The sequence below is a fragment of the Oscillospiraceae bacterium genome (assembly GCA_015067255.1).
GTDB lineage: Bacteria > Bacillota > Clostridia > Oscillospirales > SIG519 > SIG519.
Map to the genome: position 1 here is coordinate 1 of SVMS01000003.1, position 57,671 is coordinate 57,671.

General features: G+C 38.5%; 68 protein-coding genes and 1 rRNA gene. 6 read left to right on the forward strand and 63 right to left on the reverse strand.

Annotation, left to right across the window (positions count from 1 at the left end):
* From E7480_01340 to E7480_01525, 38 genes are all read right to left on the reverse strand, one after another.
* Positions 1 to 376, reverse strand: a 16S ribosomal RNA gene (locus tag E7480_01340); the annotation flags it as partial.
* A 393-nt stretch (positions 377 to 769) separates the two neighbouring features.
* Positions 770 to 1,111 (reverse strand): 50S ribosomal protein L17, encoded by a 342-nt coding sequence (locus E7480_01345; protein ID MBE6903234.1) that lies wholly within the window; start codon positions 1,109 to 1,111, stop codon positions 770 to 772.
* Positions 1,112 to 1,133: 22 nt separating this feature from the next.
* Positions 1,134 to 2,084, reverse strand: a complete 951-nt coding sequence (locus E7480_01350) for a DNA-directed RNA polymerase subunit alpha (protein ID MBE6903235.1) — start codon at positions 2,082 to 2,084, stop codon at positions 1,134 to 1,136.
* An 89-nt stretch (positions 2,085 to 2,173) separates the two neighbouring features.
* Positions 2,174 to 2,800: a 30S ribosomal protein S4 gene (gene rpsD, locus E7480_01355; protein ID MBE6903236.1), complete on the reverse strand. Its 627-nt coding sequence runs from the start codon at positions 2,798 to 2,800 to the stop codon at positions 2,174 to 2,176.
* A gap of 114 nt (positions 2,801 to 2,914) precedes the next feature.
* Entirely contained in the window at positions 2,915 to 3,316 is a 402-nt protein-coding gene (rpsK, locus tag E7480_01360; GenBank protein ID MBE6903237.1) for a 30S ribosomal protein S11, read from the reverse strand.
* Between the two features lie 18 nt (positions 3,317 to 3,334).
* The gene (gene rpsM / locus E7480_01365; protein ID MBE6903238.1) at positions 3,335 to 3,703 is read right to left on the reverse strand and encodes a 30S ribosomal protein S13; all 369 of its coding nucleotides are present in this window, start codon (positions 3,701 to 3,703) and stop codon (positions 3,335 to 3,337) included.
* A 34-nt stretch (positions 3,704 to 3,737) separates the two neighbouring features.
* On the reverse strand, positions 3,738 to 3,851 hold the full coding sequence (gene rpmJ, locus E7480_01370; protein MBE6903239.1) for a 50S ribosomal protein L36: 114 nt from the start codon (positions 3,849 to 3,851) through the stop codon (positions 3,738 to 3,740).
* Between the two features lie 90 nt (positions 3,852 to 3,941).
* Complete coding sequence (gene infA, locus E7480_01375; protein MBE6903240.1) at positions 3,942 to 4,160, reverse strand: translation initiation factor IF-1; 219 nt, start codon at positions 4,158 to 4,160, stop codon at positions 3,942 to 3,944.
* 1 nt (position 4,161) lies between these two features.
* Entirely contained in the window at positions 4,162 to 4,446 is a 285-nt protein-coding gene (locus E7480_01380; protein MBE6903241.1) for an RNA-binding protein, read from the reverse strand.
* A gap of 77 nt (positions 4,447 to 4,523) precedes the next feature.
* Positions 4,524 to 5,273: a type I methionyl aminopeptidase gene (gene map, locus E7480_01385; GenBank protein MBE6903242.1), complete on the reverse strand. Its 750-nt coding sequence runs from the start codon at positions 5,271 to 5,273 to the stop codon at positions 4,524 to 4,526.
* 5 nt (positions 5,274 to 5,278) lie between these two features.
* On the reverse strand, positions 5,279 to 5,908 hold the full coding sequence (locus tag E7480_01390) for an adenylate kinase (protein MBE6903243.1): 630 nt from the start codon (positions 5,906 to 5,908) through the stop codon (positions 5,279 to 5,281).
* A gap of 109 nt (positions 5,909 to 6,017) precedes the next feature.
* On the reverse strand, positions 6,018 to 7,319 hold the full coding sequence (gene secY, locus E7480_01395) for a preprotein translocase subunit SecY (protein MBE6903244.1): 1,302 nt from the start codon (positions 7,317 to 7,319) through the stop codon (positions 6,018 to 6,020).
* Positions 7,320 to 7,760 carry a 50S ribosomal protein L15 gene (locus E7480_01400; GenBank protein ID MBE6903245.1) on the reverse strand — a complete coding sequence of 147 codons (441 nt, stop codon included), beginning with the start codon at positions 7,758 to 7,760 and terminating at the stop codon, positions 7,320 to 7,322.
* 11 nt (positions 7,761 to 7,771) lie between these two features.
* Positions 7,772 to 7,954, reverse strand: coding sequence for a 50S ribosomal protein L30 (gene rpmD, locus E7480_01405; GenBank protein MBE6903246.1), 183 nt, complete (start codon positions 7,952 to 7,954; stop codon positions 7,772 to 7,774).
* A 12-nt stretch (positions 7,955 to 7,966) separates the two neighbouring features.
* Positions 7,967 to 8,470 carry a 30S ribosomal protein S5 gene (locus E7480_01410; protein MBE6903247.1) on the reverse strand — a complete coding sequence of 168 codons (504 nt, stop codon included), beginning with the start codon at positions 8,468 to 8,470 and terminating at the stop codon, positions 7,967 to 7,969.
* A gap of 83 nt (positions 8,471 to 8,553) precedes the next feature.
* Positions 8,554 to 8,913 carry a 50S ribosomal protein L18 gene (locus tag E7480_01415; GenBank protein MBE6903248.1) on the reverse strand — a complete coding sequence of 120 codons (360 nt, stop codon included), beginning with the start codon at positions 8,911 to 8,913 and terminating at the stop codon, positions 8,554 to 8,556.
* Between the two features lie 42 nt (positions 8,914 to 8,955).
* Complete coding sequence (locus E7480_01420) at positions 8,956 to 9,504, reverse strand: 50S ribosomal protein L6 (protein MBE6903249.1); 549 nt, start codon at positions 9,502 to 9,504, stop codon at positions 8,956 to 8,958.
* Between the two features lie 15 nt (positions 9,505 to 9,519).
* On the reverse strand, positions 9,520 to 9,918 hold the full coding sequence (gene rpsH, locus E7480_01425; GenBank protein ID MBE6903250.1) for a 30S ribosomal protein S8: 399 nt from the start codon (positions 9,916 to 9,918) through the stop codon (positions 9,520 to 9,522).
* Positions 9,919 to 9,940: 22 nt separating this feature from the next.
* Positions 9,941 to 10,126 (reverse strand): type Z 30S ribosomal protein S14, encoded by a 186-nt coding sequence (locus E7480_01430; protein MBE6903251.1) that lies wholly within the window; start codon positions 10,124 to 10,126, stop codon positions 9,941 to 9,943.
* Between the two features lie 13 nt (positions 10,127 to 10,139).
* Positions 10,140 to 10,679, reverse strand: a complete 540-nt coding sequence (gene rplE, locus E7480_01435; GenBank protein ID MBE6903252.1) for a 50S ribosomal protein L5 — start codon at positions 10,677 to 10,679, stop codon at positions 10,140 to 10,142.
* Between the two features lie 18 nt (positions 10,680 to 10,697).
* Positions 10,698 to 11,021 (reverse strand): 50S ribosomal protein L24, encoded by a 324-nt coding sequence (locus tag E7480_01440; GenBank protein MBE6903253.1) that lies wholly within the window; start codon positions 11,019 to 11,021, stop codon positions 10,698 to 10,700.
* An 18-nt stretch (positions 11,022 to 11,039) separates the two neighbouring features.
* Positions 11,040 to 11,408, reverse strand: a complete 369-nt coding sequence (rplN, locus tag E7480_01445) for a 50S ribosomal protein L14 (protein MBE6903254.1) — start codon at positions 11,406 to 11,408, stop codon at positions 11,040 to 11,042.
* 43 nt (positions 11,409 to 11,451) lie between these two features.
* The gene (gene rpsQ, locus E7480_01450; GenBank protein MBE6903255.1) at positions 11,452 to 11,709 is read right to left on the reverse strand and encodes a 30S ribosomal protein S17; all 258 of its coding nucleotides are present in this window, start codon (positions 11,707 to 11,709) and stop codon (positions 11,452 to 11,454) included.
* A 32-nt stretch (positions 11,710 to 11,741) separates the two neighbouring features.
* Positions 11,742 to 11,942 carry a 50S ribosomal protein L29 gene (locus E7480_01455; GenBank protein MBE6903256.1) on the reverse strand — a complete coding sequence of 67 codons (201 nt, stop codon included), beginning with the start codon at positions 11,940 to 11,942 and terminating at the stop codon, positions 11,742 to 11,744.
* Positions 11,942 to 12,370, reverse strand: coding sequence for a 50S ribosomal protein L16 (rplP, locus tag E7480_01460; protein MBE6903257.1), 429 nt, complete (start codon positions 12,368 to 12,370; stop codon positions 11,942 to 11,944). The genes E7480_01455 and rplP overlap by 1 nt, the downstream gene beginning before the upstream one ends.
* The gene (gene rpsC / locus E7480_01465) at positions 12,348 to 13,040 is read right to left on the reverse strand and encodes a 30S ribosomal protein S3 (GenBank protein MBE6903258.1); all 693 of its coding nucleotides are present in this window, start codon (positions 13,038 to 13,040) and stop codon (positions 12,348 to 12,350) included. The genes rplP and rpsC overlap by 23 nt, the downstream gene beginning before the upstream one ends.
* An 18-nt stretch (positions 13,041 to 13,058) precedes the next feature.
* The gene (locus E7480_01470; protein ID MBE6903259.1) at positions 13,059 to 13,394 is read right to left on the reverse strand and encodes a 50S ribosomal protein L22; all 336 of its coding nucleotides are present in this window, start codon (positions 13,392 to 13,394) and stop codon (positions 13,059 to 13,061) included.
* A 12-nt stretch (positions 13,395 to 13,406) separates the two neighbouring features.
* A complete protein-coding gene (gene rpsS / locus E7480_01475; protein ID MBE6903260.1) occupies positions 13,407 to 13,685 on the reverse strand; it encodes a 30S ribosomal protein S19 in 279 nt (92 codons plus the stop codon).
* A gap of 29 nt (positions 13,686 to 13,714) precedes the next feature.
* Positions 13,715 to 14,551, reverse strand: coding sequence for a 50S ribosomal protein L2 (gene rplB, locus E7480_01480; protein ID MBE6903261.1), 837 nt, complete (start codon positions 14,549 to 14,551; stop codon positions 13,715 to 13,717).
* 13 nt (positions 14,552 to 14,564) lie between these two features.
* A complete protein-coding gene (locus tag E7480_01485; protein MBE6903262.1) occupies positions 14,565 to 14,861 on the reverse strand; it encodes a 50S ribosomal protein L23 in 297 nt (98 codons plus the stop codon).
* A complete protein-coding gene (gene rplD / locus E7480_01490) occupies positions 14,861 to 15,484 on the reverse strand; it encodes a 50S ribosomal protein L4 (protein MBE6903263.1) in 624 nt (207 codons plus the stop codon). Before rplD ends, E7480_01485 begins: the two co-directional genes overlap by 1 nt.
* 22 nt (positions 15,485 to 15,506) lie before the next feature.
* On the reverse strand, positions 15,507 to 16,139 hold the full coding sequence (locus E7480_01495) for a 50S ribosomal protein L3 (protein ID MBE6903264.1): 633 nt from the start codon (positions 16,137 to 16,139) through the stop codon (positions 15,507 to 15,509).
* Positions 16,140 to 16,207: 68 nt separating this feature from the next.
* On the reverse strand, positions 16,208 to 16,522 hold the full coding sequence (gene rpsJ, locus E7480_01500; protein ID MBE6903265.1) for a 30S ribosomal protein S10: 315 nt from the start codon (positions 16,520 to 16,522) through the stop codon (positions 16,208 to 16,210).
* Between the two features lie 870 nt (positions 16,523 to 17,392).
* Positions 17,393 to 18,556, reverse strand: coding sequence for a hypothetical protein (locus tag E7480_01505; protein ID MBE6903266.1), 1,164 nt, complete (start codon positions 18,554 to 18,556; stop codon positions 17,393 to 17,395).
* Positions 18,553 to 19,812, reverse strand: coding sequence for a hypothetical protein (locus tag E7480_01510; GenBank protein ID MBE6903267.1), 1,260 nt, complete (start codon positions 19,810 to 19,812; stop codon positions 18,553 to 18,555). The genes E7480_01505 and E7480_01510 overlap by 4 nt, the downstream gene beginning before the upstream one ends.
* Before the next feature lie 27 nt (positions 19,813 to 19,839).
* Complete coding sequence (locus tag E7480_01515) at positions 19,840 to 20,577, reverse strand: DUF2628 domain-containing protein (protein MBE6903268.1); 738 nt, start codon at positions 20,575 to 20,577, stop codon at positions 19,840 to 19,842.
* Between the two features lie 12 nt (positions 20,578 to 20,589).
* Entirely contained in the window at positions 20,590 to 21,513 is a 924-nt protein-coding gene (locus E7480_01520) for a helix-turn-helix transcriptional regulator (GenBank protein ID MBE6903269.1), read from the reverse strand.
* Positions 21,514 to 22,487: 974 nt separating this feature from the next.
* On the reverse strand, positions 22,488 to 25,178 hold the full coding sequence (locus E7480_01525; GenBank protein MBE6903270.1) for a hypothetical protein: 2,691 nt from the start codon (positions 25,176 to 25,178) through the stop codon (positions 22,488 to 22,490).
* A gap of 124 nt (positions 25,179 to 25,302) precedes the next feature.
* Between E7480_01525 and E7480_01530 the strand changes: the two genes are divergently transcribed.
* The 6 genes from E7480_01530 (at position 25,303) to E7480_01555 (ending at position 30,382) form a co-directional block, all read left to right on the forward strand.
* Positions 25,303 to 25,935, forward strand: coding sequence for a sugar transferase (locus E7480_01530; protein ID MBE6903271.1), 633 nt, complete (start codon positions 25,303 to 25,305; stop codon positions 25,933 to 25,935).
* Positions 25,932 to 26,894: an L-lactate dehydrogenase gene (locus tag E7480_01535; protein MBE6903272.1), complete on the forward strand. Its 963-nt coding sequence runs from the start codon at positions 25,932 to 25,934 to the stop codon at positions 26,892 to 26,894. The genes E7480_01530 and E7480_01535 overlap by 4 nt, the downstream gene beginning before the upstream one ends.
* A 2-nt stretch (positions 26,895 to 26,896) precedes the next feature.
* Positions 26,897 to 28,099 (forward strand): glycosyltransferase family 4 protein, encoded by a 1,203-nt coding sequence (locus tag E7480_01540; GenBank protein ID MBE6903273.1) that lies wholly within the window; start codon positions 26,897 to 26,899, stop codon positions 28,097 to 28,099.
* A 4-nt stretch (positions 28,100 to 28,103) separates the two neighbouring features.
* Positions 28,104 to 29,123, forward strand: coding sequence for a hypothetical protein (locus tag E7480_01545; protein MBE6903274.1), 1,020 nt, complete (start codon positions 28,104 to 28,106; stop codon positions 29,121 to 29,123).
* A 96-nt stretch (positions 29,124 to 29,219) separates the two neighbouring features.
* Entirely contained in the window at positions 29,220 to 29,810 is a 591-nt protein-coding gene (locus E7480_01550) for a chromate transporter (GenBank protein ID MBE6903275.1), read from the forward strand.
* Positions 29,807 to 30,382 (forward strand): chromate transporter, encoded by a 576-nt coding sequence (locus E7480_01555; GenBank protein ID MBE6903276.1) that lies wholly within the window; start codon positions 29,807 to 29,809, stop codon positions 30,380 to 30,382. Before E7480_01550 ends, E7480_01555 begins: the two co-directional genes overlap by 4 nt.
* Positions 30,383 to 30,553: 171 nt before the next feature.
* Here E7480_01555 and E7480_01560 read toward each other — a convergent pair whose 3' ends face one another.
* From E7480_01560 to E7480_01680, 25 genes are all read right to left on the reverse strand, one after another.
* Positions 30,554 to 31,363: a DUF975 family protein gene (locus E7480_01560; GenBank protein ID MBE6903277.1), complete on the reverse strand. Its 810-nt coding sequence runs from the start codon at positions 31,361 to 31,363 to the stop codon at positions 30,554 to 30,556.
* A gap of 7 nt (positions 31,364 to 31,370) precedes the next feature.
* Positions 31,371 to 32,300, reverse strand: a complete 930-nt coding sequence (locus E7480_01565) for a hypothetical protein (GenBank protein MBE6903278.1) — start codon at positions 32,298 to 32,300, stop codon at positions 31,371 to 31,373.
* A gap of 34 nt (positions 32,301 to 32,334) precedes the next feature.
* Entirely contained in the window at positions 32,335 to 33,378 is a 1,044-nt protein-coding gene (locus E7480_01570) for a hypothetical protein (GenBank protein ID MBE6903279.1), read from the reverse strand.
* A gap of 60 nt (positions 33,379 to 33,438) precedes the next feature.
* Positions 33,439 to 34,623, reverse strand: coding sequence for a UDP-N-acetylglucosamine 2-epimerase (non-hydrolyzing) (locus tag E7480_01575; GenBank protein ID MBE6903280.1), 1,185 nt, complete (start codon positions 34,621 to 34,623; stop codon positions 33,439 to 33,441).
* 14 nt (positions 34,624 to 34,637) lie between these two features.
* A complete protein-coding gene (locus E7480_01580) occupies positions 34,638 to 35,183 on the reverse strand; it encodes an acyltransferase (protein ID MBE6903281.1) in 546 nt (181 codons plus the stop codon).
* The gene (locus E7480_01585) at positions 35,180 to 36,379 is read right to left on the reverse strand and encodes a capsular polysaccharide biosynthesis protein CapF (GenBank protein ID MBE6903282.1); all 1,200 of its coding nucleotides are present in this window, start codon (positions 36,377 to 36,379) and stop codon (positions 35,180 to 35,182) included. The genes E7480_01580 and E7480_01585 overlap by 4 nt, the downstream gene beginning before the upstream one ends.
* Before the next feature lie 8 nt (positions 36,380 to 36,387).
* The gene (locus E7480_01590; GenBank protein MBE6903283.1) at positions 36,388 to 37,440 is read right to left on the reverse strand and encodes an NAD-dependent epimerase/dehydratase family protein; all 1,053 of its coding nucleotides are present in this window, start codon (positions 37,438 to 37,440) and stop codon (positions 36,388 to 36,390) included.
* 11 nt (positions 37,441 to 37,451) lie between these two features.
* A complete protein-coding gene (rfbB, locus tag E7480_01595; protein ID MBE6903284.1) occupies positions 37,452 to 38,474 on the reverse strand; it encodes a dTDP-glucose 4,6-dehydratase in 1,023 nt (340 codons plus the stop codon).
* On the reverse strand, positions 38,471 to 39,343 hold the full coding sequence (gene rfbA / locus E7480_01600; GenBank protein MBE6903285.1) for a glucose-1-phosphate thymidylyltransferase RfbA: 873 nt from the start codon (positions 39,341 to 39,343) through the stop codon (positions 38,471 to 38,473). Before rfbA ends, rfbB begins: the two co-directional genes overlap by 4 nt.
* Positions 39,344 to 39,355: 12 nt before the next feature.
* Complete coding sequence (locus E7480_01605; GenBank protein ID MBE6903286.1) at positions 39,356 to 40,444, reverse strand: DegT/DnrJ/EryC1/StrS family aminotransferase; 1,089 nt, start codon at positions 40,442 to 40,444, stop codon at positions 39,356 to 39,358.
* 12 nt (positions 40,445 to 40,456) lie between these two features.
* Positions 40,457 to 41,899, reverse strand: a complete 1,443-nt coding sequence (locus tag E7480_01610) for a lipopolysaccharide biosynthesis protein (protein ID MBE6903287.1) — start codon at positions 41,897 to 41,899, stop codon at positions 40,457 to 40,459.
* A gap of 29 nt (positions 41,900 to 41,928) precedes the next feature.
* The gene (locus tag E7480_01615; GenBank protein ID MBE6903288.1) at positions 41,929 to 42,876 is read right to left on the reverse strand and encodes a glycosyltransferase; all 948 of its coding nucleotides are present in this window, start codon (positions 42,874 to 42,876) and stop codon (positions 41,929 to 41,931) included.
* 16 nt (positions 42,877 to 42,892) lie between these two features.
* Positions 42,893 to 44,101 (reverse strand): nucleotide sugar dehydrogenase, encoded by a 1,209-nt coding sequence (locus E7480_01620; protein MBE6903289.1) that lies wholly within the window; start codon positions 44,099 to 44,101, stop codon positions 42,893 to 42,895.
* Positions 44,102 to 45,256, reverse strand: a complete 1,155-nt coding sequence (locus E7480_01625; GenBank protein ID MBE6903290.1) for a glycosyltransferase family 4 protein — start codon at positions 45,254 to 45,256, stop codon at positions 44,102 to 44,104.
* Between the two features lie 35 nt (positions 45,257 to 45,291).
* A complete protein-coding gene (locus E7480_01630) occupies positions 45,292 to 46,476 on the reverse strand; it encodes a hypothetical protein (protein MBE6903291.1) in 1,185 nt (394 codons plus the stop codon).
* Complete coding sequence (locus E7480_01635) at positions 46,469 to 47,134, reverse strand: CatB-related O-acetyltransferase (GenBank protein MBE6903292.1); 666 nt, start codon at positions 47,132 to 47,134, stop codon at positions 46,469 to 46,471. The genes E7480_01630 and E7480_01635 overlap by 8 nt, the downstream gene beginning before the upstream one ends.
* A 27-nt stretch (positions 47,135 to 47,161) precedes the next feature.
* Positions 47,162 to 48,334: a glycosyltransferase family 4 protein gene (locus tag E7480_01640; protein MBE6903293.1), complete on the reverse strand. Its 1,173-nt coding sequence runs from the start codon at positions 48,332 to 48,334 to the stop codon at positions 47,162 to 47,164.
* Positions 48,334 to 49,308: an SDR family oxidoreductase gene (locus E7480_01645; GenBank protein ID MBE6903294.1), complete on the reverse strand. Its 975-nt coding sequence runs from the start codon at positions 49,306 to 49,308 to the stop codon at positions 48,334 to 48,336. Before E7480_01645 ends, E7480_01640 begins: the two co-directional genes overlap by 1 nt.
* Before the next feature lie 2 nt (positions 49,309 to 49,310).
* Positions 49,311 to 50,624 carry a nucleotide sugar dehydrogenase gene (locus tag E7480_01650; protein MBE6903295.1) on the reverse strand — a complete coding sequence of 438 codons (1,314 nt, stop codon included), beginning with the start codon at positions 50,622 to 50,624 and terminating at the stop codon, positions 49,311 to 49,313.
* On the reverse strand, positions 50,611 to 51,168 hold the full coding sequence (locus E7480_01655; GenBank protein ID MBE6903296.1) for an acyltransferase: 558 nt from the start codon (positions 51,166 to 51,168) through the stop codon (positions 50,611 to 50,613). Before E7480_01655 ends, E7480_01650 begins: the two co-directional genes overlap by 14 nt.
* 19 nt (positions 51,169 to 51,187) lie before the next feature.
* A complete protein-coding gene (locus E7480_01660; protein ID MBE6903297.1) occupies positions 51,188 to 52,276 on the reverse strand; it encodes a glycosyltransferase family 4 protein in 1,089 nt (362 codons plus the stop codon).
* 6 nt (positions 52,277 to 52,282) lie between these two features.
* Positions 52,283 to 53,272, reverse strand: coding sequence for an acyltransferase (locus tag E7480_01665; protein ID MBE6903298.1), 990 nt, complete (start codon positions 53,270 to 53,272; stop codon positions 52,283 to 52,285).
* Between the two features lie 21 nt (positions 53,273 to 53,293).
* A complete protein-coding gene (locus E7480_01670) occupies positions 53,294 to 54,163 on the reverse strand; it encodes a DUF3473 domain-containing protein (GenBank protein MBE6903299.1) in 870 nt (289 codons plus the stop codon).
* Positions 54,164 to 54,320: 157 nt separating this feature from the next.
* A complete protein-coding gene (gene sfsA, locus E7480_01675) occupies positions 54,321 to 54,971 on the reverse strand; it encodes a DNA/RNA nuclease SfsA (protein ID MBE6903300.1) in 651 nt (216 codons plus the stop codon).
* Positions 54,972 to 55,029: 58 nt separating this feature from the next.
* Positions 55,030 to 57,330, reverse strand: a complete 2,301-nt coding sequence (locus E7480_01680; protein MBE6903301.1) for a helix-turn-helix domain-containing protein — start codon at positions 57,328 to 57,330, stop codon at positions 55,030 to 55,032.
* Positions 57,331 to 57,671: the final 341 nt, after the last annotated feature.

The following is a 57,671-nucleotide window of genomic DNA, read 5'->3' on the forward strand; positions in this document are numbered from 1 at the left end:
CACTGCTGCCTCCCGTAGGAGTCTGGGCCGTGTCTCAGTCCCAATGTGGCCGATCAACCTCTCAGTTCGGCTACTGATCGTCGACTTGGTGAGCCGTTACCTCACCAACTATCTAATCAGACGCGAGCCCATCTACAAGCGGATTGCTCCTTTGGTATATCTACGATGCCGTTAATATACTTTATGCGGTATTAGCGTTCGTTTCCAAACGTTATCCCCCTCTTGTAGGCAGGTTGCTCACGCGTTACTCACCCGTCCGCCACTAAGCTCGTCATCTTCCGGTCCGAAGACCTTCTGTTGAGTCGCTCCGTTCGACTTGCATGTGTTAGGCACGCCGCCAGCGTTCGTCCTGAGCCAGGATCAAACTCTCTAAAAATTATCTTTTTAGAGTCGTTCTCGTGACTCTTTAGTTACACTTTATTGTGCCAAATTTACTCGTTATTTGTTAATCCTTTCGAATTAACGGGTCCATTTTCATTGTTCAATTTTCAAGGTCCGACTTGCACCGTTTTTGCTCTCTTTTTTTGCCCTGCATTTTGCGGTGCTTATACATAATACCACTACGCAATCACTTTGTCAACACTTTTTTTTACTTTTTTTTAACTTTTTTGCTTTTTGTCAGTTTTGCTTCCTCATTTAAGCTTATTTTCCACTATTTTGGCTGTTTTGACATAGCTTTTTCTGACTTTTTCCAAAGTGTTTGCGAGCAGTTTCGACATAATAAAAGCCTCCCAAAAGACTGGGAGGCTTTTATGAAATCAATTAAAGCTTAGTTTAACTTGATTATAGCCATTTCAGCTGCATCACCACGGCGGGGACCTGTCTTAAGAATGGTTGTATAACCACCATTTTTATCCTCGTATTTAGGAGCGATTTCATCAAAGAGCTTTTTAACGATATCCTCCTTGGTGATATAAGCTAATGCCTGTCTTTTAGCATGAAGTGTATTTGTTTTTCCGAGAGTAATCATTTTCTCAGCAACACAGCGAACCTCTTTTGCACGAGGCAATGTTGTTTCGATTTGACCGTTCTCTAACAGGAAGGTTACCATTGCACGCAGCATTGCTTTTCTGCTGTCGGTTGTTCTTCCTAATTTTCTTGTGCCCGGCATAAAACTACCTCCTCTTCGTCTGTTATTCTTCCTCTTTAGATAATGTAAGTCCTAATGCCTCTAACTTTTGCATAACTTCCTCAAGGGATTTCTTTCCGAGGTTTCTGACCTTCATCATCTCTTCCTCGGTCTTTCCTGCAAGGTCTTCAACCGAGTTTATTCCTGCTCTCTTAAGACAATTGAAGGAACGAACTGAAAGCTCGAGCTCTTCTATTGTCATTTCAAGAAACTTTTCTTTTCCTTGCTCCTTAGGAGCTACCCAAACGCCACTTTCCTTTGCGTCGCCAGATAAATCAATGAACAAATTAAGATGCTCACTCATTATCTTTGCTGCATAGGAAACTGCTTCTTCAGCAGTTAAAGTACCGTCTGTCTGTACCTCAAGAGTCAGCTTGTCGTAATCTGTTACGTCGCCGACACGGGTATTTTCAACAACATAATTAACCTTAGTTACGGGTGTATAGATGGAGTCAATGGGAATAACGCTGATAATCTGATGAGTATTTGCCTTATTTCTCTCAGCAGAAACGTAGCCTCTGCCGTGATTGAGTGTTATTTCCATATAAAGCTTTGCATCTGCATTTAGTGTTGCAATATGCATATCTTTATTAATAATTTCAACGTCGGAATCAGCTTTGATATCTGCCGCTGTAATAACTCCTTCGCCTTCTGCATCAATGAAAACAATCTTAGGACCTTCACTGTGTAGCTTAGCAATAAGGCCTTTAATGTTTAAAACGATTTCGGGTACGTCTTCTTTAACACCTTTGATTGTTGTGAATTCGTGCTGAACTCCGTCAATCTTTATAGATGTTGCCGCAACGCCCGGCAGAGAGGACAAAAGTATTCTACGCAAAGAATTTCCAAGAGTTATACCGTAACCTCTTTCAAGAGGTTCAACGACAAACTTGCTATAACTTCCGCCATCTGATGACTCAGTAACCTTAATTTGAGGCTTCTCAATCTCTATCACTATATTACCCTCCTGTTATATTTTAACAGCTTTTGCTGTAAGCGAATATACTGTATTTTCGTAATAAATACGAAACAAAATACAATAAATTATTTAGAATAAAGCTCGACGATAAGATGCTCTTCGATAGGAAGATCGATATCTTCTCTTGAAGGAAGAACGATTACCGTACAGGTTTTTGTATCTTTGTCAACAGACATCCAACCGGGAACGGGTTTGGAGCCGTTTGCTTCGATAACTGCCTTAAACTTTTCGCTTTCTGCACTCTTAGATTTAAGAGCGATAACGTCGCCTGCTTTAAGCAGATATGAGGGAATATTTACGTTTTTACCGTTAACGGTAAAATGTCCGTGTGTTACAAATTGACGAGCCTCAGCTCTTGACATTGCAAAGCCTGCTCTATACACAACGTTGTCAAGTCTTGATTCAAGAATTCTGAGCAAGTTTTCACCTGCTTGACCCTGCTGCTTTGAAGCCATTTCAAAATAATGAGCAAACTGGGATTCAAGAATTCCGTAAAAACGTCTTGCCTTTTGCTTCTCACGAAGCTGTAAGCCGTACTCGGAAAGCTTCTTTCTGCCTTGAGCATGCTGTCCGGGAACGCCTCTTTCCTTACTAATTGCACACTTGCCGGAATAACATCTGTCACCCTTTAAAAAGAGTTTTGTGCCTTCACGTCTGCAAAGTCTGCATACTGAACCGGTATATCTTGCCATTTAGTATAGCACCTCCACTTAATTTCACCGGCGGAGCGCCGGCGACTATTCTTTCCGCCTTTTGCGGAGAGTCACCTAAGCTTTTCCTTTTATATGAAAAGCTGCTCTTTAAAATTAGACACGTCTTCTTTTAGGCGGTCTGCAACCGTTGTGAGGTATCGGAGTAACGTCTTTAATCATGCTGATTTCAAGACCTGTTGTCTGAAGAGCTCTGATAGCTGCTTCACGACCTGCTCCGGGTCCCTTTACGTATACTTCAACCGTTTTTAAGCCATGCTCCATAGCTGCTTTGGAAGCTGTTTCTGCTGCCATTTGAGCTGCGAAGGGAGTGGACTTACGAGAACCTCTGAAACCTAATCCGCCGGCAGATGCCCAGGATAATGCGTTTCCGTTCACATCGGTAATGGTGACAATAGTATTGTTAAAGGTCGACTGGATATGTGCAGCGCCTTTTTCAATGTTTTTCTTTTCACGACGTCTTCTTGTTGTAGTCTTTTTTGCTACTGCCTTAGCCATATTATTTCATCTCCCCGCTTATTTCTTCTTATTTGCAATCGTCTTCTTCGGTCCCTTACGAGTACGAGCATTTGTTTTGCTTCTTTGTCCTCTTACGGGAAGTCCTTTTCTGTGACGAATGCCTCTGTAACATCCGATTTCGATAAGACGCTTAATGTCTAATGCTCTGTCACGGCGGAGGTCACCCTCAACTATGAATGTCTTGTCGATATAGTCTCTGAGCTTAGAAACCTCATCTTCTGTAAGGTCTTTGCAGCGAGTATCAGGATTGATTCCGCATGCGCTCAGGGTTTGTTTTGCTCTTGTCGGTCCAATACCGTAAATGTAGGTAATTCCGACCTCTACCCTTTTATCGTTGGGTAAATCAACACCGGCTATTCTTGCCATTTTGTAAAAACACCTCCTGAATTAATCGTAAAAATTAACCTTGCTTTTGCTTATGCTTTGGGTTTTCGCAAATTACCATGACTTTGCCTTTTCTCTTGATAATTTTGCACTTTTCGCACATCGGTTTAACTGAAGGTCTTACTTTCATTTTTAGTCCTCCTTAAATTCGTGCCGTAAAGCACCTGTCTCCCGCTGTTTTGCGGAAGCTTTCTTTTTCTATGAGCTTTAAGCTCTTTTTTTATTTGCTTCTCCAGGTAATGCGTCCCCTTGTTAAATCGTAGGGAGACATTTCCACGGTTACCTTGTCACCGGGAAGAACCTTTATATAGTTCATCCTAAGCTTGCCCGATATATGAGCCAAAATTTTATGGCCGTTGGGAAGCTCAACCTGAAACATAGCATTCGGAAGTGCCTCTAAAACGACACCTTCAAATTCTATTACATCATCCTTTGACAAGTTATAAACCTCCTTCGCAAAGCGGATTTTCAAGCTGACGTATTGCTTTTCTCAGCTCGGCGTCCGTTACACTGTCGCCTTTTTTCAGCTTTTGAGCCACACGAATATCTGCGCTTGAAAAATGTGATATATGTTTTATTTTTTTACGTTTGGGATTACCTAATCTTCGGTAATCTCCATCCGCCAGCAATACATATCCGTCGTCCTGACAATCAAGAACAAAAAACAATCTTCCTTTATCACGTCCGGACAATGATTTAACAATGTCACCTTTAATGATATTCATAACAAGCAGCCGAGTGCTTAGCACTCTTACTCATGTCACCACCGTTTTTGTAATTTTATTCAGCCAAACTGAGTTGACTAAATTTTTGTCAGAATTTCCGGCTCGTTATCGGTTATAAGGATTGTGTTTTCATAATGAGCGGAATTTTTTCCGTCAGCTGTAACCACAGTCCATTTGTCAGATAAAATTTTAATTTCCTGGCTTCCGGCATTTATCATAGGTTCGACTGCTATAGTCATACCCTTTGTCAGCCTTACACCTCTTCCCTTGGAACCAAAATTAGGAACCTCGGGAGCTTCGTGCAAATCCTGACCTATGCCGTGTCCTACGAAACGTTTTACTGTACTGTAACCGAATTTTTTGACATAGCTGTCAATTGCATATCCTATGTCGCCTATGCGACAGCCTTGCCTTGCGTAATTTATTCCTTCAAAAAACGATTGCCTTGTGACCTCGACAAGCTTTCTGTTCTCATCAGACACATTTCCGGCAAAAAACGTATTTGCGCAATCACCGTGAACTCCATTTATATTAGCGCCTACGTCTATACTTACGATGTCCCCATCTTTTATTATTCTGCTTTTAGATGGTATTCCGTGTATAACCTCAGAATTGATGGAAATACAGGCACTTCCGGGATAACCGTCATATCCTAAGAAAGACGGCCTTGCACCTTTTGAAGTAATAAACTCACGGATTTTAGTGTCAAGCTCATAGGTTGAAATGCCAACGGTTACAAGCTCGCCCGCTAACGCAAGCGCTCCTGCTGCAATACTGCCCGCTTTACGCATAGCTTCAACCTGAGCTTTTGACTTGATAATTATCATTTTACTTACGCCTCTAATGCTTTCAGTACCTCAGCCGTTGTATCCTCTATCTTTATCTTACCGTAAGCAAGTCTCAGCTTTCCTGTTTTCTTATAGTAATCCTTAAGAGGTTCGGTCTGCTGATGATAGATTTCAAGACGGGACAATACTGTTTCGGGCTTATCATCCTCACGGACGTAAAGCGTTCCTCCGCAGCTGTCGCAAGTCTTATTATCTTTAGACGGCTTGTACTCTATATGGTAAGTAGCTCCACAGGAGCATACTCGCCTTCCTGACATTCTTTCAATTATTCTACTGTCCGGAACCTCTATAGAAACAACCTTGTCAATTTCCACGCCCATTTCATCAAGTGCAGCCGCCTGCGGTACGGTTCTTGGAAAACCGTCAAGAATAAAACCGTTTGCACAGTCACTTTGATTAAGACGCTCTTTTATAATTCCTATAACTACTTCATCGGGTACCAATCTGCCTTCGTCCATATAGGATTTAGCTTTGACACCCATTTCAGTAGCATCAGCAACTGCTTTTCTTATAATTGCGCCGGTAGAGATGGTAGGAATATTGAATTTCTCACACAGAATTTCTGCTTGAGTTCCTTTGCCTGCTCCCGGAGCTCCGAGTAAAATAATCTTCAAGAATATTCTCCTTTCAAAAACGGAAATTTTCTGTTTTCATGGAACGCCTTGTTACAGGCGTTCCAATAATTTCTATTTTAAACAGACACTAACCGTTTATCCATGTATATTATTCAAGAAATCCTTTGTAGTGACGCATAAGCATCTGGCTCTCAATTTGCTTGAGAGTTTCAAGAATAACACCGACAATAATAAGTATAGATGTACCGCCCAAAGCAATATTAACTTTAAGTCCCATACTGATAAGTATAGGAAGAATAGCAATAAAGCCAAGGAACAACGCACCTAACAAAGTTGTCTTTGAAAGTACCTTAGAAATAAAGTCAGATGTGGGCTTACCGGGTCTGATACCGGGAATAAAGCCGCCATTTTTCTTTACGTTGTTGGCAATTTCAATGGGGTTGTACTGAATAGTTACATAGAAATAATTGAAGAACAATATTAAAAGGAAATAAACTACTGCATAAGGCCAAGTAGTATATGAGAAGTACTTTGTCATAAAGTTAGCAAAGCCCGAATTGGGGAAGAACTGTGCTATCGTTGTAGGTAGCATACAGAATGAGCTTGCGAAAATTATGGGAAGTACACCTGTCATTGTTACCTTTATAGGTAAATGAGTGTTCTGTCCGCCGTACATTTTGCGGCCAACAACTCTTTTTGCGTACTGAATAGGAATACGTCTTTCCGCATCGTTCATAATTATTATGAATACGATAAGAGCAAGGAACACAACTAATACCAACGGGATAACCCAGTACTGACCGAGCTCTACGCCGTAGGAGTACATATACGCAATTACGCTGGGTCCTCTTGATACGATTGAGAAGAAAAGGATTATAGAGATACCGTTTCCGATACCGTTTTCATTAATTTTTTCGCCCAACCACATAACTATTGAAGAACCTGCGGTAAAGGTAAGAACAATGATAAGGGTTTTAAACCAGTGGGGATTTGCAATAACGGTTGTACCTAAATCTTTAGCACTGTGAAGAAGAACCGAATAGTAACCATAGCCCTCAATAAGAGCAAGAACTACAGTTGTATAACGGGTAATCTGTGCTAATTTCTTTCTTCCTTCTTCTCCCTCTTTCTGCATTCTTTCGAGTGCAGGAATGGCAACTGTCAACAGTTGGATTACGATTGATGCCGTAATATACGGAGAAATCGCTAAAGCAAAGATTGTTGCTTTTTCCAACGAACCGCCCGCCATAATGTTAAGGAAGCTGAACATACTGTTTCCGCTTCCGAGAGAGCCGGAATCTACAGCAAATATCAATTTCATTGCATCTGCTTCGATGAAAGGTACGGGAATTGCAGAACCTAATCTGTAAATAACGATAATTAAAAGGGTAAAAAGTATTTTCTTGCGCAAATCTGCTATTTTCCATGCATTAACTGCTGCTTGAAACACTTATAACACCTCAACCTTCCCGCCTGCTGCTTCAATCTTCTCCTTAGCGGAGTCAGAAATCTTAACAGCGTGAACGGTAAACTTTTTGGTAACTTCTCCTCTTCCCAAAACTTTAAGGCCATCAAATGCTTTGTTGATAATTCCAGCTTCTATAAGCTTCTCAACAGTAATGATAGAACCGCCTCTCATTTTGTTAAGGTCGGATACGTTAATTACAGCATAGGTCTTCTTGAAGTGATTATTAAATCCTCTTTTGGGCAAACGTCTTGCCAAAGGCATTTGTCCGCCTTCAAAGCCGGGTCTTACTCCGCCGCCTGAACGTGCTTTTTGACCCTTATGTCCTCTGCCGGCTGTTTTTCCGTTTCCGGTGCCTGCGCCTCTACCTTTTCTCTTTGCAACAGAGGTGGAGCCAGCAGCGGGTGATAATTCATTAAGCTTCATTGTGACACCTCCTATTTTACTTCTTCAACTGCGATAAGGTGTGAGATTTTTGTAATCTTGCCTTGAGTCTGAGCATTGTCAGGCTGAATTGTGAAATCTCTAATCTTTTTAAGACCTAAGGAAAGCGCAGTAGCAATCTGGTCGTCTTTTCTGCCTATAAGGCTTTTTGTTAAAGTAATCTTAACCTTTGCCATTGTCTGTCCTCCTTAACCTAAAATCTCGCTAACCGACTTACCGCGAATAGCAGCTACCTGCTTTGCGTCTCTAACGCTCTTCAAGCCGTTGATTGTCGCGTTAACAACATTTCTTGAATTTCTTGAATACAATGCCTTGGTTCTGATGTCTTTAATTCCTGCAAGCTCTACAACCGCACGAACAGCGCCGCCGGCGATAACTCCGGTACCGGGTGCTGCAGGCTTTAATACAACATGTGATGAACCGAATATTCCGATTGTTTCGTGAGGAATTGTTGTTCCTCTCATAGAAACCTTGATAAGATTTTTCTTAGCATCCTCGATACCCTTACGGATAGCATCCGGAACTTCAGAAGCCTTACCAAGTCCTACGCCGACTATACCGTTACCGTCGCCAACAACGATAAGCGCTGAAAACTTAAAGATACGTCCGCCCTTTACAGTCTTACTTACACGGTTGAGGGCTACGACTCTCTCTTTTAAATCCAATGTGCCGGCATCAATTATTGAAGCCATGGTTTTTCCTCCTTCATAGATACTAACCTGTATTTACAGGCTTGTATTAAAGTTAAATAGACCGACAAAAATCAAAGCCGGTATTAGAAATTGAGTCCGCCTTCACGAGCGCCCTCTGCAAGCTCTTTAACTCTGCCGTGATATACATAGCCGCCTCTGTCGAAAACAACATCTGTGATGCCCTTTTCTTTTGCTGCTGCTGCGATTGCCAAACCAACCTTTTTAGCAGCTTCGCCGTTGCCGCCGTATGCATTGAAATCTTTATCCTTAGAGGATGCTGCAGCCAATGTTACGCCTGCTACGTCGTCAATAATCTGAGCGTATATATTTTTCAAGGAACGGAATACACAAAGACGGGGACACTCAGCTGTTCCGGATATCTTTGCACGTACTCTCTTATGTCTTTTGAGTCTTGCTTTATTGGAATCCTGTCTGCTAACCAATACAATTCATTCCTTTCTGTTAAGCTTTATGCAACAAGGGTTTTATTTCTTAGCACCCTTACCTGCTTTACCCTCTTTACGTCTGATAGTTTCGGTTGTGTATTTGATACCCTTGCCCTTGTAAGGCTCAGGGGGTCTCTTTTCACGAACATTCGCTGCATACTGACCAACTATCTGCTTGTCGGGGCCTGATATAACTAACAGGTTGGGGTTAGGAACGTCAAGAGTAATACCGGGGATTTCGGAAATTACTACCTGATGTGAAAATCCTAAGTTCATTACAACATCCTTGCCCTGCTTCTGAATTCTGTAACCAACACCGTTTATTTCTAATGTTTTTGAATAGCCGTTCTTAACGCCTTCAATCATATTAGCAATAAGTGTACGAGTAAGACCATGTAAGCTTCTGTGCTCTTTGTTTTCAGTAGGTCTTTCAACTGTCAGTACATTATTCTCGAATTTAACGATCATATCAGGGTGGATATCTCTTTCCAATGTACCCTTTGCACCTTTTACGGTAATGTGAGAACCGTTTAAGGTCACTGTTACATCGGAAGGAACGTTTATGGGCATTCTACCTATACGTGACATTTAAACTTACCTCCATTACCAAACAAATGCGAGAACTTCGCCGCCAACGTTTTCTTTACGTGCAGCTCTGTCTGTCATTACGCCCTTAGAAGTTGAAACTATGGCAATACCAAGTCCCTTCATAACCTTAGGCATATCCTCGCAATTTGCGTATACTCTTAAGCCGGGTTTTGATATTCTCTTAAGTCCCTTAATAACCTTTTCCTTTTCAGGAGTGTACTTTAAGGTAACACGGATAATACCCTGCTTGCTATCGTCAATTATCTGATAGTTTTTAATATATCCCTCATTAACAAGAATTTCAGCGATTGCTTTTTTCATGTTTGATGCGGGAATGTCAACCGTTTCGTGCTTAGCTGAATTTGCATTTCTGATTCTTGTCAGCATATCAGCTATCGGATCGGTGATATACATAGCGCCATTCCTCCTTCAAATATTACCAACTGGCTTTTCTTACTCCCGGAATGTGTCCCTTATATGCTAACTCACGGAAACAAATACGGCAAATACCGTACTTTCTGAGGTAAGCATGGGGCCTTCCGCAGATTTTGCACCTGTTGTAAGCACGAGTAGAGAATTTCGGCTCTCTCTGCTGTTTTAAAATCATTGATTTTTTAGCCATCTTACTGCCTCCTTTACTTAGCGAACGGAGCGCCCAATAGCGTGAGCAGCTCTCTTGCCTCTTCATCGGTATTTGCTGTTGTTGCAAATACAATGTCCATACCACGGATTTTGTCAATCTTGTCGAACTCGATTTCCGGGAAGATAAGCTGTTCCTTAATTCCCATTGCATAATTTCCTCTGCCGTCGAAAGCGTCGGGCTTTATGCCACGGAAGTCACGTACACGGGGAAGAGCTACACTGAAGAGTCTGTCAACAAACTCATACATTTTGTCGCCTCTTAATGTAACCTTTGCACCAATGTTCATACCCTCACGAAGCTTAAAATTAGCAACAGATTTACGAGCCTTTGTGGGAACTGCCTTCTGACCGGTGATAATTCCCAAGTCGTTTATAATGCTGTCAATTGCTTTGGAGTTATCTTTAGCTTCTCCGCAGCCTACGTTTATAACGACCTTATCAAGCTTCGGAATCTGCATCGGGCTCTTATATGAAAACTTTTTCATAAGTGCGGGAGCAACTTCGTTTTTATAAAAATCTTTCAATCTTGCCAATGCAATCTGCCTCCTTTACTATATCGTCTCACGGCAGTCGGAGTTTTTGCAAACTCTTACCTTTGTGCCGTCGGACAGAATTGTACGGCCTACTCTTGTAGGTTTGCCGCACTTAGGGCAAACAAGCATAACCTTTGAAGCGTACAAGGGGCCCTCAGCCTTTAAGATACCGCCCGCTTCACCTTGACGGCGGGGCTTAACGTGCTTTGTAACCATATTGCAGCCTTCAACGATAACTTTGCCTTCCTTAGGGGATACTTCAAGAACTTTGCCCTTCTTGCCTTTGCTTTTTCCTGAAATAACTATAACAGTGTCGCCCTTTTTAACATGTAATTTCTTTATCATTTCGCAACACCTCCACTATAATACTTCGGGAGCAAGTGATAATATCTTGGTATATTCTTTATCACGAAGCTCTCTTGCTATCGGTCCAAAAATACGGGTTCCTTTAGGATTCTTATCATCTCTGATAATAACTGCCGCATTTTCATCAAAGCGGATATGAGAACCGTCGGGACGCTTAACACCTTTTACGGTACGTACTACGACTGCCTTAACCACTTCACCTTTTTTAACAACGCCGCCGGGAGTTGCTTTCTTAACGGAGGCGATAATAACATCTCCTATGCCTGCGAACTTCTTGCCGGAACCACCGAGAACTCTGATACACATTATCTCTTTTGCGCCGGTATTGTCCGCAACCTTAAGATATGATTGCTGTTGTACCACGGTAAATCCTCCTTTCCCTCTTTTGAGAGGGTTTTAAAATACATTATTTTGCTTTTTCTATAATTTCAACAAGACGCCAGTGCTTATCCTTGGAAATAGGACGTGTTTCCATAATACGAACCTTATCTCCTATTGAACACTCGTTATTCTCATCGTGCGCCTTTATTTTATCGGTTCTTTTCAAAACCTTCTTGTAAAGAGGATGTGTAACGTTGCCTTTTATGGTTACAACGATTGTCTTGTCCATTTTATTGGAGGTTACAACACCGATTCTTTCTTTTCTTAATGCTCTTTCACTCATCACAAACCATCCTTTCCATTAAAGCAGAACGCTTACGCATTCTCCTTTAACTCCTTTTCACGAAGAATTGTCTTGACTCTTGCAATATCCTTCTTAATAGCTGCAAGCTTCAAAGGATTGTCAAGCTGATTTGTAGCATGCTGAAATCTGAGGATAAAAAGGTTTTGTTTTAAGTCCTTAAGCTTATCGTTAAGCTCTGCAAGAGACATTTCTCTTAATTCGTTAGCCTTCATTAATCCTCACCTCCACATTTTTCCTCTTTTTTAACAAATTTACATTTAATAGGAAGCTTATGTGCTGCAAGACGCATTGCTTCACGTGCAACCTCTTCGCTTACGCCGGCGATTTCAAACATTACTCTGCCGGGCTTAACTACTGCTACCCAATATTCAGGTGAACCTTTACCTGAACCCATTCGAGTTTCAGCAGGCTTCTGAGTTACAGGCTTGTCAGGGAAAATCTTTATCCAAACCTGACCGCCTCTTTTGATATAACGGGTCATAGCAATACGGGCTGCTTCTATTTGATTGCTGGTAATCCAAGAGGACTCCAATGCCTGCAAACCGTACTCACCGTATGTTACGGTATTACCTCTGGTTGCAACGCCCTTCATTCTTCCACGCTGTACTCTTCTGTACTTAACTCTTTTTGGCATTAACATTGGGTTTTCCTCCTTCCTTTGCTACAGGAACCTTCTTAACATTGTTAAGAACTTCACCCTTGTATATCCAAACCTTAACACCGATTTTACCGTAGGTTGTATTTGCCTCTGCAAAACCGTAGTCAATGTCTGCTCTTAATGTCTGTAGGGGAATAGTTCCTTCATGATATTGCTCTGTTCTTGCGATTTCGGCACCGCCCAAACGTCCGCTTACGCTGACTTTGATACCCTTGGAACCGAATTTCATAGCTCTGCCGATTGACTGCTTCATAGCTCTTCTGAAAGAAACACGTCTTTCAAGCTGTTCTGCAATGTTCTCGGAAACAAGCTGTGCATTTGTATCAGCTGATTTTACCTCTGCAAAGTTGAGAAGTATTTTCTTGCCGATAAGAGCTTCAACCTGTCCTCTCAGCTTATCCTTTTCTGCACCGTTTCTTCCGATTGCCATACCTAAACGTGCAACGTGAACGGTTATACGGATTTTGGAGGAGGGTCTTTCAATTTCAATCTTGGAAACGCCTGCTTTGTACAGTGCTTTCTTTATGAAATCTCTGATTTTTTTATCTTCAACGATATAGTCTCCGAAGCAGTTGTCCTTAACGAACCAACGGGAGTCCCAATCCTTGATAACGCCGACTCTTAAGCCGTGCGGATTAACCTTCTGTCCCATAATGTTACCTCCTTTTCCTTAATCCTTCTCTTTAAGTACCATCGTAATATGTGATGTTCTCTTGAGAATTCTGAATGCTCTGCCCTGTGCTCTGGGCATAATCCTCTTCAATGTAGGACCGGGGCATACGAAACATTCAGCCACATATAATTTTGAGGTATCCATAGAGTGATTGTTTTCTGCATTTGCAATTGCTGATTTTAACAGCTTAACAAGATACTCGGAAGCAGCCTTCGGAGTATTCTTTAAAATTGCCATTGCTGTAACTGTATCCTTTCCTCTGATAAGGTCAAGAACTATACTTACCTTACGGGGAGAAATACGTACATAACGCAAATAAGCTTTTGCTTCCATTTTACTGCCTCCTTACTTTGTGTTTGTTGTTTTTGAGCCGGAGTGTCCCTTAAAAAGTCTTGTAGGTGCAAACTCGCCCAATTTATGACCAACCATATCCTCAGTAACATATACCGGAACATGTTTTCTGCCGTCATGAACTGCAAGTGTATGTCCCACAAAATCCGGGAAGATTGTTGAAGCTCTCGACCAGGTTTTGAGAACTCTTTTTTCACCGGCAGCGTTCATTTGCTGTATTCTAACCAAAAGCTTCGGGTCAACAAAAGGTCCCTTTTTAACGCTTCTGCCCATGTGTAATTCATCCTTTCTTTATGAGAATATTACTTGCCGTTTCTTCTCTTTACGATAAACTTGTCAGACTTGTTTTTCTTTGCTCTTGTCTTATATCCTAAAGCAGGCTTACCCCAAGGAGTAACAGGACCGCTACGTCCGATAGGAGATTTACCTTCACCACCACCGTGAGGGTGATCGCAGGGGTTCATAACTGAACCACGAACTGTAGGACGGATACCCATATGACGAGTTCTGCCCGCCTTACCGATGTTAACCTTTGACTGATCAAGATTTGAAACCTGACCAATGGTAGCTTTACAATTAAGTCTTATAAGTCTCATTTCGCCTGAGGGAAGTCTTACCATTGCATATCCGTTTTCTTTACCCATAAGCTGAGCGGAGTTACCGGCGGAACGTACAAGCTGTGCGCCCTTTCCGGGATAAAGCTCAATATTGTGGATAACAGTACCTTCGGGAATGTTTGATATAGGTAAGCAGTTTCCGGGCTTAATATCTGCATTCTCACTGCTTATAACAGTGTCGCCCTCTTTGAGTCCGTGAGGAGCTATGATGTAGCTCTTTGTGCCGTCCTCATAAACTATAAGTGCGATAAATGCTGTACGGTTAGGATCGTATTCAATAGATGCAACCGTTGCAGGCATATCAACTTTATTTCTCTTAAAGTCAATAATTCTGTATTTCTTTTTGTTTCCGCCGCCGTGATGACGAACGGTAATTCTTCCGTAGCTGTTTCTGCCGGATTTCTTTTTGAGCTTAGTCAGAAGGGATTTTTCGGGTGCCTTATTCTTGGTAAGCTCTTCAAAAGTAAGAGTTGTCTTTTGTCTTGTACCCGGCGTAACAGGGTTATAGGTTTTAATTCCCACTAAGTTTCACTCCTTACATCATACTGTCGAAGAATTCGATAGTCTTGGACTTTTCTTTCAATGTAACTATCGCTTTCTTCCATGAGCGTGTTCTTCCGGCATGTACGCCCATTCTCTTGTTCTTTCCTCTGACGTTGATTGTGTTTACTTTCTCAACCTCAACGGAGAAAAGCTCCTCAACAGCTTTTCTGATTTCAACCTTATTAGCTGTTTTAGCTACCTCAAAGGTGTATCTCTTGTTTGCAATACCGTCCATACTTTTTTCAGTAATGATAGGTCTGATAATAATATCCTGTGCAAAGCTGCTCATTATGCGTACACCTCCTCAATTTTTGCAACTGCGTCCTTAGAAATAACCAAGGTGTTGTACTTCAATAAATCATAGGTATTGATAGTATTAACAGCTGCTGTTTTAATTCCTTGAATGTTTGCCGCACTCTTAATAACATTTTTATCTGCCTCTGCGGTAACAATCATAGCCTTTCCGGAAACCTTAAGAGCAGAAAGCATATTAACAATGCTCTTTGTTTTGATAGCATCAAGAGAAATGCTGTCAACAACAATGATGCTCTCCTCGGCAACCTTGGAGGACAGAGCAGACTTAAGAGCCACTCTCTTTGTTTTCTTTGTAAGGGAATAGCTGTAATCTCTGGGCTTAGGACCAAGAGCAATACCGCCGTGTGTCCACTGGGGAGCACGTGTTGAACCCTGACGGGCTCTGCCTGTTCCCTTTTGTCTCCAGGGCTTAATACCGCCGCCGGAAACCTCTGATCTTGTCAGAGTTGACTGTGTACCCTGTCTCTGATTTGCAAGATAGTTTACAACAGCCATATGCATAACAGTTTTATTTATATTTGCGCCGAAAACGGAATCTGCAAGAGTAATCTCGCCGACCTCTTTACCGGCCATATCATAAACTTTTACGTTTGGCATAACATTTCCTCCTTTCGTAGCACTACTTACTCTTTACTGCGCTCTTTAAAAGTACAACCGAGCCCTTAGGACCGGGAATAGCACCCTTAACCGCAATAAGATTTTTTTCAGCATCAATTTTTACCACGGAAAGATTTTGAACAGTTATTCTTTCACTTCCCATGTGTCCCGGCATAACCTTACCCTTCATAACTCTTGAAGGTGTTGAGCAGGAACCCATTGAGCCCTGACCTCTGTGATATCCGGAACCGTGAGCCATAGGACCTCTGTGTGTGCCCCATCTTTTGATAGTGCCTGCGAAGCCTTTACCCTTTGATGTTCCTGTAACGTCAACCTTCTGGCCTTCTTCAAAGATGTCAATCTTGATGATGTCGCCGATGTTTACATCGTCACAGTTTTCTGTTCTGAATTCACGAAGATACTTTTTGTAAGCCACGGAAGCCTTGTCAAACTGGCCCTTCACAGGCTTAGCAATTCTTTTTTCTGTTGTGTCGGAGAAACCTATCTGAACAGCGCAGTAGCCGTCCTTCTCAAAGGTTTTCTTGGAAACAACGGGGCAAGGACCAGCCTCAATTACAGTAACGGGAACAAGGTCGCCGTTTTCGGTAAAGATCTGTGTCATGCCGATTTTTTTGCCGATAATTCCTTTTAGCATAATTTTTTTCCTCCTAATTGGTTATTGGTTGGGCTTTCCCCAACTTGACCAGCGGGCATCTACGAAGACTAATCTAATTTAACTTCGAATTCAACGCCTGCGGGAAGCTCAAGACTCATAAGAGCTTCTTTTGTTTTAGCCGACGGCTTGAAGATGTCAATTAAACGCTTGTGTGTTCTCATTTCGAACTGCTCTCTGCTGTCCTTATACTTATGAACTGCACGAAGAATAGTAACGATTTCCTTCTCTGTGGGTAGCGGAATGGGGCCGGATACCTTAGAGCCTGAACGCTTAGCTGTTTCTACAATCTTCTCTGCTGCGATATCAACAAGAGTATGGTCGTAGCCCTTAAGTCTGATTCTCATTTTTTCTTTTACTGCCATTTTGCTCGCCTCCTTAAAATTTTCTTTTGGTTTGGCGGCTAACAAATCCTAACACTCTTCCGTGTGTTTCACCCTCTCCCATTATAAAACCGGAAATTATACTCAATAATTTCATCCGGCTTATTCAGGTGAATACTTTTTCTTTGCGGGCATCCGCAAAGGGACATAAGAGCATTCGGTATTTGTCGCCCGGTTTAAAATCGGACATACTCAGCGGAAATTCCCTGCAACAAATGCAGCCACCTCCCGCTTCATCGCACAGTAGGCTCATCATACGCAAAAAAGCGCAGAATTCCCCTACTAAAAGTCTCGCTTGCTTATTCTATCATAAATAAAATCAAATTGCAAGCATTTTTTTCAAAAAAATAAAAAAATTTTTAATACCAAAAATTATTCTTTTTTCATCTCTTTAAAAGCCCTTATTTATATATTATATATAATAATGTAGCTTTTTCAATTTTTCTGCAATCCGATTTCAAACAAAACAAAAGCTCCCGATTTAAAATCGAGAGCTCTCAGACTGTTAAAAAAACAGGATTTTTCCGTTTCAGTTATTCGAAAAATGAGTACAAGCCGATTTTATTTGATTTTTATTCCCTTGCTTTTTAAAAACAAAATAAAATCCTCTTTGCTGCCTTTTGTAAAAGTATCTTTTCCGAAAATGTAAATCAAATTTGCTTTTGATTGAGATTTTCAAGTTATAAATGAAAATAGAGTTATCCCGAAATTACGAGATAACTCTATTTTCGATGATATAACAAAAATCATACCAAAGAAAATGTAGTTGAAAACTTTGTTTTTAAGCAGTAAAACCGCCGAAAGTATGACGACTATTCCTGCAGTAACTGTATCATTTAGTAAGAATTGCATTTATTTCAATTTAAATCTTAAAATTGATTCAAACCCTTCTGGTGTCACCTGTGATGAACAATAGACAAAAGTTGATTTATTATCTGAAGCCGTATATGTAACATCTTCAAGAGGACAAATCGTTGCTACTCTTTCATTTTTTAAATCATAAGCCAACAGGTTTTCAGTGTCTGAAAAAATTAACACATCACCAATCATTTCGCAAATAATACCGAATCTATTAATCTCATTATCGTTTTTACCTTCCCATTTAAGTAGGCATATCATATGGTCTGTATTATCTTCAAAATCATGCATTTTCAAACCGTTACCATCGCGCATCAAAAGTCTGCTACCAAAAAACTTTAGTTTCAGATAGTCGTTTTTATTCCACACGTCAAGATATATTTCGCTAACAAACTCGTTTGTATCAATAGTCCACACAAGGATTTGTGATGTTATGTAATCAAAACTCATAGAATAATTGTTCTTAATGTTTTTAGTATAAATACCACTATGCATCATTGTAGCCGAACCTATTGAATTTATAATTCCATCACTTTTTGAGTTAAAATGATAATGTGTAACTTTTAACTTTTCATTATAATCGTATGGCTGCCCAAATTCACTTGAGGGTCGTTCTCTTACCGTAATATAATCTCCTGCTTCTGTAAAATATGGTAAATTATCTTCATAAAGTTCAAATAATCTTTTTACGGATTTTTCTTTAGGATTATATGACATAATATTATATCCGTAACCGTCAGCTTCGTTAACTGCAAATATAAAACAACCGTCTTTCTCGAAAATAGGAGTTATTACATCCGCTTTGTAAATTTCAATAGGGCTATGTCCTGAAATGTTATAAAGCGTATCTCTTTCATCTTCCTGCACAACTGCAAAAAACTCACCGCCTGCAGTACCAACTCCGGTTGGCGTATAATGTTCACCCAAAATTTCTATTTCTTCAATATCGAAAATATCAGTTGTTTTACAGGTTTCTGCTGTAGATACCAAATCCACTGTTTTTGAGCAATTGAATCCCACAGCCATACTGCTTGAAAACTTTAACTCATAATTTTCGTTTTCGCTATTTTGATTATATTCTTTAACTACGGTTTCTTTACAACCACATAAGTTTATTACAATACATAGTATGATGGTTAGTGTTATGAATTTTTTCACGGAAAAATCACCCCAAACTCTTTATATCTAAATCTGTCTGTAGGACTAAAAGTAAAAGGATCTAATTCTTTAACGGTATTATATTTATTTAAACTTTGCGGTAAGTGTGACGTATCTCCGTTTACTGCTGCAACATGGTATTTTGCTTGCATATGTTTAAAATCCTCGGTTATGTATAAAAACGCCATTGCTTCGGGGATATATAATTTTGTTGATATTATCATCCCATCCTCTGAAACTGAAATCCCCTCTGGCATAAGGCTATCTTCATTCAAAAATTGACACAAAAATGGGAACATTATTATTTTGTCTGCCTGCTCAAAGTTGATAAAGCTTTTTTGACTGGCAAAAGTATACATATAATTATTGTACTCTGTTAAAAGGTTGCAGTCGGTCGGAAGAGATTTGCTTAATATTACATCCCTGTTTTGAATATTTGCAGACCTTCCCGGTTCAGTCAATTTTGCTAATTCAAATTTTTTGTTTCTGAAATTATCGATTAGCATATACACATATCCGTCATCACCATAAAGCTGTAATGTCGATGAATTATAATTATTTTCAAAATAAATTTCCTTGCCTATATTTGGTCTTCCCATAAGATGCATATTACATCCAACCGCATTGTAAACATCGTAAATTTTTTCTACCGATATCGCATTATTTACCAAACCCGGTTCTTCGATAAAATCAATATTAGGTCTTTGGTTTATTATAATATTGGTGGATGGAGTTGAGGAAGACGATGTAGAGGATACAGTTTCTTCATTCTCTTCTTTAATTTCAAAATCTTTAAGAATAATGTTTTTGGCTATTTCTTCAATAACCCATTTTTCCACGGATATATCAAAAAACATATCAATGACTACATCATTAACTTTATAGGTAATAATATTACCTCTGCCTTTATCGGTGGTTATAAAACAGTTTTCAGATATTTTCGTATATTTTGCATCATCTATAGGAACAATTTTTTCTTTAACAGAAAAAATATCGTCCTCACCCAAATAGTTTATATTTAATACTACATTTCCAATTTGTTGGCCTAATTCATCACGAAATTCTATTAGGTTACGCCCGTCCCAAATTTCTGTATAAACCCATGAATCAGGTATAGTAAAAACTATTGTTTTTTTTAAAAAATCATCATTTTTATATTCTATTTTTTTAAAATTATTATTTTGGCGACTACTGTCACATCCGCAAATACATATTAGTAGACCCAAAATCAAGAATATAGAAATTATTTTTTTCACTTAATCGCATCCTTTATCGCTATGATTTTATTGCAAAATTTTACTAACAACATATGTAATTAACGGACTTTCAATAATTTTACTTACAATCAAATATACTGCAACGCCTCCAGCTAATGACCAGCCAGATGTTCCACCACGGGTACGGTTGATATTATGCAGTACATGGCTTCTGTAAATGCAGTCGGCAAGCAAACCGAAAAGAGTGCTAAATACAATCGAGGCTATAATCACCCAAAATGTCATTTTGCCGATTATGGCATCAATTTTACGGTCGTATTTGGTTGCAGCGTTAAGCGCCTCGGTCATATCAACACTACCATCGGTAAATGCCATATTATAATCATTAGTATTGTTTAAATATTGTGCGTAAGGCGCAATAATTTTTTCAGCTTCAAGCATAGCGGGCTTTATTGCTGTAGCGGATATTGCTGTTACACCGATAGAGTATAGCATACTAATAATTAAAAATATAACAGCATATTTATACATTTTGCGGTAGAACATCCAATAAACGTTAAAAAACATTGCTGACCAATTCATATGAAAAAATATTTTTTTACCCTCGTTTTTAGCAAAAATATCAACATAGCGTGATGAATTTTTATCTATAAACAAATGCAAGTCAGATTTCTTTATGTCATAAAGTAATGCTTCTTGATGGGTGGGCTTGTAATCAAGCGGTGTGCTACAGGTGCGGCAGTATGTGTCACCGTTAATAACTGTTGCGCCGCAGTTTGGGCATTTGTTTTCAAAATATGACATACAAAATTCTCCTTATTTAATACTATCCTTTCGTTTCTGTACGGCATTTTTACGAAACTCGGCAGGGGTTGTACCTGTTATTTCCTTAAAAATTCGGTTGAAGTGTTGTACCGTTTTGAACCCAACCATATTTGAAATATCTTTGATAGGCACATCAGTAAAAGCAAGTTGCTTTTTTGCAATAGTAATTCGGTACTGCATTAAATATTTGATTGCCGTACAACCAAGCTCTTCTTTTATAAGCGCAGTAAGGGTAGTGTGGTTTATTCCGGCGTTTGCTGATATATCGGACAAGGTTATACTATTGGCGTAATGTCCCTCAATATAAAGCACTGCATCACGAAGTCTCGGATTTCTTATGATTGGTGTATTGTCTGACTTTTGGTGTGTCAGTCCATACCCGATAAGACCATACATACGCTCTAAAGCAATAATAATCTCCATAAAATAGGAACGGCCTCGGCAAGACCAATACCAATCTCGTTGTTGCTCTAATTCTTCCATCATATAATCGGCAGATTGTTCTATCTTTTCTACCTGTGTTTTTGCAATGGGTATAACATACGCTTTATCAATAAATGGCTTTAACATAAACATATCGTGGGTGGTGGCAATATCACCATAATTTTTAGAACGTAAAAGTTCAAAGGTCATATTGATATTCAAGAATTTAGGGTGGAAGTATACACAAGTGTAGTGTGCTTTTACCTTTGAAACAAGCACGGGATTTTCCGACTCGTCAAAGCACAAGAAAGACGGTGCGGTAGCGATAATTTTCTCCCCACCAACCATAAAATCCAATTTTCCTTTGGTAAGTATAATCAGTAAAAAACACTTATCCTTAATATTGATGTTGTCAAGTGAGCCGTCCCTTACACACTCAACAAAAGCAATTTTTTCCTCATTATACTTTCTGCCAACCGTAATATGTTCCATGTTTCCACCGCCTTAAACTACATTTATTATACCATAATGCATATATCATCTCAACAATAAAACTTTATCTGTTTTGTAATTTGTTTTATCTATAATTAAACTTAAACTCTACTCAACAACAAAAAACTGTCTGTACAAATTCTGTATAGACAGTTTTTTAAGCAAGTAATTTTTGTCCCTATTGTGCCTCAATCATACCATATCGACAGTGAGGACACAAGGAATTAGTAATATGCTTTGTATCCCTCGTCAACACAATTAAAATTACCGACGGTTGTCCGAAGCCTTATTGCTGCATAAAAACTGCCCAAGTTATCTTTATGACAACTTGGGCAAATTTTAAAGTTTTTTATTATATAACTACTTGAACTTAAAAACTTCCTTTATATATTTTTTATTTATATTAATGACTATGAAATAAAGCGATGCTTATTTTTATTTAAAATCAAATCAGAACATTGGAGGATACCCCTTATTGTTTAATTTTTTTGTTCTTCAGAAGCCGTATTTTCATTTTTTTAATACCGACCTCCCATTGATTTTCTATTAAATTGTATATCAACCGTTACCGGATTTAATTTGGTTTTCATAAACCTGAGTGCCTTACTATTTTTCAATAAAGTTAATTTTTATTTTTTAAAATACAAGAAACACTAAAACTTTTTATCCCTTAACGCCTGATTGCTGACCTTCCTCTATTTCCAAGGGAAACACGCCTTTCGATTTGTTTAAAAAATTCAAATTCGTTATCCAATGGAAACACACCTTTCTTAGCAACTTTCTTTTTGCTTTATTCTTTTGACTCCTCTTTGTGTCTATATAGTACCATACATTTTCAAAATTGTCAACAGTTTTTATGCAAATTTAATATATTTTATTCTTTGCACAAAAAACCAAGTGCAACCTTGTGCAAAAATTACAATCATTATATTAAAAAGTCCAAGTATAACATCAAAATTATACTTGGACTTTTTTTAGTTTTTCTTTAGCATTAACGATACTATTTTCTTGGCTCCGATATTCAAATGAATTTTATCAGTATTTTCGCAAAGCTTTTCAATAGGCTCGTTATTCAAATTACACAGATATATTTCGTCTGCTTTAAAGAACAGCTCTATATCGGTTTCTTTTTCAGCATCCTGCGCATTATACATTCTCAAAATGTACTCTGTATCTGATATACGGTCGAAATTCGACAAGCAAACGCCGCCGTTTTCTTTTACAAAGCTCATTTCAGCGGGCAATACGCCTTCGTGTAAAGACTGAGCTACCGCAATAGTATCAAGCTTGAAGCTGTCAGCTTCTATGCAAGCTTCGTTTAAGCTTCGTTTTTCAAAATCAAGACAGTATTCAAAGCTAAGCTCTGTCTGTGCCTTACCCAAATAACCATTTGCACCTGCAACCTCTTTTGTAAAGGACCTGAAAAGAGTCAATGCTACGGTGTGGGATTTGTCCTCGGTAACCTCTACCTCGTACAAGCCCTTTGAGTAAAGAGCTATGCTTCTGTTTTCGTCAAACAATAAGACTGCGCCATTGTTTGGATTTACAAAGGTTTCTGTTTCCTTTGCAGTTTCCCAGTTTTCTTTTTCAATATCCCACTGTGTCATATTAAATGCGGTTTTAGTATAGAAGGTTTTTGAATTTATATAGCTGGGGAAGCATATTCTCATTCTGTGATTTACAGCTTTGTTTTCAAGAGCTGTCTTTATTTTTATCTTTGATGAATTTTTAGAAAGTATAACCTGTGTATTTATTATTTGCTCAACCGTTTCACAGCTTCTTGCCTGATAATCTGTATGTACAGGTACATCCATAAAGTTCTTTATGTTGACAACACAAACAAGTCCGTTGTCCTCAACAAGACTAACCTGCGCTTTTGATGAATAAATCAGTTGGTTTTTATACGGCGCCATAAAGTTGTAGCCATCACCGTCATCGCCGCTGTCTTCAAAAATATGAAGATCTTCAAATACCTCTTTAGTATCATTCACAGTAACATTAAAGGTTCCGTTATCGTTAAATTTAACTGTTATTTTTCCCGTATCAAAGCACATATGTCCCGCTTTCATACTTCCGCCCTGTCTGTGCGGAGGGAAAAGCGCCTCATATGCATAGCTGTAATTCGGAGGCATTACTGTAAGTCTGTTGTCGTAAGATATTACGGTATATCCCATAGGAGAAAGAGAAAGGCGCATTGCAACTGTTATAATATTTTTAGGTTCAAAATCAATCAATGCATTATAGTTGTATATATGCTGATTTTCCACCTTACTGTCTAAAATACAGTAGGGAATTTCATTTCCCAGGCTGTCATAAAATACAAAGCTGCGCTGATTTGCCATAGGCATAGCTAAGTTTAAAATAACAACCTCATCTGTCTGCGCCTGTGCAAAATTAAATACAACAAAAGCTCCGTCTTTACCTTTCAAGCCATTTGTATTTACGTTGCAGGCAAACACACTTGTCATATTTTTATTTAAGGTTTTACAAATTGAAGCAGTCTGTCTGAAACGGCAAAGATTGTCAAGATGCACATTGGTTATGGAACAGCCGCAAATACTGTCGTGAGGATGATTTTTAAGCAAGTAAGTCCAAGCTTCCTCAATCAAAGCTTCACGGTTTTTAACCTCATTACTGTCTTTTTTGAAATCATAATCTTTTTTGCAAAGCTCAACAACACTGTTCAAGGGCTGTGTAACCCTTGTTATAAGCTGTTCGCAGTAATCGTTTTGTTGCTTGATTTGGATAATTGATGACAGCACGTTTTTCAAAAGCACACTGTTAAGACCTTTTGGCGCAATACTGTAAAGAGAGCCTTCTATTTTCTCAAGCTTTGCATCCTTGCTTTTGAAATCTTCAATGAAGCTGCTCATAGTGGAATGAACAAAATTACAATCCTGAGTATTTTCATTGAGAAGCTTTATTATTTCGGGTAAATCCTCGCAAGCGTCTATATGATCCACACCGTCTAACATCAAATAAACGTCATTAGTATTTGCTTTTTCGGAAAGCTCCACTAACTGTTTTACTCTCTGTACAAGCTCGTCCTTGTCCATAGCTCTCTTTTCAAAAGGCCATCTTGCAGCAAAATAGAAATTGGAATAGGAACGGTCCTCACATATTTTGAAAACGAGTATTTCCGAATTGTCGGCGCCCTTCCACGCAAACGCATCTTTTTCATAATCAGATATTCCTCTGAACAAAACAGCGTTGTCAATATCAAACCCTTTAAATAATTGAGGCATCTGATTATTAAATCCGAATATGTCAACAACATATCCGCATTTCATCGCCTTTGCTCCGATTTTCTCTGCTTGCTTAATACCTCTTTGCAGGTTTTTCACAAGGGACTCACCCGACACCAAAAAGGCGTCAGGCATAACATACCAGGGGCCTACGATTATTTTTCCCTGCTGTATAAGTCCGTACAGCTTTTCTCTGTTTTCAGGACGAATTGCCAAATAGTCGTCAAGAACTATTGTCTGTCCGTCAAAATGGAAATACAGATATTCGGGATTTTTTTCAAATACTTCGAGTAATCCGTCTACCATTCGTACAAGTCTTATCCTGTACTCCTGAAATTCTTCATACCATTCTCTGTCCCAATGGGTATGGGAAATTATGTGTAAATTTTTCATTTTAGACCTCCGCTGCTTCAATTTCATGTAATTACATTAATTATATCAACACATTAAAGCTCAGTCAACCTTTCTTTTCAAAGTTCCAAATCATTTGACAAAGATTTTCAATCGTGGTATCATTAAATATATTACATATTAGGAGATTCTTATGTATAAAAGATTTTTTAAAAGATTTTTAGATATTGTTATTTCCTTTTTCGGACTTATTATTCTTGCTTTTCCTATGCTTGTTATAGCTATCATTGTAAAGGCAGATTCAAAAGGCCCTGTTCTTTTTAAGCAAAAGAGAGTGGGAATACATAAAACATATTTTTCAATGCCTAAATTCAGAACTATGTATGTGGAAACTCCCGCAAATATGCCTACCCATATGCTTAATAATCCTGCCCAATGGATTACCCCTTCGGGCAAGTGGCTGAGAAAGCTGTCATTGGACGAGCTTCCTCAGATTTGGTGCATTTTTGTTGGAAAAATGTCGATAATCGGTCCTCGTCCTGCCCTTTGGAACCAAGAGGATTTAATTGCAGAGCGTGATAAATACGGTGCAAATGATATCAGACCGGGGCTGACAGGCTGGGCGCAGATAAACGGCCGTGATGAGCTTGAAATTGAATACAAAGCAAAGCTTGATGGCGAGTATGCCGAGAAAATCAGCTTTTTGTTTGACTGTAAGTGTTTCTTCGGAACTATTCTTTCTGTACTTAAGCACGACGGCGTGGTGGAAGGCGGAACAGGTGAACTGAAAAAAGAACAAGAAGAGAAGGAAACTGCCAACATATGAAGTCTTTTGAAAAACAAAAGAAAGTTGCTGTAATAGGCGCCGGCTTTGTCGGCGCTTCAATAGCATATGCACTGACTTTGCTAAATCTATCGGAAGAAATAGTTCTTATTGATATAAACTATAAAAAGGCACAGGGTGAAGCATACGACATTACGCACGGAGTTTCATCCTTTGGCTGTTGCCGTGTTTATGCAGGCGATTATTCAGATATTAAAAATTCCGACTTAATAATAATTACCACCGGCAGAACACGAAAAGTGGGAGAGAGCCGTCTGGATTTAATTTCAGACAATATCTCAATTATGAAAAATGTGCTCTCCCAAATAAAAAAGCACTATAATTCAGGTGTCATTCTTGTTGTTTCAAACCCTGTCGATATTTTAGTATCCCTATGTGATAAAAGCTTAGGACTTCCCGACGGCAAGGTTTTCGGAACGGGCTGTATTCTTGACAGTTCAAGATTTGTAAGCTGTGTTTCGGAACACGTCGGAGTTAACATTGATGCTGTAAAAGGATATGTTATCGGAGAACACGGGGACTCTCAGGTGCCCCTGTGGAGTTCTCTTAAGATTTCAGATATGCCTATTTCCGAATATTGTAAAAAAGAAAATATTGAATGGGACGAAAAACAAAAGCAACATATTTTTACCCGTGTTAAAAATATGGGTGCCCATATAATATCAGCAAAGGATAAAACTCATTACGGAATAGCAACCTGTGTATCTCATTTAGCAAATTCAATATTAAATGACAAGCCTGACGTATTTCCTGTATCCTCTGTTCTTACAGGAGAATATGGTATAAACGGCGTCGCTTTAAGCGTGCTTTCCGAGGTTTCTTCTCAAGGCATTGTAAAGAGAATTGACGCCGAGCTTAGTGCATCTGAGCTTGAGGCTCTCCAAAGCTCTGCCTGTCTTTTAAAAGACAGATTAAATCCATTACTGAAAAAGGGAGTTTAAAAGTGAAGCTGTTAATTGTCTGTCAGTATTATTTCCCCGAACAATTTTTAATAAATGAAATTGCCCCCGATTTAGTAAAGCAGGGGCACGAGGTAACTGTACTTACAGGGCTTCCCAACTATCCCTCGGGCACAGTACCTGACGAATACAAAAAAGGTAAAAAACGTGATGAAATCATTGACGGAGTAAGAGTTATCCGTTGTAATGAAATAGGCCGAAAAAAAGGAAAAATCGGACTTGTTTTAAACTATTTAAGCTTTTGCTTTTTCGGCTGTATCAAGGCAAAAAAACTAAAAGAAGAATTTGACCTTGTTTTCAGTTATCAGCTCTCCCCCGTTTTTATGGCTCTGCCTGCTATTGCCTACAAGAAAAAGCACCGCAAGCCGTTATTTCTCTACTGTCTTGACATTTGGCCAGAATCTGCACAGGCACACGTGCACAACGACAAAGGCTTTTTATATAAGCTTATTTCAAAATATTCAAAGAAAATTTATTCTCAGTGCGATAAAATTGCAGTAACCTCTCAGCCCTTTATTGAATATTTAAGCAAGGTAAACGGCATAGATGAAAGTAAAATGGTTTACATTCCTCAGCACGCTGATGACAGTATGCTAAATTTCAATCTTGAAGCTGAAGATAACGAAATCGCAGACTTTATGTTTGCAGGCAACTTTGGGAAAGGACAAAGGCTTGATATTATAATAAAGGCGGCAGCTCTTCTCAAGGATAAAAATAATTTTAAAATTCATCTCGTAGGAGACGGCTCTACAAAAGATACAATAAAAGAGCTTGTTAAAGCAGAAAATCTTGAGGACAAGGTTATTTTTCACGGTCAGATAAACCGAAAGGATATGCCTCAATATTATAAAATGGCAGATGCTTTACTTATAACCTTAAGAGGAAACAACTTTGTAGGAAACACAATGCCCGGCAAGCTTCAAACCTATATGACTGCGGGCAAGCCTATTTTTGCATCTATAAACGGAGCAGCAAAAGAGGTTATAGAGGAATCGGGATGCGGAGCCTGTGTAGGCGCTGAGGACAGCGAAGGTCTTGCTTCAATTATGCTTGATTATATAGAGAATAAAGAAAAGTATTCTCAATGCGGTAAAAAAGCCCAAAGCTATTTCAAAGAGAATTTCACAAGAGAAATTTACATACAACGATTACAGAAGCAGCTTGAAAATCTTTTAAAGGAGCTGTAAAATTATGAAATTTAAAAAACTACTCAGAGGCAGAGCTTTGTACACTCAGGAGGATAAGCTTTGGATTGCCAGAGGTATGTGCTTCTTTGCTGTTGACTACAACGGAAAAAGAGTAACCGATAAATACCGTGTAGGCGGTACCTTAAAATATCTTTTATCAATAAACCGTCTTTCCCGTCAGCTTTTGCGAGAAGGGATACATCATTTATTACCCCTTAAAAACGGCAACATAATGGTAAGCGCAAAAAGAAAAGTTTATATTGTTTCTCCTGACGGCAGTATAAAAAATACCTTCAGCGGTTATTCCGGCAACAAGCCCGGACACCAAGGGGTATGCGTTACCCCCGACGGAACTGTTTTCTTTGGAGAATATACCCTTAACACTCAGCGTAATATTGACACTAAATTATACAGAAGCACAGATAACGGCGAAAGCTTTGAATGTATTTTAACTATGTCTGGCAAAGAGGTACGTCATATTCATTTTATAAAATATGACCCTTATGAAAAATGTCTTTGGTTAGGTACAGGTGACGAGGATTTTGAATGTAAGCTTATGAAGAGCACCGATAACGCTCAAAGCTGGCAAACCATAGGCGAAGGCAGTCAGGATTGGCGAGCTATCGGAATTTGCTTTGATGAAAATTATCTTACCTGGGGCACCGATGCAGGAAGTGTTCCCGACCAAAATCATATAATCAGAATGGACCGCAAAACAAACACTCTTGAAATACTTTCAGATGCAGAAGGCCCCTGCCACGGCTGCGCAAGCTTTAAAAACGGCAGAGTTTTCATTTCCACAGGAGTTGAAGGCGGTCAGAACGAAAAGGATAATATTGCCCGTTTAAAAGAGCTTAAGGAAAAGATACCTGTTGATGTTTTAACTGCAAAGAAGGATATTTTCCCTCTTATTCTGCAATACGGCGTTATGAGATTTCCTTTGGGAACAGAAAACACCGATAAGATTGTATTTACCCAAATGGCACTTTGCGGCGGCGGAGAAAAAATCTTTATAGAAGGCTAAAAAATAAACTGCTCTATACATTTTAGAGCAGTTTTTGTTTACAAATAATATACTTAGATGTATAATGATTGTAATATTAAATATTGGAGTTATGATATGAAAGATAAGCAAAAAAACATTTTAAGTCTTTTTCTGACTATGCTTAAAATAGGGCTTTTTACCTTCGGCGGCGGTTATGCTATGCTTGCCCTGTTGGAAAACGAGCTTATATCAAAAAAGAAATGGATTGAAAAAGATGAATTTTTAAATATGGTGGCAATTGCAGAATCTACACCGGGACCTATTGCAATAAATTCCGCTACCTATATCGGCTATAAAAGAGCAGGCTTTTTAGGCTCATTAAGTGCAACTATAGGAATATGTATTCCATCCTTTGTCATTATTTATTTAATCTCTCTTTTCTTTGATTTGTTTTTATCCTTGTCCTACGTTCAATATGCCTTTAAGGGAATTCAGGTATGTGTAGTTTTTCTCATTTTCCGTGCAGGACTTAAAATGTTTAAGGGTATTGAAAAAACACTCTTAAGTATTATAATTTTTTCTTTAACTATTATATGTATGCTTGCATTTTCACTGTTTTCTGTTTCTTTTTCTGCAGTTTTCTATATTCTTATAAGCGGTGCAGTAGGAATTTTTGCTTACCTCATAGGACTTCTTACTAAAAAGAGAAAGGAGTCCGAAAAATGATTTATATAAAGCTTTTTCTTACCTTTCTTGAAATCGGCGCAGTTTCTTTCGGCGGCGGCTACGGAATGATTTCTCTTATCCGTGAAAAAGTTCTTCTAAACAATTGGCTTACAGAGGGAGAGCTGCTTAATCTTATTGCTGTTTCCGAGTCAACTCCCGGTCCTATTGCTGTCAATATGGCAACCTTTATCGGCTCAACTCAAGGCGGTTTTTGGGGCTCGTTTGTAGCAACCTTGGGAGTTATTCTTCCCTCATTTATTATCATTCTGTTTATTTGTCTGTTAATGAGTAATTTACTAAAATATTCAGGGGTCAATGCCTTTTTAAATGGTGTACGTCCCTGTGTTATCGGACTTATTATTGCAACCTCAATAACAATGCTTTTAAGTACTGTTTTTGGAATTACAGCTATTGCCGATAGCTTTTCCTTTGATATAAAAGGCGCTGTAATTCTCGTTCTTTTAATTGCCTTTTCATTTGTCTATAAAAAAATCCGCAAAGCCTCCGCTTCCCCCATCCTTCTTGTAGTTATATCGGGAATACTGGGAGCAATAATATACGGCATAAATTAAAAGGAGATGTAAAAAAGCGCAGAACACATAAACAATAGAAAAATATCTTTCAGATGATTATTTTAATAAATATACGTTTATGCTATCTGCCAAATTTTCCTATCTCCTAAAACTATTCTCTAAAAAAAGAAGCTGTACAAAAACGAAAGTTTTTACAGCTTCTTTTTATTTTTAAATATTTTCTTGTGTGGTTTCATCAACCGTTGGAGCAGAAAATCCTAATTCCTCATAAGTACAGTAGCCGTTTATTATGGCTTTATCTCTGAGTATCATATACAAATATGCTTTTGTTGACATCGCATAAGGAACAACAAAAACAGTACCTAAGCCGCAACAAACTATTGTACCTAAAAGATACCAGCCGATAAAGGATAAATCAAGTATAAAAATTTCCCCTTTTTCGCCCTTTGTCATCTGCTGACTCAGTTCAATGGCTCTTTTAGCTCCTATTTGAGGATTGTCGGCAAGTATGTAAGGTACCATTGAATAAGCGTAGCCTTTTACTATACCGGGAATTATAAAAAGAAGCGACCATAAAAACTCATATAAAAATCTCAGCGCCATAGCCTTGACAGTAGGAATATATCTGTTTGCCTTAAAGCAAAATATCATATCGTTAAATTCATTTTTATCTCTATATGAATTTAAAATATATTTATTTACACCCACCGAAAAAGGAAAAGCAACAAAAATATTAAAGGCAATAGATATAACAAAAAGTATACCGGCAACTGCAAGTGCTATAATAAAAACCGTTAAAAAGCCTAAAACAGCTTCGGAGGGAAGCATATCGTTGTTAAAGGGGGAATTCGGGGCTGATAAATCAATATTAAAATTAAAGCCTGCACTGCCCATTCCCGAAGAAACCGAAGATATTCCCGAGCTTATTATACTAAGTATAAAGCATACAAGGAAAACCTCCCAATAATGCTTTTTAAGCATTTCCTTTGCATTGTTTTTTAATAAACTTCTCGTCCACATAAGTCAATTACTCCTCGTCTAAAAACTCTTGTTCTTCCTCTGATTCCTCAAACTCTTCGTATTTATCATCATCGCTTACATATTCGTCGTCAATATAGTCTTCTTCCTCTATTTCGACCTTTAAAATTTCCTGCTTTTGAGATAAAAGCTCTTCATATTTTTCTCTTGTTTGCTTTGTTGGTACAAGAACCGATATTACAAATAAAGCAAAGGCAAGATAATGCACCTGAGAAACAAAAAACTGTGCCAGATTTCCGCCTACTTCCTCTTTATTCATAAATATAAGAGAAGGGATTGCAGAAACAACTATAACAAAAACAGCGCACATTCCAAAAGCAAAAGTACGTTTTTTACCCTTACTCTTTATCATTGATTTTGAATAATAAAGGAAGAAAAGAATCAAAGCGCAAAGAGAAAGGATTTCAAAGGTTTTTGAAGCTATACTTGCTACGCCTGTATATTTCACAAAAAACTCTATAAGACGTACCGTGCAGTACAAAACGGGAATAAGATACATTACAAAAGAAAGCTTTTTGCTGTTAAAAATAGCAACCAAAAGGAAAGCACACATTAAAACGGCAAAGACAAGATATAATATTGCAAAAATGTCTTTTTCCCCGTTCTTTATGCCCTTTACCTCAAGGAATATATTTCCCACAGTTGTAATAAGCAGAAAAACGCAGGCAATATTCATTACTGTACTGTTATTTTTTCTGTTTATTGAAACAATCTGGTCTCTCAGGGCAAAGCCTGAGGAAATAAAGAAAATTATTGAAACAATACTTAAAATATTGAAGCCTAAAATTGATGTGCTGTTTATGGCATAATATCCTGTCTGAGGGTCAATGGCAAAAATATATTCTACAACACGCATAGCCAAAGCGCCCATACAAAGCAATATTAAAAACAACAGATATACGCTTTGTCTTTTACTCATTTTTTATCACTATCCGTCTATTATAATTTAAAAATCAGCGGTTTCTCTGCATAAGCAGATAAATTATATATGCTCCCATAGCAACAATTACCATAGAAAAGGCAATTATAATTACAATTATTTTTTCCTGAAGCTGATTATATTTTTTATCAAGGGCTTCGTAGCTGTCATTATATCCGATATCGTCTTCAAAATCAGGTGTCGTTGTATCTGAGCTTATTACTTCAGAGGAAACTGCCTCACTGCTGATAGTCTGATTATCCTCAGAGCTTACAGGAGGAGCGTTGGGGTCGGGCTGTCTTGTAACAACTACACGGTATGTTTTTTGAGTTACCTTGTCAGCCGCCACTACAACTACATAAACATTATTTTTTCCGACCTTAAGATTTTTGTTGCCTGTTACACTTGCTTTTGCACCTGCATCACTTACAGTATATTCCACATCAACAGAGCTTATATCAAAAGGAACTGTTATTGAATAACCTGTTGTTTTATCAGTAGAAAAAGCAACATTCAAAGGATAGTTTTTAACACTCAAAGCCGAAAGATTTGCATTATTAGATGCCTTTTCAATAATTTGCATTGTCTTTGCATCAGCAGGAGCAGCAACCATATCTTCTGGTGAATCGTAATCAGTAAAACCATTTATCTTGGTAATAGAAAAACTAACATTTCCAAGAGCTGCTGTATCCTTAACCTTAAAAACAAGCTTTCCAATAGTCCACGTGTTCTTAGGAATAAACTTCTCTATATCATTAGGATATGATATAATTTGAACTTCATTCCCTGAATTTTTGCAAGTAGTAGTAAAACCAAAGAGCGCTTCACTGCGTGCTTGACTGTCTTCTTTTACAAATTCTAAAGCTTCGCCGTTATACTGAATCGAAAGGTCAAAGCCGTAAACATCCTTCTCGGCGCCAGACATATTTATCTGTACCTCTATCGTCTGCCCCTGGCTTGCAGTTGCAGGGGGAGTTGCCGCTACATATATAATGCTGTCGGCAGAAACATTTATAGGAACAAGCATTAAAACAAAGCATATCAAAATAACAAAACAACAGATTTTTTTAGAAAACATCTCAGCGTATCCTTCCGTTTTATTTATATGTACTTATTATATCTTATTATAATAAATAAATCAATATTTTCTCCACACCATTTTATCAATTATACCTGTATAGGACTGAATTATCTTTACAACCTTTGTAGATACATTTTCGTCTGTATAATCGGGCACAGGTATTCCGTCGTAACCTTGCTCGTTTAAGTCAATAGCAGTTGTAACGGCTTGAAGGAGGGATTTTTCGTCAATGCCTGCCAACACAAAGCATGCCTTATCAAGAGCTTCAGGCCTTTCGGTAGATGTACGGATACATACTGCAGGGAAAGGCTTTCCGATACTTGTAAAGAAGCTGCTCTCTTCGGGTAATGTTCCGCTGTCAGAAACAACGGCAAAAGCGTTCATCTGAAGCTTGTTATAATCGTGGAAGCCTAAAGGCTCGTTTCTTATAACTCTGCTGTCAAGCTTAAAGCCGCTTTCCTCTAATCTTTTTTTGCTTCTGGGATGACAGGAATAAAGAATGGGCATATCGTACTTTTCAGCAAGCTTATTTATAGCTGTAAAGAGAGATAAAAAGTTTTTCTCTGTATCAATATTCTCTTCTCTGTGCGCAGAAAGGAGAATATATTTTTTCTCTTCAAGCCCTAATCTTTTAAGCACATCAGAGGCCTCGATATCCTTTAAATTGTTGTGCAAAACCTCTGCCATAGGTGAGCCTGTTACATAAGTTCTTTCTTTAGGCAAGCCGCACTCTGCAAGATATCTTCTTGCGTGCTCTGAATATGCAAGATTTACATCGGATATAATGTCTACTATTCTGCGGTTTGTTTCTTCGGGCAGACATTCGTCCTTACAGCGATTTCCCGCTTCCATATGGAAAATGGGAATATGAAGCCTTTTTGCACTGATAGCGGAAAGACAGGAATTAGTATCACCCAAAATCAAAAGAGCATCGGGCTTTATCTGAGTCATAAGCTTATAAGAGCAGTTGATGATATTACCTACCGTAGCGCCTAAATCGTCGCCCACTGCGTCCATATACACTTCGGGATTTTTAAGCTTAAGGTCTTTAAAGAATACTCCGTTGAGATTGTAGTCGTAGTTTTGTCCCGTATGGGCAAGAATACAGTCAAAATATTTTCTGCATTTATCAATTACTGCCGCAAGCCTTATAATTTCGGGGCGTGTTCCTACAATTATAAGAAGCTTGAGTCTGCCGTCATTTTTAAATTTAACATCTAAATAGTCTGTTCTTATTTCCATTATAACACCCGCTTTTAAAAAAATATTCCTTTTGAATTTCCTGTATATCCAAAATGCTTTTTCAACGCTAAATCCTTTTCCTCGCCTTTTAAATGTCCCAAATGCAAGGACTCTTTCTGAAGCTTTTCAAAATATTCATCGGCACTTTTAATAACTTTAGCAGGAACTCCCACAGCAACAGAGTTGTCGGGAATATCCTTAGTTACAACTGCGCCTGCACCTATAATAACATTGTTTCCGATTGTTACCCCCGGAAGAACAATTACATCATTCCCGAAATATACGTCATTTCCCACAGTGATAGGCTTTGTTATTTCCAAATCGGGCACCTTATGTCTGTAAAGAAGAGTACCTCCGTCGTGAGTGATAAATTTAACTCCGTTTGTTATGTGAACATTGTCCCCGACAGTTATTATCCACGGCTCTGTGCTCCACTCAACTCTTCCGTAAATATATAGCCTTCCTTTAATATTAACGCCCACTTTTTGAGCATATTTTATAGGCTTCAAAGCTCCAACTATCTTTTTATACAGCATACGGTATATGCTTCTTATTTTCATTCTACCACCTCAAAAAATGTATCGGGATGCTCAGGCTCAAACTGCTCGTTTGCCCACATCACCGTAACAAGATTTTCTGTATCGGAAAGATTTATAATGTTATGCGTATATCCGGGAAGCATATGAACTGCCTCTATTTTGTCCCCGCTCACCTCAAAATTAAGCACCTTATCAGTGCCTATTTTTCTCTGCTGAATAAGTCCTTTGCCCGAAACTACAATAAAAAATTCCCATTTGCTGTGATGCCAGTGCTGGCCCTTTGTAATTCCCGGCTTTGAAATGTTTATTGAAAACTGACCGCAGTCAGCAGTTTTTAAAAGCTCTGTAAAACTTCCTCTGTCATCTTTATTCATCTTTAAAGGAAAAGCTACCTTATCCTCGGGCAAATAGGAAAGATATGTAGAATAAAGCTTTTTAGCAAAGCTGTTTTTGGGAATCTCAGGCATTATAAGAGTCTGCGGCTGTGCTTTAAAGCATTCAAGTAAATCTACAATTTCTCCTAAGGTTACCTTATGTGTAACAGGTACGGCACAGTATTTTCCGTCTTCTTTTAAAATAGTTTGTATACCGTCAAATTCGCAGTGATGCTCTTTACCTTCCAAAGCATCAAGCATCTCTTGTACCAAATCATCAATGTAAAGAAGTTCAAGCTCTATTTCCCTGTCATTTACCGTTATGGGCAAATCATTTGCGATATTGTTGCAGAAGGTTGCCACCGCTGAATTGTAATTAGGTCTGCACCATTTGCCGAAAAGATTGGGGAAACGGTATACCAATACCTTTGCACCTGATTTTTCGCTGTACTCAAAAAACAGCTCTTCCCCCGCTTTTTTGCTTCTTCCATACTCACCGTCATATCTGCCTATAAGGGTTGCCTGCAAAGAAGACGAAAGCATAACGGGACAGGTGTTGTTATGTTTTTTTAAAGCTTCCAGCAAAGTACTTGCAAAGCCGAAATTACCCTGCATAAACTCCTCTTGATTTTGAGGACGGTTTACTCCTGCAAGATTAAAGATAAAATCAGCCTCTTTACAGTAGCTGTCCAACAGTGAAATATCTGTATCAATATCAAATTCAAAAATCTCATCAACGGTAATTTGGGGGCGTGTACGGTCCTTTCCCTCTTTAATTGCCTTCAGAGCCTCCACAAGATTTTTACCCACAAAGCCTGCTGAGCCTGTTACAAGAATTTTCATTTTACACCTCAATATTCAATGCCCATAGCTTCAAGCTGATTTCTGATATATTCAAGAGAGAGAAGCTTCTTTTTAACCTGTTCAACATCAAGAAGCTCTGTATTGTTGGAATTAAATTCCGTAAGCTTGTTTCTTTCTATATCTCCCTGATTAAAATATTTATCGTAGTTAAGACCTCTCTTGTCAGAGGGAACACGGTAAAAATCGCCCATATCCACAGCGTTGGCGCACTCTTCGTTGGTGAGGAGAGTTTCATACATTTTTTCGCCGTGGCGGATACCGATAATTTTAATATTGTCCTTATCTCCGCCGAAAAGCTCGCATACAGCCTGTGCCTGTGTAAGAATTGTGCAGGCGGGCGCTTTTTGAACGAGAATATCTCCGCTTGTACCATTTTCAAAAGCAAAAAGAACAAGGTCAACAGCCTCGTCAAGACTCATAATAAATCGAGTCATTGAGGGCTCTGTAATTGTTATGGGCTGATTGTTTTTTATCTGTTCAATCCAAAGAGGAATAACCGAGCCTCTTGAGCACATAACGTTGCCGTAACGGGTACAGCAAATTTTTGTTTTTTCGGGTGAAACTGTACGGGATTTGGCTACAACGACCTTTTCCATCATAGCCTTTGAGGTTCCCATAGCATTTACAGGGTAAGCCGCCTTGTCGGTAGAAAGACATATAACGTTACTTACTCCCGCTTCAATAGCCGCTGTCAGCACATTTTCAGTACCTAAAACGTTGGTTTTAACCGCTTCAATGGGGAAAAACTCACAGGAAGGAACCTGCTTTAAAGCCGCTGCGTGAAAAACATAGTCAACATCGTGCATAGCGTTTTTGACTGACTGAAGGTCTCTCACATCGCCTATATAAAACTTTAATTTTTCAGAAGCCTCAGGGTCTCTCACCTGGAACTCGTGGCGCATATCGTCCTGCTTTTTCTCGTCACGGGAAAGAATACGGATTTCGCCTATATCTGTTTTCAGAAAACGGTTAAGCACCACATTTCCGAAAGAGCCTGTTCCGCCTGTAATTAATAAGGTTTTATTTGTAAATAAAGACATAGCTAGTCTCCTTATCTGTTTTTATACATTTTATCGTAGTAATTCTGATATTCGCCCGAAATTATGGTTTCCCACCATTCTCTGTTGTTAAGATACCATTCTATCGTCTTTTTTATTCCCACAGCAAATTTTGTTTCGGGAAGCCAACCCAATTCGCTGTGAATTTTTGTAGGGTCAATGGCGTATCTCATATCGTGGCCTTTTCGGTCAGTTACATATTTAATAAGAGTTTCGGGCTTGCCTAATTCCTTGCATATAAGCTTTACAATGTCTATGTTTGCCATTTCATTGTGGCCACCTACGTTGTAAACCTCACCCACTCTGCCTTTGTGAATAATTAAATCTATTGCTCTGCAATGGTCCTCTACATAAAGCCAATCTCTTATATTCTCTCCCTTTCCGTATACGGGAAGAGGCTTATCGTTAAGACAGTTTGCAATCATAAGAGGAATAAGCTTTTCGGGAAAATGATAAGGTCCGTAGTTATTGGAGCAACGGCTTATTGTAACAGGTAAATCATATGTGCGGTAATATGCCTGCACAAGAAGGTCTGCCGCCGCCTTTGAGCTGCTGTAGGGGGAGCTTGTATGAATAGGAGTTTCCTCGGTAAAAAACAAATCGGGTCTGTCAAGAGGTAAATCTCCGTAAACCTCATCGGTAGAAACCTGATGATAACGTTCTATACCGTATTTACGGCAAGCGTCCATCATAACCTGTGTGCCCAGAATATTAGTCTGTAAAAAAACCTCGGGGTTTTCAATGGAACGGTCAACGTGGCTCTCCGCTGCAAAGTTGACAACTATATCGGGCTTTTCAACTTCAAATATTTTATATATACCCTCACGGTCGCATATGTTTGTTTTATAAAACTTAAAGTTTTTATTCTCCATAGCCTTTGCAAGAGTTGACATATTTCCCGCATATGTAAGACAATCGACGCAAATTATTTTATAATCCTCGTATTTATCAAGCATATGATAAATAAAATTTGAGCCTATAAAGCCGGCGCCGCCCGTTACTAAAACACTTTTCATTTATCTTCCTCCGCAAGTGAAATAAGATATTGACCGTATTCAGTCATTTTAAGCTCCTGTCCCAAAGCCATAAGCTGCTGAGAAGAAATAAAGCCTCTGCGCCAAGCTATCTCCTCAATGCAGGATATGTAAAAGCCCTGTCTTGACTGTACTGCCTCCACATATTCAGAAGCCTTTAACATTCCTTCAGGAGTTCCTGTATCAAGCCACGCCATACCTCTGCCCAAAAGCTCTACCTTAAGCTCACCCATTTCAAGATAAGCGTTGTTTACAGAAGTGATCTCAATTTCTCCACGGGCAGACGGCTTAACGTTTTTAGCAATTTCAACTACTCGGTTATCGTAAAAATAAAGACCGGGAACAGCATAATTTGATTTGGGAACAGCGGGCTTTTCCTCTATGGAAATAACCTTTCTGTCGCTGTCAAACTCAACTACGCCAAAGGCACGGGCATCCTTTACGGGATAACCGAAAATTGTTGCTCCCTTTTCTCTGTCAATAGCTCTTCTGAGAATTCTTGTAAGGTCCTGTCCGTAGAAAACATTGTCCCCTAAAATAAGACAAACTCCGTCATTACCTATAAATTCTTCGCCCAAAATAAAGGCATCTGCAAGGCCTCTGGGAGTTTCCTGTACTTTGTAGGAAAACTTAACTCCGATTTGCTCACCCGTTCCCAATAGCTTCTCATAAACAGGAGTGTCCTCAGGAGTTGATATAATTAAAATTTCATTGATGCCTGCAAGAAGTAAAACAGATAAAGGATAATATATCAAGGGCTTGTCGTAAATAGGAAGAAGCTGTTTTGAAACAGCCTTTGTCATAGGGTAAAGACGGGTTCCCTTTCCACCTGCCAGAATAATACCTTTCATAATGCTTCTCCTTTATTTTAGAATAATATCACAAATACGCTCAACGTCAGAAAGCTCTAAGTCTGCATATAACGGTAAAGTAAGAATACGCTCAGATATATATTTTGCAACGGGAGTTTCTTTTATTTCAAACATATTTTTATATGCCGAAAATTCATTTGTACAAGGAAAGAAATATTTTCTTGCAAATATATTTTCTTTTTTTAATTTCTCAATTACCTGGTCGCGTGTATATTTAAAGCCGTCAAACACTACGGGAAAATATGAATAATTTGATTTAACGCCCTCTTGAAGCGGGCACAGCTTAATTCCTTCAACATTTGATAAAAGCTTTCTGTAATGCTCTGCTACTCTTTTTCGTTTTTCAATTTCTTTTTCAATATAGTTCAGGTTGCAAAGCCCCATAGCCGCTGCAAATTCGTTCATTTTTGCATTTATTGCAACCTCGGTTACATCTTCGCCACATTGTCCGAAATTCTTTAAAACACAAAGCTTTTCCTTTAAAGCTTTATCTTTATATGACAATGCTCCGCCCTCGATGGTGTTAAAAACCTTGGTAGCGTGAAAGCTGAACATTGAAATATCTCCAAAGCAGGCGGCGCTTATATTATTTTTAGTTACTCCAAAAGCGTGCGCCGCATCATAAATAGCCTTTAAATTATATTTTTTTGCAATTTCAGAAATTTTTTCTGTATCGCACATATTGCCGTATACGTGTACAGGCAATATGGCGCAGGTTTTATCGGTAATAAGCTCTTCTATTTTATTTACATCTATTGTATAATCAACATCATTTATATCACAAAAAACAGGAGTTAAACCGCTTCTCACTATAGCCTGTGTAGTTGAGGCAAAGGTAAATGGAGTAGTGATGACCTCACCCTCAAGCTTTAAAGCCTGCAAAGCAATTTCTAATGCCAGATGCCCATTTACAAAAAGAGTTACATTTTCAGCATTGAAATAGTTTTCCAATTTTCTTTCCAGCTGTTGATGCTTTGCGCCGTTGTTGGTAAGCCAACGACTGTCCCAAAGTTCTTTTATTTGCTCACAATATTCTTCATATGAAGGCATTGAAGAACGGGTAACGTTAATCTGTGACATAATTTCCTCCACCTATTTTTTGCAAATAAAGCCTTTTACTACCGATAGCACATATTCAAAGCTTTCAAGCTTAAACAGCTTTGCCAGTACTATATAGATAACAGCGCCAAGAGGCACCTGAATAGCAAGAGTGATAACAGCGCCTAAATTCAAAAAGCCGACACAGTAAACTGCAACACCCATAACCGCCGAAATTGCCATTGTAGGCAAAAGGTCCTTAATCTGTTCAATATAGCTGTAATTCAAAAGCTTACGATTTGGAAAAGCATTTACTATACTGCTTAAAATCGTGCTGACAAGTAAGCTGTATGCCATAGCCATTACGCCAAACCACATAGTCGCTACAAGTAATACAACGCCTATTATTTTTTTAACTATTTCGAGTACTAAAAACAGGTCGCTTCTGCCCATAGCTTTAATGGCATTCAAGTTAGCTGTGTGTATGGGATAAAAAGCGTATGTAAAGCAGAAAATACGAAGATAAGGGATACAAAAGCTCCATTTTTCAGTTAAGAGCAAGGGTATTAAAAAGTCTGCGCATACGCCTAAGCCAACCATAAGCGGAAAAAGGATAAATGTGCTTGTTTTCATAGCACGTCTTGTCATCGCTCTTACCTGAGCCCTGTCATTCTGAACATTGGACATAGCGGGCAAAAGCACGCTGTCAATAGAAATATTTACATTTGTTATAACTAAATTAGGAAATTGCATTCCTTTATTATAAAAAGCCAAGTCCTCAGCGGAATACATTTTTCCTATAATAAGCTGGCGCACATCCTTATACACTGTTTCAAGCAAAGAGGAAACAAGCAGCTTCCAACCGAAAGAAAACAGACTTTTTACTCTTTCAAATGAAAACATACGCTTTGGACGCCATTTTACAGTAACCCACAAAACAAGAGTTCCTACCGCAAAATTTACAAGCATCTGCACCACCAAAGCCCAGACACCAAAGCCTAAAGCTGCCATAGTAATTCCAACAACCGCAGCGGCAACGGTACCGCCCAAGGTTGCAAAGAAAAACTTTTTAAACATCATCTTCCTTGAAACATATGCCTGCTGAACGTTTCGTACGCCTGAAATAACTATCATAAGGCTGACTACACAAATAACAGGTACAAGCTCAGGTCTTTCATAAAAGGAAGCAATGAGAGGAGATGCCAAACAAATTCCTATGTAAAGAACGGTACAAAAAACAATATTGACATAAAATACTGACGAAAAATCAAGGTCATCTGCATCTTTTTTCTGTATCAAAGCGTTGCCAAGTCCGCTGTCAACAAAGGTCTGCAAAATGGTGGTAAAAACAGTAACAAGCGCAACTGTACCGTAAACCTCAGGGTCAAGCAAGCGGGCAAGCACTATAGAAACAACAAAGGTAACAAGCTGTGCTCCGCAACGCTCCATAAAACGCCATATGAAATTTATAACAACACTGTTTTTATTATTTGACATAATATCTCCCAAATAAAAAAATAATATGGTTATCTGCGTTTAATTAAAAATGAATATAATCCAGGGCAATAAGCCTTTATGTATAAAAGTACCTTCCATTTAAAGCTTCTTTTATTATATATTTTTCTGTAAGGCTCTTTTTTCAATGCTTTAATATCGCAATTGAGCTCTTTAACGTTAAATTTTCGCCTTATAATTTCTTCCTGTATAAGCTCAGTATATTTATAATTTCTGTATTCATCAAGCTTTTCAAAAGCCTGTATGGATTTTTTTATATGTGTTTCAAATTTTTCTTTATTCTGAGCTATTCTCTCTGTCCAGGAGCCTTTTGCCGCCTGCCTGTAAGCAGAAAGCTTTTCATCTAAAAAGTAAACATCCCCCTGTGTAGAAAGCAAAGCTTTATGTATGTAGTCAAAGTTTTGAACATTTTCAAGAAACAAACTGTTTTCGCTGTAATAGCTTTTTCTGAAAAACATTGATGCCATGGGAAACATACTCAAATCGGATATTATATCTTTTGCAGTATATATTCCTTCCTTATATCCTTTATTTGAATATATAGATATATATTCTCCGTTTTCAGATACTCTTACAGCATTTCCTGCAACAAGAGAGCATTGAGGATATTTATTCATACATTCATACTGTAATTGAAGCTTGTTTGGAGATGTCCAATAGTCATCACCCTCACAAAAAGCTATAAACTCTCCCTTTGCTTTGGGAATCATAAGAGAAGCAGTAATATGAACGCCCTGAGAGTATTGGTTTTCTTTTTGATATATCGGCTTAATAATATCAGGATATTTTTGTTCATACTCTTTTATAATGTCCGCTGTTTTGTCCGTAGAAGCATCATCGTGAACAATTACCTCGAATTTAAAGCTTGTTTTTTGCATCAAAAAGCTTTCAAGAGCCTTTGCAATATATTTCTCGTGATTATACGCTGTACAAATGACAGATACTTTTATCTCTTCCATCTTTTCTCCCCAGCTCTTACAGTCTATATGTTTCAGGCAAAGTACAAACCTTTCTTGTGTCAAGAACGATTTTACCTTCAAGCTTTGACATCTGCTCTTTAAGCTGATTATGACCCACCATAATTACAACCAAATCAATATCCTCAAGAAATTTATCAAAATCGTGATACTGATTTTCAACTATATCCTTTGTTATAAAGGGGTCATAGGACTTTATAGGCTCAGAAGATTTTTCAAGAAGCTGTAAGGTAGGCGCTTCTCTGTAATCGTCAACGTTTTCTTTGTATGTAAGTCCGTAAAGACCTACACGGGAAATATCCTTAATTGCATTTTCCTTCATAATATCGTAAATGCGTTTCAAAACAAATTCAGGCATAGAGGCATTTACATTCATAGACTCATTTATAACCTTAGTTAAGGAGGGATAATCGCCTACCAAAAACCAAGGGTCAACCGAAATACAATGTCCGCCCACTCCGGGACCGGGAGTTAAAATATTTACTCGGGGATGCATATTACAAATCCTAATAATTTCATATACATCCATACCGTCAGAACGGCAGATTTTTGCAAGCTCGTTGGCAAAAGCAATATTAACTGCTCTGTATGTATTTTCAACAACCTTTGTCATTTCTGCAGTTTTTATATCGGTTAATACAATTTCGCCCTGACAAAAGCTTGAGTACAGCTCTTTTATCTTTTGTCCGACATTTTCATCGTCTGCACCTATTGTACGGTTATTGTGCAAAAGCTCGTACACCATATTTCCCGGAATTATTCTTTCGGGTGCGTGTACTAAATTTATATCCTTGCCTATAACAAATCCGTTTTCCTCAATTACAGGACGTACAAATTTATCAATTGTTCCCGGAGATACCGTAGACTCAATAACTATGGTTGCGCCCTTGGGGCAAACCTTCATAACCTGCTTTATTGCAGAATTCACATAGCCTGCATCTATCTTTTTTGAAATGTCATCATAGGGAGTAGGTACAGAAACTATATATGTATCCGTAACCTGATACTCCGTTGAAAATTTAATACCCGCTTTCAAGGCTTTTTCAAAAAGCTCGTCTAAACCGTCCTCTTTAAAGGTTGTTTTACCTGCATTTAAGGTTGCAACAAGCTCTCTATTGTAGTCAGTTCCTACAACCTCTACCCCGTGAGACGCCATCATAAGAGCTGTGGGAAGTCCTATGTATCCAAGTCCAATTACGTTAACCATTTATTTTTCACCCATCATTTCTTTTTCTGCTTTAAGAAGCTTACCAAATTCATTTTCCCAATTTACTTCTTTTGCTAATTTTAAAGCATTTTCGCTATACTTCTCGTACAATTCTTTGTTATTATACAGTTCATTTACTGCCTGAGCAAAGCATTCGGGAGTATTTTCTTTTAAAATAATGCCGAAATTATATTTTTCATTGAGGTATCTGTGTTCGGGAATATCAGACATAATGACAGGTAATCCTGCCGAAGCATACTCAAAAAGCTTATTTGATACAGAAAGCTTAAAATTAAGCTTTATCGCTTCTGTTACAGCTACTCCTACACAAGAGCGTGAAGCAAAGGGAATAAGCTCCTGTATTTTTACAGGCGGATAAAAAATAACATTGTCAGCCTGTAATTCCTCTTTCATTTTTAAAAGCTGTTCTTCCATTCTTCCGTAGCCTCTGAGAGCAAGCTTAATATCAGCATTATCTTTCAGCAAAGGTGCCGCCTTAAGCATTATATCATAGCCGCGTCCCTCGTAAAACTGACCGTGATTTAAAACCTCAAAGCCTTCATTTTTTTCTTTTGATATATATATTTCTCTGGCAAGACCGCAATTAGTAACTACAAGAGGCTTTTTAACCTTGTATTCCTTTTCAAAATATTCTGCCGCCGCATTGCTGACACAAACCATCAGATTACAGCGATTGATTATATATTTTTCGACCTTTTTTATAAAGCTTTTATACGCCTTATAAGGTAAGAGCGTATTATTTTCAACACAAATTTCGTGAGAGTCATATACAAGCTTGCATTTAAGCTTTTTGGCAGCGTGATAACAGGGTACCAAGGTATTTAAATCGTTTGAATGAATAATGTCGGGCTTTGACTCTATAATATAGTTTTCCAAAGCCTTATTTGTCATAAGCACACGTTTAATCTTTTTAATTACAGAATTAAGCTTTCCTTGATATTCATCGGACAACATAACCATACTTACAGGACAGGGGATTTTAGAAACCTCCTGTTCATTATATTTCTGACATTTATTACCCACACAACAAACATCAATACCTTGATTTTGATATTCAGCTATTTGCTTTCTGACACGGGGGTCATGCCATATCGAGTCTAATACAACAACGCAAACCTTCACTTCAAAAATCAAATCCTCTCAAGCCGAAAAATTTTTGACAAAGCTTTTTACATACTATTTTTTCGTTTTCTTTCATTGATATAGAAAAAGCTGAAAACGCCCATAAAAAGACCAAAAAACGTATCATTTAAAATACTGCTTGAAACAAAAAATTTCATTAGATAAATAAATATAAATGCAATAAGGAAATTTGTTCTGTTATAATATTTGGAATGACGTATTGCTCTGTATATAAATAAGCCTAACAAAACCAATAAAATCAATCCTAAAACAACGCCGTAGGCACATAAAAGCTCGACAATTATATTATGAACATAGCTTCCCTTTAATATAACCCTGTCTCCAAACAAGCCGTAGCCCAAGGGTTGCTTTTGAATAGCGTCTATTACTTTTTCTACAACATCGCTTCTCATTTGGTCCGAAGATGTATTACCCGACAGAATTTGATCTATTATATAGCTTTCAATATTTCTGCTTTCCAAAAAGGCATTTATATTCTGCAACACCGCATAATATGCATTTGTTTCTACAAACAGTGCTCCCGATATTCCTGCCACGGAAAGTACTGTTATCTTCCACCCTTTTCCCATTTTGAGAAAAGCTCTGTAAAGCACATACAAAACGCCGAATAAAAGAGGACCTCTTGTTCCCAAAATAAAAATCAGTATCAATCCTGCAATACACCAATAAAGGTCTGTTACTTTGTTTTTATTAAAGCCGCTGTTTGCCGTCATTACAACATATGTAAGAACTACATATGCAAAGGTCATATCCTTATTTGTCATTCCAAAGGTTGTAGCATAAGCAATATAAGAAATAATTATTCCTAATTTAGAAACACTGCCGATAACTTCCTGCGCCGAGACTGTTCTTGCTATCAGCTTACCTATAAGATAATATATAAAAGCAAAGCTCCAGTTAAATAAATTTGCTTTTATATATACGGTATTTTGAGGAAAAACTATCATGGTGATTGTAATGCTTAAAGCTATGAACACTAAAAAAAGTATATCAAATCCTTTAATTTTCAAAAAAACGTGTTTGAAATTTATAAGCAGAAAAATTAAAAACACTCCGTAAATTGTAGCAGTAAACAGATTTACACCTAAAAATTTAAGCTTAATATTACCCGAAAATACGCTCAAAATTACAGGCATAAGCCAAAAATATCCAATCAATAAATTTAATCGGGATTTTTCTTTTTTTAGATTTAAAAAACTTAATTTATTCATCTTTTTCCCCTTGCATATACTTATCAATATCGCTGAATAAATGTGCTTCTTTTCTTATTATTTCTTCGGGCAAATTCCACCATTTTTTCTCAAGCAAAAATTTTATTTTTTCTTCGTCAAAACGGTATTTTATAACCTTTGCAGGAACTCCGCCGACAACTGCATAAGGCGGTACATCATTAGTAACAACGGCGCCCGCCGCAACAATTGCACCGTCCCCTATTTTTACTCCGCCCATAATTGTTGCTCTATAGCCTATCCATACGTCATTTCCTATTATTATGTTTATTTTTCTTTTTTCGTCAGCATATTTGGTTGTAGAAAAAAACTGAGTATCAACATACGAGGTCATACACTGAATCTTTGAAGGAGTATGAAAAACAGGATGCGTGGAAACAAACTCCACAGGATGTGCCCCATAGGTCATTTTAACCTCTGAAGCAATACTGCAATAGCGGCCTATAATGCCGCTTAAAGAGGAATCGTTTCCTATATAAGAGCAACGCCCCATTTTTCCGCTGAAGGTGCTGTTTTTTCCTATTCTGTTATAGCCCTCGAGCTGAGAGCTGATGCCTATATTTGCGCTCATAGCAAATTTCAGCTTGCGTTTAGAATTTCTTAAGCGCACAACTATTTGTTTAACAATTCTTGCAGGCATTTTTTCACCTTCAAAATCAATATTTTTTCAGTTATTTATAAAACTGTTAAGCTCTTGTTTATAAAGCCTGTAATCAAAAAACTGTTCTGCTGTTTTTCTTGCATTGTCATACATTTGTTGACGCTCAGCAAAAGACATTTTTAACGCCTTTCTCAAAGCCTCGCAAACAGACTCTGCCCGACAGCTTTCTACAATTAAAGCGTTTTTGCCATTCTGAAGATATCTGCCTAAATCGCTTGTAAGATTACATATTACAGGTGTACCTGTCGCCAAACTTTCAGGCACCTTGGTAGGAAATCCGGCCTGCGCATACCTTAAATGTACAGGACGTATCAAAATCGTAAAATCAGCTTTTGCTAAATATTTCAAAACCTCTTGATGCGACATTCTGGGTAAAAACTGCAAAACCTCTCCTAATTCTTCTACCTCTTTTTCAGAAACCTGCGCATCCTGTGCTATACGTTGGGGAGTTGCACCGATAACACGAAGAGTAATTTTTTCTTTTTCCTGCGGATTAAGCATTTTTAAAGCATAAATAATTTCTCGGAAATAATCCTTTTTTCCCGGAGCGCCCGCATAAACAATTTCAATTTTATCCTCATTTGTGTCCTTTTCAAAGCTTATTGCCTGAGTATCACATATAGCAGGGATATACATACATCTATTTTTACATTTCAAAAAATACGATTCTAAATAACGGCTTATGGCAATAATTCCGGCATTTTCAGGAAGCAGCTTTCTCATCCATTTTTCACGTTTACAATAAGCAAGCTTGCTGTATAACGACGGATAAAACTGTTCTTTTGAATACCATTCAACGCAATCATGCATCAAAACAAAGCCATATTTTTTTTGAAGCTTTATAAGCTTTTTTAAAACTGACGTAGGAGTGTAATAGACAAGAACAATATCGGGCTTTTTCTCTTTTATATTTTTGATAATTTTTTTCTTGAAGTAAATATAATAATCAATCAGCTTTGTTATTTTGCCCTGCTTTTGCGTACATAAAGAAGTAAAGGGCAAAGCTTCATTTAAAGAATTCTCGTTTTTTTGACCTCTGCTGTAAATGTCAACAGTATTGCCCATTTCAATCAATGCCTTTGCAATCATATGCATACGTACAGACATTGCATCGCTGTTGGGATATTTGGTTTCCGTAATATACATAACTTTTTTTGAACAAAGCTGAAAATCGTTCATTATAAATTCTCCCTATACCATTCGATAGCTTCGTTTAAGCCTTTTGCAAAATCGTATTCGGGCTTGTAGCCTAATAATCTTTCTGCCTTGGAAATATCTGCGTTACTGTGCTTGATATCTCCTTTTCGCTCAGGCGCAAATTTTGGCTCAATGTTTACTCCCAGAGTCTTTGTCAGAGAATAGTAAATATCAATCAGATATTCTCTTCCGCCGTAGGCAATATTGTAAGCCTGTCCTGCCGCCTCACTGCTTGCAAGGCAAGCCTTTAAGTTGGCTTCGATGACATTGTCAATATAAGTAAAATCCCTTGATTGCTTGCCGTCGCCATTTATTGTGGGCGTTTCGCCGTTCATAAGCTGTTTTATAAACTTAGGGATAACCGCCGCATATGCACCGTCGGGATTTTGACGGCGTCCGAACACGTTAAAATAACGAAGGCCGTAAGTATCAAGGTTATAGTGCAAAGTATACTGCCTTCCCCATTCCTCATCGCACTGCTTTGTAAGCGCATAGGGGGAAAGTAAATTGCCCTCTCTGCCCTCTGTCTTAGGTAGGTTGGGCTCATCTCCGTAAACTGAAGAGCTTGATGCGTATACAAATTTTTTGACCTTGTTCTGACGGCTTGCTTCCATCATATTGAGAGTGCCCATAATATTATTGGCACAGTAAAAAAGAGGCATTTCTATAGAACGGGGAACACTGCCCCACGCCGCCTGATTTAAAACGAAAGCCACACCCTCTGTCGCTTTAAGACAGGTGTCAAAATCCTTTATGTCCCCTTTTATAAATTCATAGTTAGGATTATCTATAAATAAATCAACGTTTTCCTGTTTTCCCGTAGATAAATCATCAAGACAACGCACTCTATATCCCATATTGAGTATTGCCTCGCAGAGATTGGAGCCTATAAAGCCTGCTCCGCCTGTTACAAGAAAAAGTGAATTTTCAGGAAATTTCAAATGCTTAAAGCCCATTTTTACAGCCTCCAGTAACAATAGCCCTCGTTTTCATACTGCTCACGTTCAAGTAAGCCCTTGATATCCGACAGCACCTTAGGCGCTCCTTTTTTGAACATCTTATCAAAATCTTCAATTGACAAAGCTTTAAAGCAATCGTGAGCAACGGCTAAAACAACGGCGTCCATATCTTTAATCTCCGAAATGTCAACAAAGTCAATTCCGTAGTGCTGTTTTGCTTCCAAAGCATCGGCTGTAGGATCTGCAATAACAGGGGTAATGGCGTATTCCTCAAGCTCTTTTACAATATCTATAATTTTCGTGTTTCTTGTGTCGGGACAGTTTTCCTTAAAGGTAAAGCCTAAAATTGCAACCCTTGCATTCTTTATGGTTACAGAGCTTTTTACCATATTTTTTACAAGACATTCGGCAACGTATTTTCCCATATCGTCATTTATTCTTCTGCCCGAAAGAATAATCTGGCTGTGATATCCCATTTGCTCCGCCTTGTATGTAAGGTAATAGGGATCTACTCCGATACAGTGCCCGCCTACAAGACCGGGATAAAAATTAAGAAAGTTCCATTTTGTGCCTGCCGCTTCAAGCACTGATTTTGTATCTATTCCCATTTTATTGAAGATTATGGAAAGCTCGTTCATAAAAGCAATATTTATGTCGCGCTGACTGTTTTCTATAACCTTTGCCGCTTCGGCAACCTTGATACTCTCAGCTCTGTGAACGCCTGCCTCAACTACAAGCTCGTACACCTTGGCAACCTCTTCAAGAGTTTCCTCGTCCATACCCGAAACGATTTTTGTTATTGTTTCAAGACGGTGTACCTTGTCCCCTGGATTGATGCGCTCGGGAGAATAGCCTATTTTAAAATCGACACCGCATTTTAAGCCCGACTCTTTTTCAAGAATGGGTACACAAACCTCTTCCGTTACACCGGGATATACGGTGGACTCAAATACAACAATAGAGCCTTTAGTAAGATTTCGTCCTAAAATTCTGCTTGCGCTTTCAACAGGGGTTAAGTCGGGGGTATGGTCGGCATTTACAGGGGTAGGAACTGCCACAATATGAAACTTAGCTTCCTTAAGCTTTGTTTCATCGGAGGTGAAAAATACCGTAGTATTTTTAATAACCTCATCTCCAACCTCTTTTGTAGGGTCTATTCCCGATTTATAAAGCTCAATCTTTGAAGCGTTAAGGTCAAAGCCTATAACCTCTGCTTTTTTAGCAAAGGCAACAGCTATGGGCATTCCTACATAGCCAAGGCCTACAAGAGATATTTTTTCCTGTCTGTTTGCAATTTTATCATACAGTGCCATGTAAATCTTCTCCCAACATTTCTAAATGTCTTTTTAAATCTTCCTCGCTGAAACGATTTTTAATAACCTTAGCAGGAACTCCGCCCACAATGGAATACGCAGGCACATCCTTTGTAACAACAGCACCTGCCGCAACAACTGCGCCTTTTCCTATTTTAACGCCTCTTAAAACAGTTACATTTGCGCCTATCCAGTTATCGCCCTCAAATACAATATCTCTGTCATCCTCAGGACGTTTCTCCGAATCTGTTACACTGCTCATATATCTTCCCACTATATCGGTGCGGTGTCCCCCTGTTATAACAGTTACCTTAGGTCCGAACATAACGTGGTCTCCGATATATATTTTTGCAAGAGTACACATAAAAAGAGCCTGTTCGCCTATGGAAACATCGTTTCCTATATGCAGATTTTTCTCACCGTACAGGCTGATATTCCGTCCCAATTTAACATTTGATCCGTGAGAGCCTATTGCCGCAAGCTTTATTTTAGAAACTATAAGCTTGTTCCATGCACGCTGAAAAAATCTTATAATCTTATACATATCAAGGCCCCTTTTTGATTTATTTACTCCACTCTTCTCTATATCTTTGCATAACTATATCCAAGGAATAGCTTTCCTCAAGCTTTTTTCTTGCCTCTTGTCCCAAGCTTTCTCTTAGCTCTTTATCGTTTATAAGCTTTTCAAGAGCTTTTTCTATATCCTCTTGGTTTTTGTTTCTGATTAAAATTCCGCAGTCCTTTATAATATCGGGAATAGCGCCCACATCAGTAGCAATAATAGGCTTTTTATGCGCCATAGCCTCAAGCACAACATTGGGAAAGCCCTCTGTATGACTTGGGAGAATAAATATTCCTGCACCCTTTAAAAGCTCCATAGCTTCGTCGTGGGATTTTTCGCCCTCAAAAATAACCTTTGACGTTGAAAAATTATCTTCCAAGTGTTTTTTATACTCCTCCGAATAAGGACCTACTATTCTAAGACACCAATCGGGATTTTTTTTGCTTACCTTTTCAAAGGCGGGTAAAAGCTCTTCCATTCCCTTTGTTTTTATTACCCAGCCGATATACACAATCTCTTTGTTTTGAGAAATATTTTCAAGGCTGACAGTATCTAAATTAAAGGGATTGGGAATATTGCATACGTTAACGTAGGGTAAAAATTCCTGTATTGCCTTTTGAGTGGTAGTGTCAATAGCAATAACACAGTCTGCAAGCTTTAGGGCAACCCTCATAAGCTTCCATTCGGTTGTATTTGCCTTGGCAATTTCGGGAATTCTTCCAAATCTGATATGGTATATGCTTCTGACGTTTTTCTTTTTGCAAGCCTTGAGCATTAATATATCTCTTATAATTGCAAGCTGTCCGCTGGTGGTTATATGCACCGCATCTAATTTTTGCTCCTTTATAGCCTTTAAAAGCTCTTTACGCTTTTTAAGCATCATAAGGCCCTGCGTTACCACTCTGTCCCATAAGCTTCTTCCGTCTAACCCTCTGCTGACGGGAGCTGTGTTGATATGCACAAATTCAACGCTGTCATCATTTTTAACGTAATTATCAAGCATTAGCACCCAGTTTCCTATTCCCCCATAGGGCGGAGGTACAGGCGCTACCATAGCAATTTTTAAGCCTTTATTCAAAGTTTCTTCCATTAGCTATCACATTCCTATTATTTTTGAAAGTATTTTTGTCCTGTCAATTTTATCAACAATTACAGCAATAATATAAGGCACCGCTGTTCCTAAGACAAAAAGCAAAAGATAAGCCGCAATCACAGGGAAATTAAGCTTTAAAAAAATTATGCCAAGAACATTCTGAAAAGGCAGAGAAAGAATGTATATGGGGAAAGTATATTTCCCGATTTTTTTACAAAAGCTCTCAGTATATTTTTCTAAACTCAAAGAAAGCGTCAGCATTGTTGCAAGGCACGCCGCTCTTAAAACAAGATACATCAATGCCGAAAATTTTGAGAAAAACGCAAATGACAACAGAATATATAAGCTCCAGCCGACAACAGCAGTAATTGTACAGAATAACGGTTTTATTTTAAGCCTTGTATTTGTTGCAAAAAATGCGCCTGTCCAATACCACAGTAAATATTTCAGCACATCGTCAACACAAAAAAGCTTTGTTATATTGGGAATAAACTGAAGCGCAGTAAGAATTAAAAACACAATACAGGTTAAAGCCTTACTTTTTAATGCTTTTTTCATAATGGGCAAAAATGCACCGATAATGGCAAGCGTCGGCAAAAACCAAAGATGCGGCAAAATACTGTTTCGGGGAGTTATAAGCTGCAACGCAATTTCAAGGGGATTAAGAGAAAAGGGAACGTTCTGGATTTTTGCTATAAAAAATTTCGGCAGCAGCATCAAAAGAGATACTGCAAAATAAGGAATAAGCAATCTTGAAAGACGGCGCTTGATATATTGCGCATATCCGTACTTTTCTATTTGCTTTGTAAAAATGGCAAGAAAACCGCTTGCCCACATAAAAGTTACCAAGCCTGCCGCCTGTAGAAAAGGAACTGATGCCGTAATAAAATACGGGATATTGTTTCCCTCAGGGGTTGAGTGGCTTAATACTATCAAAAGCATCGCAATTATCTGCGCAAAAGAAATGTAATTAATTCTTTGTGCCTTTTCCACCTTTTTTTCCTCGTTTATAATTTATTTTAAAACAGCCTGTTTCTGAATACTTTGTTGTATATTTGCAAAGGTGTCAAACTCAAAACCGTTTTCCCTCAGCATTCCAATAAGCTCATCAATTCTTTTTTCAACCTTTTCCAAACCACGTCTTGCTCTGATATTTGATAAAAGATTGCTGTTGGGAACCTTTGGCATTGGAACCCTCGAAAGCTCAAAAGGATGAATGTAAAGTGCATAAGTCTGTGCCTGACTGATATATTTTTTCAAAAGGGGCTTCATAACGGTACTCCAGGGAAGAAGACGTATCCAGCCTCCGCCCGATACAGCAATATCCTTGCCTAAAAGCTTCTGAGTGCTTAAAGCAAACTCTGTCATATTGTCCTTTATGTAAATACCCTTTATTTTCTGTTCAAAAGAGGATAAATCAATTTCTCCGTAAAGAGGATGTCCCGTTACGTCCATTTTGCTGGAGCTGTACTTAAACCCAACCTCCTGCACAATCTGATAACGCTCATCGTCAATTCCATAGCAGGGAGCACGGTAGCCTATAACCTCTTTGCCTGTAATTTCTTCAAGCTCTGCCTTTGCCTGTGTAATTTCTTGTCTGAAAACCTCGGGAGATAAATCCAATGGTCTCATATGAGTTTTTCCGTGGCAGGCAATCTCGTGTCCGCAGGATACTGCATACTGAATTTTATCCTTAGCGCTCTGAGCCAACTCACTCAAAACAAAAAAGGTTGTTTTTATATTATGGCTGTTAAGCAAATCAACATAATTGGTAAATCCGTCAAGCATTGAATAGGAGGTGTCTGCCTTGCCTAAAAAGTAATAAAGGTGATACCAGTCCTCCACATCCATAGACAGCACCGCATATTTTTTATTTTCCTGCATTCTTTCACATCCTTTTTAAAGAAAGTGTTAGGACAAAATGTATAAATATATAATATATATAAATATATATAATAACTCATATTGCATTTTACCATAAATAGCTCTATGTGTCAATGCTGTCTTTACCTTTAAAAAAATCGGCTGAAAAACATTTTTTTCAGCCGATTTTTATCTCATTTTCTCTTATTTCACAGGTAAGACAAATAATCTCAACTCCTGCTTGGCAAGCTTCGAGCAAGGCATTGGCAAAGGCAGGGTCAGTTTCTTTATTTGCACGCACTTCAAATACGTTTTCCATCTGAATAGCAAAAATTATACACGCCTTATATCCCTCTTCAACGGCTTTTTTCAGCTCTTTAAGATGCTTCGTTCCTCTCAACGTAGGCGCATCGGGGAAATAGCCGATCCCGTCCTTTTCTAAAGTACAGCCTTTGACCTCTATAAGAGTCTTTTCGTCCCCTTTTTGACAGTAAAAATCAAGCCTTGAATTGCCGTAAAAATACTCAGGCTTAACTATGTCATAGCCTTGCTTTTCAAGCCATTCCTTAACTACGTAATTCGGCGCCTGACTGTCGATATTTACAAGGCCTAAACCTTTTTTATATACCGCAATTAAATCGTATTTTGTCTTACGGCTTTGGTTGTCGGATTTGCTTAAAATAACCTCACAGCCATCAATCAAAAGTTCCTTGCAGCGCCCTGTATTTTTAACGTGTACTGTCTCAATTTTACCGTCAATTTCTATCTTTGCAATAAACCTGTTAGGCCTCTCTTTGAATATTCCTTTTTTAATGTTTTTGTATATCATAGCTTATTCCCTGCATTGTCAAAGCCCAAGCTATAATAACAGCTTGGGCTTTTCCTTGTTATTTCTGTAATTTTTCTAAATCGTTTTTGCGGATTTCTACACGTCTTACCTTACCGCTGATGGTCTTGGGAAGCTCGTCTACAAATTCAACGATTCTCGGATATTTATAGGGCGCTGTATGTGTTTTAACGTATTCCTGAATTTCTTTTTTCAGCTCGTCAGTGCCCTGTGTTCCCTTTACAAGAACAACTGTGGCTTTTACTATCTGACCGCGTACTTCATCAGGAACAGGAGTGATTGCGCACTCTAAAACGTACGGAAGCTCCATAATTACGCTCTCGATTTCGAAGGGTCCGATACGGTAGCCTGATGACTTGATTACATCGTCAATACGGCCCACATACCAAAGATATCCGTCTTCATCCATCGTTGCCTGGTCGCCTGTGTGATAATAACCGTCGTGCCAAACATCTTTTGTCTTTTCTTCATCTAAGTAATAACCGATAAAGAGACCGCAAGGAACCTCGTCTTTGGTGCGAATGCAAATCTCACCTGCATCACCTATCTTACATTCATTGCCGTCGGGATCAAGAACAACTACATCGTAAAGCGGACTGGGTCTGCCCATTGAGCCGATTTTAGGAGTTGAACCAACGAAGTTAGCGATAGAGAGAGTAGTTTCAGTCTGACCGAAGCCTTCCATAATAGTAAGTCCGGTAGCTTTTTTAAACTGATTAAACACCTCAGGGTTAAGAGCTTCACCTGCTGTTGTTGCATATTCGATAGAAGAAAGGTCGTACTTTGACAAATCTTCTTTGATAAAGAAACGATACATTGTAGGGGGAGCGCAGAAGGTTGTGATATGATATTTAGCAAACATAGGCAGGATATCTTCTGAATGGAATCTGTCAAAGTCATAAGTAAATACACCTGCTTCACAGAGCCATTGACCGTAAAGCTTACCCCAAAGAGCTTTACCCCAGCCTGTGTCAGAAATAGTGAAATGTAATCCGTCAGGATTTACATTGTGCCAATGCTTTGCAGTAGGATAATGACCTAATGCATACTTGTAGGAATGAGTTGCAATACGGGGATATCCGGTTGTACCGGAGGTAAAGAGCATAAGCATCGGGTCGTTGCCGCAAGGAGTTTCCTCGGTACGATTATAATGTGTGCTGAAGCGTTCCATTTCAACATTAAAATCGTTCCAGCCCTCTTTTTTACCGCCAACCAAAATTTTCAACATTCCGGGGAATTCTGCAGCTGCATTTTCCGCTTCGGTTGATACATCTCCGTCAGCTGTACATACGATTGCTTTTACTTTAGCTGCCTTATATCTGTAAACAAAATCGTGTTCTACAAGTTGATTGGTAGCAGGGATTGCGATTGCTCCGATTTTATGAAGAGCAAGCATACAGAACCAGAACTGATAATGACGTTTAAGAACGAGCATTACGGTATCGCCCTTTTTGATACCGAGAGATTCAAAGTAATTAGCCGTCTTAGCTGAATATTTCTTCAAATCGCTAAATGTAAATCTGCGGTCGGTTTTATCATTTGCTACCCACATCATTGCAAGCTTATCGGGATTCTTTTCTGCAATAGCATCAACACAGTCAAATGCGAAATTAAACTTATCGTCATTTTTGAATTTGATGCCGTTAAACACGCCGTTTTCATCGTAAAAAGATTCTACGAAGTTATCGGCAACGGTTGTTGCGCCTGCTTCTTTTTCTACTACTTTAGAAACCACATAAGGCGCTTCGGGATATTCCTCACTCACAAGACCGTCCTGAGGGTTAAGAACAACAGCGTGAAATTCACAGCCACCCTCGCTTACAGCAATCATACCGTGGGGAATAAGGCTGTTATAGAAAATAGAGTCTCCTTCGTTGAGAATATCCACGTGGTTACCTATCTGCACCTTGAGAGAGCCCTTTACAATAACATCAAACTCCTGACCGTTATGGGAGTTAAGCTTCATAGGTGCGTCTTGTTCTTCGGGAATATAGGGGAATTTAACCAAAAAAGGCTCGGCAAGCTTGTCCTTGAATTTCGGGGCAAGATTATCATATTCAACGCCGTACTTTTTAACAATCTTAAGGCCTTCCCCCTTTCTTGTAATCGAAAAAGAGGAAAGAGTTGTGCTTGTTCCTTCAAGAATGTCAACAACCTCAACGCCGCAAGCCTTTGCACATTTATAAATAAATGTGAAGCTGAAATCGGCATCTCCATTTTCTAAAACTTTATAATCTTCATAGGATACGCCTGTAAGCTTTGCAAGCTCTTGTTGTGAGTATCCTTTTGCTTCTCGCAGTTCCTTAATTCTTCCTGCGACCTCTTTCAAACTGTAATCCATTTTTTGTCTCCTTTCAAATATGACTATTTTGAATAAAACAAAAAACTCGTCTCAAAAGAAACTTTTGAGACGAGTAATAAACCCGCGGTACCACTCAAATTACGGAAAATATATTTCCGTCACTTTCCGAGCTCTAACAAGCTCTTTGCTTTTACGCAGCATTACGGAAGGAGTCTACTTGCTTTCGCTTTCGGTCCTCCGACTCAGAAGTGATAAGTCATTGGAAAGATTCACTATTGCCTCGCACCAACCGGCAACTCTCTGATAGTTTTTCATTCCGACCGTCTTCATCATAGTCGTTTTTGTGATATTCAAATTTGCAATAAATTATAGTACAAAAA

Coding starts and splice junctions, on each gene's coding strand:
- E7480_01345 (MBE6903234.1), bottom strand. CDS start 1,111: ATGCCGGGCACAAGAAAATTAGGAAGAACAACCGACAGCAGAAAAGCA.
- rpsD (MBE6903236.1), bottom strand. CDS start 2,800: ATGGCAAGATATACCGGTTCAGTATGCAGACTTTGCAGACGTGAAGGC.
- rpsK (MBE6903237.1), bottom strand. CDS start 3,316: ATGGCTAAGGCAGTAGCAAAAAAGACTACAACAAGAAGACGTCGTGAA.
- rpsM (MBE6903238.1), bottom strand. CDS start 3,703: ATGGCAAGAATAGCCGGTGTTGATTTACCCAACGATAAAAGGGTAGAG.
- rpmJ (MBE6903239.1), bottom strand. CDS start 3,851: ATGAAAGTAAGACCTTCAGTTAAACCGATGTGCGAAAAGTGCAAAATT.
- E7480_01380 (MBE6903241.1), bottom strand. CDS start 4,446: ATGAATATCATTAAAGGTGACATTGTTAAATCATTGTCCGGACGTGAT.
- map (MBE6903242.1), bottom strand. CDS start 5,273: ATGATAATTATCAAGTCAAAAGCTCAGGTTGAAGCTATGCGTAAAGCG.
- E7480_01400 (MBE6903245.1), bottom strand. CDS start 7,760: ATGAAGCTTAATGAATTATCACCCGCTGCTGGCTCCACCTCTGTTGCA.
- rpmD (MBE6903246.1), bottom strand. CDS start 7,954: ATGGCAAAGGTTAAGATTACTTTAACAAAAAGCCTTATAGGCAGAAAA.
- E7480_01410 (MBE6903247.1), bottom strand. CDS start 8,470: ATGGCTTCAATAATTGATGCCGGCACATTGGATTTAAAAGAGAGAGTC.
- E7480_01420 (MBE6903249.1), bottom strand. CDS start 9,504: ATGTCACGTATAGGTAGAATGCCCATAAACGTTCCTTCCGATGTAACA.
- rpsH (MBE6903250.1), bottom strand. CDS start 9,918: ATGTATATCACCGATCCGATAGCTGATATGCTGACAAGAATCAGAAAT.
- E7480_01430 (MBE6903251.1), bottom strand. CDS start 10,126: ATGGCTAAAAAATCAATGATTTTAAAACAGCAGAGAGAGCCGAAATTC.
- rpsQ (MBE6903255.1), bottom strand. CDS start 11,709: ATGAGTGAAAGAGCATTAAGAAAAGAAAGAATCGGTGTTGTAACCTCC.
- E7480_01455 (MBE6903256.1), bottom strand. CDS start 11,942: ATGAAGGCTAACGAATTAAGAGAAATGTCTCTTGCAGAGCTTAACGAT.
- rplP (MBE6903257.1), bottom strand. CDS start 12,370: ATGTTAATGCCAAAAAGAGTTAAGTACAGAAGAGTACAGCGTGGAAGA.
- rpsC (MBE6903258.1), bottom strand. CDS start 13,040: ATGGGACAGAAGGTTAATCCGCACGGCTTAAGAGTCGGCGTTATCAAG.
- E7480_01470 (MBE6903259.1), bottom strand. CDS start 13,394: ATGGAAGCAAAAGCTTATTTGCGTTATGTACGTATTTCTCCCCGTAAG.
- rpsS (MBE6903260.1), bottom strand. CDS start 13,685: ATGGGCAGAAGCGTTAAAAAGGGACCTTTTGTTGACCCGAAGCTTTTG.
- E7480_01485 (MBE6903262.1), bottom strand. CDS start 14,861: ATGAGCAGCTTTGCACAGGATATTATTATCAGACCTATCATTACTGAA.
- rplD (MBE6903263.1), bottom strand. CDS start 15,484: ATGCCAAACGTAAAAGTTTATGATATGGCCGGTAAAGAGGTCGGCGAG.
- E7480_01495 (MBE6903264.1), bottom strand. CDS start 16,139: ATGCTAAAAGGAATTATCGGCAAAAAAATCGGCATGACACAGATCTTT.
- rpsJ (MBE6903265.1), bottom strand. CDS start 16,522: ATGGCAGTAAAAGAAAAAATGAGAATCAGACTTAAGGGCTACGACCAT.
- E7480_01515 (MBE6903268.1), bottom strand. CDS start 20,577: ATGTCATATTTTGAAAACAAATGCCCAAACTGCGGCGCAACAGTTATT.
- E7480_01520 (MBE6903269.1), bottom strand. CDS start 21,513: ATGGAACATATTACGGTTGGCAGAAAGTATAATGAGGAAAAAATTGCT.
- E7480_01525 (MBE6903270.1), bottom strand. CDS start 25,178: ATGAAATTGAAGCAGCGGAGGTCTAAAATGAAAAATTTACACATAATT.
- E7480_01530 (MBE6903271.1), top strand. CDS start 25,303: ATGTATAAAAGATTTTTTAAAAGATTTTTAGATATTGTTATTTCCTTT.
- E7480_01535 (MBE6903272.1), top strand. CDS start 25,932: ATGAAGTCTTTTGAAAAACAAAAGAAAGTTGCTGTAATAGGCGCCGGC.
- E7480_01545 (MBE6903274.1), top strand. CDS start 28,104: ATGAAATTTAAAAAACTACTCAGAGGCAGAGCTTTGTACACTCAGGAG.
- E7480_01550 (MBE6903275.1), top strand. CDS start 29,220: ATGAAAGATAAGCAAAAAAACATTTTAAGTCTTTTTCTGACTATGCTT.
- E7480_01555 (MBE6903276.1), top strand. CDS start 29,807: ATGATTTATATAAAGCTTTTTCTTACCTTTCTTGAAATCGGCGCAGTT.
- E7480_01560 (MBE6903277.1), bottom strand. CDS start 31,363: ATGTGGACGAGAAGTTTATTAAAAAACAATGCAAAGGAAATGCTTAAA.
- E7480_01565 (MBE6903278.1), bottom strand. CDS start 32,300: ATGAGTAAAAGACAAAGCGTATATCTGTTGTTTTTAATATTGCTTTGT.
- E7480_01570 (MBE6903279.1), bottom strand. CDS start 33,378: ATGTTTTCTAAAAAAATCTGTTGTTTTGTTATTTTGATATGCTTTGTT.
- E7480_01575 (MBE6903280.1), bottom strand. CDS start 34,623: ATGGAAATAAGAACAGACTATTTAGATGTTAAATTTAAAAATGACGGC.
- E7480_01580 (MBE6903281.1), bottom strand. CDS start 35,183: ATGAAAATAAGAAGCATATACCGTATGCTGTATAAAAAGATAGTTGGA.
- E7480_01585 (MBE6903282.1), bottom strand. CDS start 36,379: ATGAAAATTCTTGTAACAGGCTCAGCAGGCTTTGTGGGTAAAAATCTT.
- E7480_01590 (MBE6903283.1), bottom strand. CDS start 37,440: ATGTCTTTATTTACAAATAAAACCTTATTAATTACAGGCGGAACAGGC.
- rfbB (MBE6903284.1), bottom strand. CDS start 38,474: ATGAAAAGTGTTTTAGTAACGGGCGGCGCCGGCTTTATAGGCTCAAAT.
- rfbA (MBE6903285.1), bottom strand. CDS start 39,343: ATGAAAGGTATTATTCTGGCAGGTGGAAAGGGAACCCGTCTTTACCCT.
- E7480_01605 (MBE6903286.1), bottom strand. CDS start 40,444: ATGTCACAGATTAACGTTACCCGTTCTTCAATGCCTTCATATGAAGAA.
- E7480_01610 (MBE6903287.1), bottom strand. CDS start 41,899: ATGTCAAATAATAAAAACAGTGTTGTTATAAATTTCATATGGCGTTTT.
- E7480_01615 (MBE6903288.1), bottom strand. CDS start 42,876: ATGGAAGAGATAAAAGTATCTGTCATTTGTACAGCGTATAATCACGAG.
- E7480_01620 (MBE6903289.1), bottom strand. CDS start 44,101: ATGGTTAACGTAATTGGACTTGGATACATAGGACTTCCCACAGCTCTT.
- E7480_01630 (MBE6903291.1), bottom strand. CDS start 46,476: ATGAATAAATTAAGTTTTTTAAATCTAAAAAAAGAAAAATCCCGATTA.
- E7480_01635 (MBE6903292.1), bottom strand. CDS start 47,134: ATGCCTGCAAGAATTGTTAAACAAATAGTTGTGCGCTTAAGAAATTCT.
- E7480_01640 (MBE6903293.1), bottom strand. CDS start 48,334: ATGAACGATTTTCAGCTTTGTTCAAAAAAAGTTATGTATATTACGGAA.
- E7480_01645 (MBE6903294.1), bottom strand. CDS start 49,308: ATGGGCTTTAAGCATTTGAAATTTCCTGAAAATTCACTTTTTCTTGTA.
- E7480_01650 (MBE6903295.1), bottom strand. CDS start 50,624: ATGGCACTGTATGATAAAATTGCAAACAGACAGGAAAAAATATCTCTT.
- E7480_01655 (MBE6903296.1), bottom strand. CDS start 51,168: ATGTATAAGATTATAAGATTTTTTCAGCGTGCATGGAACAAGCTTATA.
- E7480_01660 (MBE6903297.1), bottom strand. CDS start 52,276: ATGGAAGAAACTTTGAATAAAGGCTTAAAAATTGCTATGGTAGCGCCT.
- E7480_01670 (MBE6903299.1), bottom strand. CDS start 54,163: ATGCAGGAAAATAAAAAATATGCGGTGCTGTCTATGGATGTGGAGGAC.
- sfsA (MBE6903300.1), bottom strand. CDS start 54,971: ATGATATACAAAAACATTAAAAAAGGAATATTCAAAGAGAGGCCTAAC.
- E7480_01680 (MBE6903301.1), bottom strand. CDS start 57,330: ATGGATTACAGTTTGAAAGAGGTCGCAGGAAGAATTAAGGAACTGCGA.